At 67.0% G+C, this 44324-nt stretch carries 45 protein-coding genes and 1 other RNA gene; 25 read left to right on the forward strand and 21 right to left on the reverse strand.

What is annotated here, in order from left to right; genetic code table 11:
- Positions 1-142: 142 nt before the first annotated feature.
- From rpiA to ACPYOD_RS13725, 6 genes are all read right to left on the reverse strand, one after another.
- A complete protein-coding gene (rpiA, locus tag ACPYOD_RS13700; protein ID WP_481302285.1) occupies positions 143-799 on the reverse strand; it encodes a ribose-5-phosphate isomerase RpiA in 657 nt (218 codons plus the stop codon).
- Positions 796-1254, reverse strand: a complete 459-nt coding sequence (locus tag ACPYOD_RS13705; RefSeq protein ID WP_481302286.1) for an EVE domain-containing protein — start codon at positions 1252-1254, stop codon at positions 796-798. The genes rpiA and ACPYOD_RS13705 overlap by 4 nt, the downstream gene beginning before the upstream one ends.
- Positions 1251-1862 (reverse strand): 5-formyltetrahydrofolate cyclo-ligase, encoded by a 612-nt coding sequence (locus ACPYOD_RS13710; protein WP_481302287.1) that lies wholly within the window; start codon positions 1860-1862, stop codon positions 1251-1253. Before ACPYOD_RS13710 ends, ACPYOD_RS13705 begins: the two co-directional genes overlap by 4 nt.
- A gap of 110 nt (positions 1863-1972) precedes the next feature.
- Positions 1973-2155: non-coding RNA, 6S RNA (gene ssrS / locus ACPYOD_RS13715), on the reverse strand.
- Positions 2156-2162: 7 nt separating this feature from the next.
- Positions 2163-2471 (reverse strand): cell division protein ZapA, encoded by a 309-nt coding sequence (locus ACPYOD_RS13720; RefSeq protein WP_481302288.1) that lies wholly within the window; start codon positions 2469-2471, stop codon positions 2163-2165.
- Positions 2472-2479: 8 nt separating this feature from the next.
- The gene (locus ACPYOD_RS13725; protein WP_166701332.1) at positions 2480-2704 is read right to left on the reverse strand and encodes a TIGR02449 family protein; all 225 of its coding nucleotides are present in this window, start codon (positions 2702-2704) and stop codon (positions 2480-2482) included.
- A gap of 95 nt (positions 2705-2799) precedes the next feature.
- Between ACPYOD_RS13725 and ACPYOD_RS13730 the strand changes: the two genes are divergently transcribed.
- A complete protein-coding gene (locus ACPYOD_RS13730; RefSeq protein ID WP_481302289.1) occupies positions 2800-3366 on the forward strand; it encodes a UPF0149 family protein in 567 nt (188 codons plus the stop codon).
- Complete coding sequence (locus tag ACPYOD_RS13735; protein WP_481302290.1) at positions 3363-4655, forward strand: aminopeptidase P N-terminal domain-containing protein; 1293 nt, start codon at positions 3363-3365, stop codon at positions 4653-4655. Before ACPYOD_RS13730 ends, ACPYOD_RS13735 begins: the two co-directional genes overlap by 4 nt.
- Positions 4656-4763: 108 nt before the next feature.
- Here the strand turns inward: ACPYOD_RS13735 and pepQ are convergent, their stop codons facing one another.
- The 8 genes from pepQ to rph all read right to left on the reverse strand — a co-directional run bounded on the left by pepQ (position 4764) and on the right by rph (position 12574).
- The gene (gene pepQ / locus ACPYOD_RS13740) at positions 4764-6086 is read right to left on the reverse strand and encodes a Xaa-Pro dipeptidase (protein ID WP_481302291.1); all 1323 of its coding nucleotides are present in this window, start codon (positions 6084-6086) and stop codon (positions 4764-4766) included.
- A gap of 147 nt (positions 6087-6233) precedes the next feature.
- Entirely contained in the window at positions 6234-6845 is a 612-nt protein-coding gene (locus ACPYOD_RS13745; protein ID WP_481302292.1) for a hypothetical protein, read from the reverse strand.
- Positions 6846-6903: 58 nt separating this feature from the next.
- On the reverse strand, positions 6904-7251 hold the full coding sequence (locus tag ACPYOD_RS13750; RefSeq protein WP_481302293.1) for a PilZ domain-containing protein: 348 nt from the start codon (positions 7249-7251) through the stop codon (positions 6904-6906).
- Positions 7248-9449, reverse strand: a complete 2202-nt coding sequence (locus ACPYOD_RS13755) for a DUF1631 family protein (protein ID WP_481302294.1) — start codon at positions 9447-9449, stop codon at positions 7248-7250. The genes ACPYOD_RS13750 and ACPYOD_RS13755 overlap by 4 nt, the downstream gene beginning before the upstream one ends.
- 136 nt (positions 9450-9585) lie before the next feature.
- Positions 9586-10743, reverse strand: coding sequence for a radical SAM family heme chaperone HemW (gene hemW / locus ACPYOD_RS13760; RefSeq protein ID WP_481302295.1), 1158 nt, complete (start codon positions 10741-10743; stop codon positions 9586-9588).
- A complete protein-coding gene (gene rdgB / locus ACPYOD_RS13765; RefSeq protein WP_481302296.1) occupies positions 10740-11333 on the reverse strand; it encodes an RdgB/HAM1 family non-canonical purine NTP pyrophosphatase in 594 nt (197 codons plus the stop codon). Before rdgB ends, hemW begins: the two co-directional genes overlap by 4 nt.
- 3 nt (positions 11334-11336) lie before the next feature.
- Positions 11337-11846 carry a GNAT family N-acetyltransferase gene (locus tag ACPYOD_RS13770; RefSeq protein ID WP_481302297.1) on the reverse strand — a complete coding sequence of 170 codons (510 nt, stop codon included), beginning with the start codon at positions 11844-11846 and terminating at the stop codon, positions 11337-11339.
- Complete coding sequence (gene rph / locus ACPYOD_RS13775) at positions 11843-12574, reverse strand: ribonuclease PH (protein ID WP_481302298.1); 732 nt, start codon at positions 12572-12574, stop codon at positions 11843-11845. Before rph ends, ACPYOD_RS13770 begins: the two co-directional genes overlap by 4 nt.
- Before the next feature lie 81 nt (positions 12575-12655).
- Here rph and ACPYOD_RS13780 point away from each other — a divergent pair, with 81 nt between their 5' ends.
- Both ACPYOD_RS13780 and ACPYOD_RS13785 read left to right on the forward strand, forming a co-directional pair.
- A complete protein-coding gene (locus ACPYOD_RS13780; RefSeq protein ID WP_481302299.1) occupies positions 12656-13519 on the forward strand; it encodes a YicC/YloC family endoribonuclease in 864 nt (287 codons plus the stop codon).
- Positions 13520-13585: 66 nt separating this feature from the next.
- Complete coding sequence (locus tag ACPYOD_RS13785) at positions 13586-14461, forward strand: glyoxalase (protein ID WP_481302300.1); 876 nt, start codon at positions 13586-13588, stop codon at positions 14459-14461.
- Between the two features lie 18 nt (positions 14462-14479).
- On the opposite strand, the gene ACPYOD_RS13790 is transcribed toward ACPYOD_RS13785, so the two are convergent.
- Positions 14480-15301 carry a tetratricopeptide repeat protein gene (locus ACPYOD_RS13790; RefSeq protein ID WP_481302301.1) on the reverse strand — a complete coding sequence of 274 codons (822 nt, stop codon included), beginning with the start codon at positions 15299-15301 and terminating at the stop codon, positions 14480-14482.
- Between the two features lie 116 nt (positions 15302-15417).
- A complete protein-coding gene (locus ACPYOD_RS13795; protein WP_481302302.1) occupies positions 15418-17631 on the reverse strand; it encodes a TonB-dependent siderophore receptor in 2214 nt (737 codons plus the stop codon).
- A gap of 218 nt (positions 17632-17849) precedes the next feature.
- On the opposite strand from ACPYOD_RS13795, the gene argS reads away from it, so the two are divergent.
- Both argS and ACPYOD_RS13805 read left to right on the forward strand, forming a co-directional pair.
- Positions 17850-19598 (forward strand): arginine--tRNA ligase, encoded by a 1749-nt coding sequence (gene argS / locus ACPYOD_RS13800; protein ID WP_481302303.1) that lies wholly within the window; start codon positions 17850-17852, stop codon positions 19596-19598.
- A gap of 37 nt (positions 19599-19635) precedes the next feature.
- Positions 19636-20562, forward strand: a complete 927-nt coding sequence (locus ACPYOD_RS13805) for a M14 family metallopeptidase (RefSeq protein WP_481302304.1) — start codon at positions 19636-19638, stop codon at positions 20560-20562.
- Between the two features lie 4 nt (positions 20563-20566).
- Here ACPYOD_RS13805 and ACPYOD_RS13810 read toward each other — a convergent pair whose 3' ends face one another.
- A complete protein-coding gene (locus tag ACPYOD_RS13810) occupies positions 20567-21214 on the reverse strand; it encodes an HD domain-containing protein (protein WP_481302305.1) in 648 nt (215 codons plus the stop codon).
- A gap of 9 nt (positions 21215-21223) precedes the next feature.
- Positions 21224-21643, reverse strand: coding sequence for a cupin domain-containing protein (locus ACPYOD_RS13815; RefSeq protein WP_481302306.1), 420 nt, complete (start codon positions 21641-21643; stop codon positions 21224-21226).
- A 96-nt stretch (positions 21644-21739) separates the two neighbouring features.
- Between ACPYOD_RS13815 and pdxR the strand changes: the two genes are divergently transcribed.
- From pdxR to ACPYOD_RS13860, 9 genes are all read left to right on the forward strand, one after another.
- On the forward strand, positions 21740-23149 hold the full coding sequence (gene pdxR, locus ACPYOD_RS13820) for a MocR-like pyridoxine biosynthesis transcription factor PdxR (RefSeq protein WP_481302307.1): 1410 nt from the start codon (positions 21740-21742) through the stop codon (positions 23147-23149).
- A 41-nt stretch (positions 23150-23190) separates the two neighbouring features.
- Positions 23191-25392 (forward strand): penicillin acylase family protein, encoded by a 2202-nt coding sequence (locus ACPYOD_RS13825; RefSeq protein WP_481302308.1) that lies wholly within the window; start codon positions 23191-23193, stop codon positions 25390-25392.
- 49 nt (positions 25393-25441) lie between these two features.
- Positions 25442-26764: an amidohydrolase family protein gene (locus ACPYOD_RS13830; protein WP_481302309.1), complete on the forward strand. Its 1323-nt coding sequence runs from the start codon at positions 25442-25444 to the stop codon at positions 26762-26764.
- 252 nt (positions 26765-27016) lie between these two features.
- Complete coding sequence (gmk, locus tag ACPYOD_RS13835; RefSeq protein WP_481302310.1) at positions 27017-27634, forward strand: guanylate kinase; 618 nt, start codon at positions 27017-27019, stop codon at positions 27632-27634.
- The gene (locus ACPYOD_RS13840) at positions 27631-28443 is read left to right on the forward strand and encodes an ABC transporter ATP-binding protein (RefSeq protein ID WP_481302311.1); all 813 of its coding nucleotides are present in this window, start codon (positions 27631-27633) and stop codon (positions 28441-28443) included. Before gmk ends, ACPYOD_RS13840 begins: the two co-directional genes overlap by 4 nt.
- The gene (mlaE, locus tag ACPYOD_RS13845; protein WP_481302312.1) at positions 28440-29207 is read left to right on the forward strand and encodes a lipid asymmetry maintenance ABC transporter permease subunit MlaE; all 768 of its coding nucleotides are present in this window, start codon (positions 28440-28442) and stop codon (positions 29205-29207) included. Before ACPYOD_RS13840 ends, mlaE begins: the two co-directional genes overlap by 4 nt.
- Positions 29208-29265: 58 nt before the next feature.
- Complete coding sequence (gene mlaD, locus ACPYOD_RS13850; protein ID WP_481302313.1) at positions 29266-30135, forward strand: outer membrane lipid asymmetry maintenance protein MlaD; 870 nt, start codon at positions 29266-29268, stop codon at positions 30133-30135.
- A gap of 21 nt (positions 30136-30156) precedes the next feature.
- Positions 30157-30855, forward strand: coding sequence for an MlaC/ttg2D family ABC transporter substrate-binding protein (locus ACPYOD_RS13855; protein ID WP_481302314.1), 699 nt, complete (start codon positions 30157-30159; stop codon positions 30853-30855).
- Positions 30852-31157, forward strand: coding sequence for an STAS domain-containing protein (locus ACPYOD_RS13860; RefSeq protein WP_481302315.1), 306 nt, complete (start codon positions 30852-30854; stop codon positions 31155-31157). The genes ACPYOD_RS13855 and ACPYOD_RS13860 overlap by 4 nt, the downstream gene beginning before the upstream one ends.
- A 181-nt stretch (positions 31158-31338) precedes the next feature.
- On the opposite strand, the gene ACPYOD_RS13865 is transcribed toward ACPYOD_RS13860, so the two are convergent.
- On the reverse strand, positions 31339-32142 hold the full coding sequence (locus tag ACPYOD_RS13865; protein WP_481302316.1) for an MlaA family lipoprotein: 804 nt from the start codon (positions 32140-32142) through the stop codon (positions 31339-31341).
- 198 nt (positions 32143-32340) lie between these two features.
- On the opposite strand from ACPYOD_RS13865, the gene rpoZ reads away from it, so the two are divergent.
- The 4 genes from rpoZ to recG all read left to right on the forward strand — a co-directional run bounded on the left by rpoZ (position 32341) and on the right by recG (position 37491).
- Positions 32341-32631, forward strand: a complete 291-nt coding sequence (gene rpoZ, locus ACPYOD_RS13870; protein WP_072323734.1) for a DNA-directed RNA polymerase subunit omega — start codon at positions 32341-32343, stop codon at positions 32629-32631.
- Between the two features lie 111 nt (positions 32632-32742).
- Positions 32743-34923, forward strand: coding sequence for a RelA/SpoT family protein (locus ACPYOD_RS13875; protein ID WP_481302317.1), 2181 nt, complete (start codon positions 32743-32745; stop codon positions 34921-34923).
- Positions 34924-34976: 53 nt separating this feature from the next.
- Positions 34977-35360: a RidA family protein gene (locus tag ACPYOD_RS13880; protein ID WP_481302318.1), complete on the forward strand. Its 384-nt coding sequence runs from the start codon at positions 34977-34979 to the stop codon at positions 35358-35360.
- A 16-nt stretch (positions 35361-35376) separates the two neighbouring features.
- Entirely contained in the window at positions 35377-37491 is a 2115-nt protein-coding gene (gene recG / locus ACPYOD_RS13885) for an ATP-dependent DNA helicase RecG (RefSeq protein WP_481302319.1), read from the forward strand.
- A 108-nt stretch (positions 37492-37599) separates the two neighbouring features.
- Here recG and ACPYOD_RS13890 read toward each other — a convergent pair whose 3' ends face one another.
- Positions 37600-38592 carry a mitochondrial fission ELM1 family protein gene (locus ACPYOD_RS13890; protein WP_481302320.1) on the reverse strand — a complete coding sequence of 331 codons (993 nt, stop codon included), beginning with the start codon at positions 38590-38592 and terminating at the stop codon, positions 37600-37602.
- 97 nt (positions 38593-38689) lie between these two features.
- Between ACPYOD_RS13890 and ACPYOD_RS13895 the strand changes: the two genes are divergently transcribed.
- From ACPYOD_RS13895 to ACPYOD_RS13920, 6 genes are all read left to right on the forward strand, one after another.
- Entirely contained in the window at positions 38690-39283 is a 594-nt protein-coding gene (locus ACPYOD_RS13895) for a malonic semialdehyde reductase (protein ID WP_481302321.1), read from the forward strand.
- Positions 39284-39353: 70 nt separating this feature from the next.
- A complete protein-coding gene (locus ACPYOD_RS13900; protein WP_481302322.1) occupies positions 39354-39944 on the forward strand; it encodes a YceI family protein in 591 nt (196 codons plus the stop codon).
- 106 nt (positions 39945-40050) lie between these two features.
- Positions 40051-40257, forward strand: a complete 207-nt coding sequence (locus tag ACPYOD_RS13905; protein WP_481302323.1) for a zinc-finger domain-containing protein — start codon at positions 40051-40053, stop codon at positions 40255-40257.
- Between the two features lie 61 nt (positions 40258-40318).
- Positions 40319-41458, forward strand: a complete 1140-nt coding sequence (locus ACPYOD_RS13910) for a glycosyltransferase (RefSeq protein WP_481302324.1) — start codon at positions 40319-40321, stop codon at positions 41456-41458.
- A complete protein-coding gene (locus ACPYOD_RS13915) occupies positions 41455-42738 on the forward strand; it encodes an O-antigen ligase family protein (protein ID WP_481302325.1) in 1284 nt (427 codons plus the stop codon). The genes ACPYOD_RS13910 and ACPYOD_RS13915 overlap by 4 nt, the downstream gene beginning before the upstream one ends.
- Positions 42713-43522: a glycosyltransferase family 2 protein gene (locus tag ACPYOD_RS13920; protein WP_481302326.1), complete on the forward strand. Its 810-nt coding sequence runs from the start codon at positions 42713-42715 to the stop codon at positions 43520-43522. The genes ACPYOD_RS13915 and ACPYOD_RS13920 overlap by 26 nt, the downstream gene beginning before the upstream one ends.
- Here ACPYOD_RS13920 and ACPYOD_RS13925 read toward each other — a convergent pair.
- Positions 43469-44324: DUF535 family protein (locus ACPYOD_RS13925; protein WP_481302327.1), on the reverse strand; the 856-nt coding region annotated here is incomplete at its 5' end. The two genes, ACPYOD_RS13920 and ACPYOD_RS13925, sit on opposite strands and share 54 nt — an antisense overlap.

Raw genomic sequence — 44324 nt, forward strand, 5'->3', positions numbered from 1 at the left:
GGTTTCGAGCGTCATGGAGCGAGATTAACCGACTGTGGGAGCCGCTTAAGCGGCGATGGGGGCTCGCGGCGAGCCTGCCCGCCGCCGCGGGATCGCCGCTGAAGCGGCTCCCACAACGACGCGACCCTCCCACCTTCGGGTCTCAGATCTCGCGATTGCCCACGATCACCACGTCGGCCGGGCGCTTCGCGAACAGGCCCACGGCGACCACGCCGACGATCTGGTTGAGGTCGGCTTCGAGTTCGACGGGGTTGGCGATGCGCCAGCCGTGCACGTCGAGGATCCAGTTGCCGTTGTCGGTGACCACGCCATCGCGCCACACCGGCTGGCCGCCGCGGGCCACGATTTCGCGGGCCACGTGGCTGCGCGCCATCGGGATCACTTCGATCGGCAGGGGGAACTTGCCCAGCACGTCGACCTGCTTGCTCGCGTCGATGATGCACACGAAGAGATCGGACGCGGCGGCCACGATCTTTTCGCGGGTGAGCGCGGCTCCGCCGCCCTTGATAAGGCGTTTCTGCGGATCGCATTCATCCGCGCCGTCGACGTAGAGGTCGAGACGGCCGGCGGCGTTGAGGTCGATCACGTCGATGCCGAGCTTGCGCAGGCGCTGGCTGGAGGCCTCGGAGCTGGAGACGGCCGCCTTGATGCGGTCGCGGTACTGCGCCAGTTCGTCGATGAAGAAGTTCACCGTGGAGCCGGTGCCCACGCCCAGGATGCCGCCCTTGAAGGTGCCGTTGCCCACGTAACGGAACGCGGCGGTTTCGGCGGCGAGGCGCTTCTCGTTGTCCTGGCTCATGATTTTTCCAGCTTCAGGATGAAATCCCAGTCGCTTTTCGCCACCGGCATGACGGAAAGGCGATTGCCCTTGCGCACCAGCGGCATGTCGGCGAGTTCGTCGATGCCCTTCAGCTCCTCGAGCGAGATGGTGCGTGCCAGCTTGCGCTCGAACTTCACGTCGACGAGCACCCAGCGCGGTTGCTCGCGGGTGCTCTTCTCGTCGTAATACTTGGATTTCGGATTGAACTGGCTTTCGTCCGGATATGCGGGTGACGCCACGGTGGCGATGCCCACGATGCCGGGTACTTCGGTGTTCGAGTGGTAGAAGAAGATCTTGTCGCCGACCTTCATGCCGTCGCGCATGAAGTTGCGCGCCTGGTAGTTGCGTACGCCGTCCCAGGCTTCGACGCCTTTACGCTTCAGGTCGTCGATGGAAAAGGTGTCCGGCTCGGACTTCATGAGCCAGTACTTCATGCATCGCCGCCCGTGCAGTCGATGAGTTCCTTGTCGGTCGCCACGTAGTCGAGCGAGATGTCCCACTCGGCGGTTTCGATGGCGTCGAGTTCCTGGAAGTCGTAGGCCACGCCGACCAGCAGCGGCTTGGCCGGCCGCTTCTGTCCGCGCAGGAATTCGAAGCTGCGGTCGTAATAACCGCCGCCGAAGCCGAGGCGGTTGCCGCGGCGATCGAAGCCGAGCAGCGGTACCAGCACCAGGTCGAGTTCGCTCGCCTCGACGATGCGCTGCGCGGCCTTCGGCTCCGGAATGCCCATTTCGTTGGTTTCGACGTCTTCGCCGGTGGTCCACGGCGCGAAGGTAAGGCGGCGCTTGCCGCCCGACTTCGTGACGACGGGGAGATAGAAGGTTTGTCCCCGCTCGGCCATCGGCGCGATGGCCATGTTGAGCGGCAACTCGCCACCGGTGGCCCAGTAGCCGGCCACGTGCGTATCGGTGAGGAATTCCGGCAATTGTTCCAGCGACTGGCGCAACCCCTGGGCTGCCGCGACTCGCTCGGCTGGCTTCAGCTGGCGGCGGCGCTGCACGAGGTCGGCTCGCAGTTCACGTCTCTCGGGAAGCTTTGACATGGGTCGTTCAACTGAACGGCACAGGCAAGGTTGCCGTCGAGCCGCCGTATCCGGTGCCGCGGATACGACGCTGACCGGCCCCCTGGGGGCCGGTCGGCTGTAAAGGAGAGGCGTTCTCCGCGATGCCGCTGCGCACCAAACGACCTTGATCCAAAGGATCAGGTGGGAGGGCTACGCAACTTCGAGGCTTTCCGTACGAGGCGGACATGCACAACAGTCGCGAAAAGCCGACCCGGGGTCGTATGTAGGAACAAGGCAAATGTAAAGTGCGCTGGCGAACACCGCAGGGAACGCCCGGGGCTATTTTACCGACGCGTCGAGCAGACCATCAAGCTTTCTGCGCAGGGCGGCCAGACCGTCGGTCAGCACCTGTTCCTGGGAGTCGTGCTCCTTTCGCAGCGTGAGCAGCTCGTGAGCGATGCTGACGGCCGCCAGGACGGCGATCCGGTCGAAACCCGGCGCTTTCGCGTTGGACTTCAATTCGCGCATCTTGCCGTCGAGGAACTGGGCGGCGGCGATCAGGCCGGGGCGCTCCTCGGGGGCGCACGCGATGTGAAACTCGCGATCGAGCAGGCGCAGGGATACCGGTTCACTGGCGATTGCATTCATGTGACGGCTCAGCCCGTGTTCTCGAGCGCCTTCAGGCGCTGGATCATCGCTTCCACACGGCTGCGCGCCTGTTCGTTGCGTGCCATGAGTCCCGCGCGTTCGTTCGCCAGCTGTTCCTGGCTGTGCCGCAGACTGCGGTTTTCCTCGGAAAGGCGGCGAACGGTGTCGACGAGCCGGTCGAGCGTGGCGCTCAAGGCTTCCAGTTCGGTCTTGAAGGCATCCGGGTTCGTCATGCGCGGACTATAACAGGAGGTCCGGCCTTGTCGGCAGCCCGTCCGTCGCGTCCTCTGCATTAGACTTCGCTTCCACGCCCGAAGGAGCCCCCGCCATGCCGGCCAACGAGACCGTCGACCCCGAAGACATCGCCGAACTCATCGCGCGCTGCAAGCTCGCCACCTCGGTCAGCGAATTCCATGGCTCGCTGGTGGGCTACCTCAGTGCGGGCGGGCACTTCCCGTCCGGCTCCCTGCTCGAGGCCCTCCAGCTCGAACCGGATCCCGCGCCCACCGCCGACGAGAAGACTATGCTGATCAGGCTGCGCCACCAGACCGAAGCCTGGCTCGCCGACACCGACCTCACCTTCGGACCGTGGCTGCCGGAGGAAGACGCACCGCTGGCAGAGCGGGCGGAAGGCCTGACCGAGTGGACCCGTGGATTCCTCGGCGGCTTCGGGCTCGGCGGCACGGCCGAGACGGCGAAGGCATTGAGCGAGGACGCCCGCGAAGTGCTGCGCGACATGGCGACCATCGCCGCCAGCGAATTCGAACTCGACGAAGACGTGGAGGGCGACGAGGAGTCGCTTACCGAAATCGAGGAATTCGTTCGCGTAGGCGCGCTGCTGCTGCACGCGGAAGCCGGCGCCCGGAACCACCCGCCGAGCGACACGCTGCATTGATCCCCGCGACCGAGTACGCCCGGCGGCGCCGGGAGCTGATGCGCATGGCCGGCGAAGACGCGGTGCTGATCCTCGCCGCTGCGCCGGAGCGCATGCGCAATGCGGATGCTCCCTGGCCGTACCGGCAGGACTCCGATTTCCATTACCTCACCGGCTTCGATGAGCCGGACGCCGTATTGGCGCTCCTTCCGGGGCGCGCCCATGGGGAAAGCGTGCTGTTCTGCCGCGAGCGCGACGCCGACCGCGAGCGCTGGGACGGCGAGCGGATGGGCACCGACCGGGCAGCGCGCGAACTGCGCCTCGACGACGCGTTCCCCATCGACGACATCGACGACATCCTCCCCGGCATGATCGAAGGCCGCGCGCGGGTGTACTGCCATTTCGGCCAGGAACCCGATTTCGACGCCCGCCTGCTCGCCTGGATGCGCCGCCTGCGTACCGCCCGCGGCGGTGGCGTGGTGCCGAAGGACCTCGTGGCCCTGGGCCACCTGCTGCACGACCTGCGCCTGTTCAAGTCCCGCGACGAACTGGCACTGATGCGCCGATCCGCCGAAGTGGCCGGCGCGGCGCATCTCGCCGCCATGGCCATAGCCCGGCCTGGCGTGGCGGAATACGAAGTGGAAGGTGAAATCCTGCGCAGCATTCGCGGGCAGGGTGCCGTGCCGGCCTTTCCGCCCACCGTGGCCGGGGGAAGCAATGCCTGCATCATGCATTACCAGGCGAACCGGGCAACCTTGAAGGACGGCGACCTGCTGCTGGTCGACGCCGGTGCGGAGGTCGACTGCTACGCCTCGGACATCACCCGCACGTTTCCGGTGGGCGGCCGGTTCACGCAGGCGCAGCGGGCGCTCTACGACATCGTGCACGAGGCCCAACTCGCGGCCATCGACGCGGTGCGTCCGGGCCGGTCCTTCGGCGACGCCCACGATGCCGCGGTACGCATCATCGCCGAGGGACTCTGCGCCGTCGGGATCCTGCGCGGTGGCGCCGACAGGGTCATTGCGGAGGGAAGCTACAAGGCCTACTTCCCAAGCAAGACCGGACACTGGCTGGGCCTCGATGTGCACGACGTGGGCGACTACCGCATCGACGGCGAACCTCGCGTGCTCGAGGAAGGCATGGTCGTGACGGTGGAACCGGGCATCTACGTGCCGCCGGGCGACAAGCGCGTGGACGAACGCTGGCGTGGCATCGGCATCCGCATCGAGGACGACGTGGCGGTGACGAAGGGCGCCCCGGAGGTCATGACGGCGATGGTGCCCAAGGCTCCGGAAGCGCTCGAGCGGTAGGAGCGCGCTGTGGGAGCCGCTTCAGCGGCGATGGGTGCTCGCGGGAGGTCGGCCCGCTGCCGCGGGTCGCCGGCATAGCCGGCTCCCACAGTGCGCTCCTGTTTCGGGTTACAGCAACGCGAAGGCGTCCCGCGTCAGGTTCTCCGGTTCGCCCGCGGTGCAGACCACGTCGTCTTCGATGCGGATGCCGCCGTACTTGCGGAACGCATCGACCTTCGTCCAGTCGATGTCGCCGGAGAACGGCTTGTTCTTCAGCTCGGCCAGCAGCATGTCGATGAAGTAGATGCCCGGCTCGATGGTCACCACCATGCCCGGCTCGAGCTGGCGCGTCAGGCGCAGGTACGGATGCCCTTCGGGCTTGGCGATGGTGCCGCCCGTCTCGGACGCCTGGAAACCCGCCACGTCGTGCACCTGCAGGCCGATGCCGTGGCCCAGCCCGTGCGGAAAGAACGCCGACGACACGCCCGACTCAACGGCGCTCTCCGGGCTCATGCGGATGAAGCCATGGTCGCGCAGCACGCCTGCGAGCACGTGGTGGGCGTGCACGTGCAGGTCCGGGTAGCTCTGGCCCGCGCGCACCTTCGCGACGAAGGAACGTTCGGCGGCATCGACCGAGTCGATCAGCTCCTGGAATTCCGGGGCGTGGCTGCCGGCGTACGTGCGGGTGATGTCGCTGGCGTAACCCGATGCGCTGGCACCGGCGTCGATGAGGAAGGAACGGCCTTCCGCCGGAGCGCGGCGGTCGAAGTTCGTGTAGTGCAGCACGGCGCCATGTTCGTTGAGGCCGACGATGCTCGCATACGGCAACTCGGCGTCGATCTGGCCCACGGCGGTGAGGTAGGCGAGGTGGATGCCCAGTTCACTCTCGCCCTGGCGGAACGCGCGCTCCGCCGCGCGGTGTCCGCGCGTGCCGCGGCGGCTGGCCTCGCGCATCAGTTCCAGCTCGTACGGCGTCTTGTACGCGCGGTGGTAATGCAGGTGATCTACGACCGCAGGTGGATTGTTCGCGCAGACTTCCTGCAGGTCGCAGTACTGGTCGCCGATGATGGCGCAACGGGACAGGGCCGCCGGCAGTTCGGCGATCGCGTCGGCGGGCTTGCGCACCACGACGATGTCGAAGTGCTCCACCCAGTATCCCGACGGCGCTTCCGGCACCACGTGCCAGTAGTCGCGAGGCTGGAGGAACACGAGCTTCGGCTTCTCGCCGGGCGTGTAGACGAGCCAGCTTCCCGGAGTGTCGACGAGCGGCAGCCAGTGCTTGAAATGCGGATTCGCGATGAACGGATAGTCCTGGTCGTCCAGGAACTTCGTGATGGGACGGCCCGCCGGCACCACGAGGTGGTCCAAGCCGCCGCGGGCCAGCGCGGTGTCCGTGCGCTCGCGCAGCGTGGCGAGGTGCTGGGGGTAGAGCGCGGCCAGCGCGTCGTTCATGGGAATCTCCGGGGACGTGGGGCAAACCGCAATGGTGCGCCTACCTCGTGCCGTAGCCAAGTCCGGCATGCCGTGTGGGAGCCGCTTCAGCGGCGATGGTACCTGCCCGCTGCCGCGGGATCGCCGCTGAAGCGGCTCCCACAACGTCTACGCTTTCGCGAAAACCACCGTGTAATCGCATGCGATGTCGCCCAGGCGGTGGCGCAGCAGGGTGGCCGCGTATTCGTCGCCACCGAGCAGCCCCTTCAGGTGCGCGCCGTAAAGCGTGATGGCGAAATGCCCCACGGCAAAATCGTGCACCGGCGAACGCCATTGGTGCAGGGGCGTCCAGGTGGCGCAGCACGGGCAGGCCAGGTAGGCCGAATCGGGTGCGTCACACCAAAGCACGAGTGCTTCCTCGAGCGCCTCGCTACCTTCGTCGCCCAGCGAGAGGGCGGCCTGGCAGTCGGGGCAGCGGATGGTGAAGCCGCCGTCGTACCGGCAGAAAATACCGTTCTCCCTGCCACCGTCGACGAGGTGGGCACCACCGAGGCTGTCCTCGGACCAGCGATGACCGCTGGCGTGCAGGCCGATGGCGCGTATGCCCGTTTCCGCCACGAAGCGCTCGTCGAGTACCCGGAAACGTGCCTCCTCGTCCGCGCTGGGACGCGCGGCGATCGTGCCATCGCCCACCAGGTGGAGATACAGGTCGGTTGCAGCGGCCGCGGCGTCTTCGCGCTCGAGCTCGGTGTCGACGAGGATGGTGGTGGCGTCACTCATGACGAGGGATGGTGGGCTCCCGCCGGGTGCGTCGTAAAGCATGGTGTGGGGCTTCCGTTCAGTCCGCGGGTGGTCCGATCCACTCGTCGATGGCACGAACGTCGTCGTCGCTTGCAGCGACGATACGGTATCCGGACCAGAACTGGCCTGCGGATGCCGCCGGTTCGTGCCATTGCTCCTGGATGCCTATTTCGACCCGGTGCTCGCGATGCTGGGCGTCTGGCAGCATGAAGGCCACCTGGTGAACACCGCCGTGCCGCGGCGCGTGAGTGCCCAGCAGCAAAAGGCCGGTTGCCGAGAGGTTGCCGAGTTGCCCGAGCACCCGGTCGGTCATCACGTCGGTGACGGGCATCGGCGAGGTGGCGCGTTTGCGGGGCGCGCGCCGTTGTTCGAACTCGCGGCTCATGCATGCCCCGCCATGCGCTCGCGCGCATTCTCGCGGCGCAGGTTGCGTGCGACGGCGCGCCATGCGCGATCCACGATGGACATGCGCTGCTCCTTCCATTCGCGTGCCTCGCCGCTGGCGACGAGCCGGGCCAGACGGGTGAGGTCGATGTCTTCGCTGCGGCTGCCGCGCTGGTTCACGAACAGGCAGCGCCCGGTGCCGGGTGAGAACCAGGCCAGCTTGCGCAGGATCACGCCGCCGTCGGGCTGGACGAATTCGAACCAGGTGCCGAAGCGCAGGCTGCCGAACCCGTCGTAGATCGCGCGTGCCGCGGGATCGAGGGGCGTGGGCTGCACCGGTACGACGGTTTCGCCGTGAGCCGTACCTTCGCCGAGGCGTGGGCGCTGCTTCAGCCGCATGGCGACGTCGGTGGACGTGAGGCCTTCTTCCTTCTGTTCGCCGGGCGCTTCGAAGACGCCGGCGGCCACCTGCGCCGCCTCGGCGGCATGCATGCCCAGGTGCTCCAGGCCGCGCTCCACGTCCTGTCGCAGCTTCTGCGGATCGGCGATCGGGCGTCTGCCGAGCAGCTGATCGGTGACGCCGAGACAATAGAGGAAGGCTTCGCCGTTTTCGCCGCCGCGCAGGATATGCAGGGCGAGCACGTCCGCCCATGTGCGTTCGAGCAGGATGCGCAGTACGCCGCGCGGCGCGGTACCGCGCACCATGTGCTCGTTCATGATTTCGGTGGCGCGCTGGCGTGCGCGCTCGAGGCGATCGCGTCCTTCCATCGCCTCGATCTGCCGGCGCTCGGCCACGTGCGCCTTGCGCGAAAGCAGGGCAATCTGTTGTTCGATGTCCGCGCGCCATGTGGGGTCGATGACCTGCGCATGGCTGGCCTCGACAACGAGCCTTTCCAGGCGGTCCATCAAGGCCGCATCCGGCTCGCCCTCGGCCGGATCGAGCCAGTGCTGCGCCGCCTCGCCCACCGTGTCCAGGAGCTGGCGGGCAGGGTGCTCGGCCTGGTCGAAGAAGCCGCGGTCGTTCACCGCCGCCCTGAGCATCGGCCACTGCAGGCCTCCGAGCACGCCGCGGCCGGGACTCGTGGCGGCGATCTGCTGCGCCAGGCTCTGGAACAGCATCGCGGTGAGCTCGACCGTGTCGCCCTGTTCCAGCGTGAGTTCGGCCGGCGGCGAGCCGGCAGGGCGGCCGACGTTGAGCTGGTGGACGAGTTCGTCGCGCAGCGCTTGCGCACTGCGGATCTCGCGCTGCGCCGCGTCGGCCACGTCGCTGACATGGCCTTGCAGCGCCAGCAGGGCCGTCTGGAGTTCGTCGTCGGAGGCCAGGCGTCCCGGTGCGAAACCGGCGCCGCGGCCGGCTTCGACGCGGCTGGCCAGCAGCGAACGCAAGCCTTCCAGCACGCCGATGTGTCCTTCCGTCGTGGTCGCGGCCGGACCGGCCGCGGCTTCGCCGGCAGCGTCGGCTGCCCGCGCGCGCCGCTCGGCAGCGGGCGACGCGGCGATGCGCACGTTGGGGTACACGCGAAAGCCGGGCAGGATGCCACGCGTGCGGTAGTGCTCGTTCAGTGCGCCGTAGAAGGCGTCGCCATGACCCAGCACATGCGCGTCCACGGCATGGAACAGGAGCAGTCGGTGCGGGTTCGACAGGGGCATCGGCGCGACCGCGGCTTCGAGCGCGGCGGCCAGCGCACGGGGTCCCGCGGGCAGCGCCTCGCCTTCCAGCGGCGCGGTGCCTGCCAGCACCGCAAGGCGGAAGCCCAGTTCGAACAGGCTGCTGGCGCTGCGCGCTTCGCCGCGCGCGGCCATGCTCGCCAGCGCATCGGCTTGCTCCTGCTCTTCGGGGTCCACCAGGCTCAAGGTCAGGTGTTCCGTGCCCGCGCTTCCCGGCTTGCCCTCGGGCACATTGCCCAGGCGGCGGAAACGGTCGGACAGGTGCGCGGCGAAACGGTTGCGGAACGCGGGCCCTTCGCGCTCGACGATGAGGCGGCTCTCGAAGCATGCCTGCTGCTCGAGGTGGTTGCGGCTGGCTTCCGCCGCCGAAAACAGGCGGCGGTCGAAATCCCGCAACGCTTCGCGCAGCGGCATGTCCAGCCAGGTGAGGCACAGCGACAGGCCCTGCTGCGCTTCGCGTTGGGCACGCGGCGACAGGGCGACGGGATGCGGTCCCGTCCGGCCGTACGGCGGCTGCGTGCCTGCACTCATGCGATCAGGTCCTCCACGACCCTGCCATGCCAGTTTAGGTGGCCGTACGGCGGCCGCGCCAGCGTACAAACGGCTCGCTTACGGCTTAGGGCGATTGGAATAGGCAGGTGGATGGACGCGTCGTTTTGCCCGGTTCTCAGGCCATGAACGCTTCGATGACGTCGTTCAGGAAGCGCTGGCCGAGCGGTGTGGTCTTGAGCAGCGCGGGATCGTCCACCAGCCAGCCGCGGGCCACGCAAGTGGCGAGCGAGGACGCGATGGTCCCGTGCGGCAACCCGGTCCGCTCAGCGAAATCCGCCGCCGGCACGCCGTCGATAAGGCGCAGCGCGTTGAGCATGTATTCGAAGGGAAGGTCGTCGGGCGCCACGCGCGAGTCGCCGCCGATACGCGCGGCCTGGCCGGCGCTTGCGAGGTAGGCGGCCGGCAGCCGGGTCTTCCAGCGGCGGCGCACACCCTGCGCGTCGCTGACCTTGCCGTGGGCGCCCGCACCGATGCCGAGGTAGTCGCCGAAGCGCCAGTAGTTCAGGTTGTGCGCGCAGCGCCTGCCCGGACGTGCATAAGCGGACACTTCGTATTGCCCATAGCCCGCCTCCGCCAGCCGCGCCTCGCACGCTTCCTGGATCGCCCAGGCCGCGTCGTCGTCGGGCAGCGGGGGAGGATTCGCGGCGAACGCCGTGTTCGGTTCCAGGGTGAGCTGGTAGTGCGAGATGTGGGTGGGCGCGAGTGCGACGGCGCGCGCTACGTCGTCGAGCGCGCCGGCCAGGCTCTGTTCGGGCAGGGCGTACATCAGGTCGATGTTGATGTTGCCGATGCCGGCATCCTGCGCCTCGCGCACCGCGTTCGCGGCATCGTTCGAGGAATGGATGCGGCCCAAGCGGCGCAGCTTGTCGTCGTCGAAACTCTGCACGCCGAAGGAAATGCGATTGACGCCCGCGGCAAGGTAGCCGTCGAAACGGCCGTGCTCCACCGTGCCGGGGTTGGTTTCCAGCGTGATCTCGGCACCGGCCGCGAAAGGCAGGCGCCCGCGCGCGCCGTCGAGGAAGCGGCCCACGAGCTCGGGTGAGAACAGGCTCGGTGTGCCGCCGCCGAAGAAAACGGTTTCCACCGTTCGCCCATCCAGCGCCGCACCGAAATCGCGTAAGTCGGCGTCGAGGTCCGCGAGCAATGCGTCCACGTAGGCCGCATAGTCCGGCGTGCCGCGCAGCCCGTGCGAATTGAAATCGCAGTACGGGCATTTGCGCACACACCAGGGCATGTGCACATACAGCGACAGCGGCGGCGGAAGCAGACTCATGCGAGGTCCGGCAGGCGAGCCTTGAGCAGCGCCAGGGCCTGTCCGCGGTGGCTGAGGCGGTTCTTGAGGGCGGGATCGAGTTCCGCGGCCGACGCGTCGTACCCGTCGGGAAGGAACAGCGGGTCGTAGCCGAAGCCGCCCGTACCGCGCTCGGATTCGAGGATGCGGCCGTGCCAGCGCGCTTCCGCGATCAGCGGGGCGGGATCCTCGGCGTGTCGCAACAGCACCAGCACCGCGATGAAGTGTGCCGTGCGCCGCGCCATGGGGACGCCCTCGAGTTCGCACAGGAGCTTCGCCCTGTTCGCGGCGTTGTCGCCGTGCGTGCCCGCATAGCGCGCGGCATAGAGACCGGGCGCGCCGTTCAGCGCATCGACGCAGATGCCCGAGTCGTCGGCGAGCGCCGGCATGCCGGTGGCAAGCGAAGCGTGGCGCGCCTTGATGAGCGCGTTCTCGACGAAGGTGAGGCCGGTTTCTTCCGCGTCGTCGACGCCGAGACGGCTCTGCGCGACCAGTTCGAGGCCGCTGCCGCCGAGCAGCTGTTCGAGTTCGGCCAGCTTGCCGGCATTACCGGACGCAAGAACGATACGCATCGCTCAGAAACCCTCGGAAAATTCGGGTGCGTATTCGACGCGGCCGCGATAGCCGTCGAGCCCGCTCACCGTGAGCGGCAGCACCTGGAAGGCATTGCCGCCCTCGAACGCGTCGTGCAGCCCGTGCACCGAGGCCTTGCCGAAACCGAAGCCCGAGTAGTAGGCCGGCGAGCCCAGGACGAAGATTGCCCGCGCATCGTGCACGAAGCACGCACCGATGCCTTCCTCGATCAGGGCGCGGCCGAGGCCTTGTCGTTGGTGGTCCGGCAGCACGGCGACGGGAGCGAGCCCCAGCGCCTTGCCATCGTCGCCTTCTTCCACGGTGACCGGCGAGAACAGCACATGGCCCAGGACGGAGCCGTCGTCGTCCACGGCCACCAGGGAAATGACGTCGCGGCCTGCCTCGACGAGGCGCTTCACGAGGTTGGCTTCGCCGTCGCGACCGAACGCCGCGCGATGGACGGCCACGATGCCGTCGAGATCGGCGGGCGTCGCGGCGCGGATGTCGCTCATGCGGCGATCTCCAGGGCGGCGCGCTGCGCCGCGACCAGTTCCGCGATGCCCTTGCCGGCGAGATCGAGCAGCGCGTCCATTTCGTCGCGGCGGAAGGCATGGCCTTCGGCGGTGCCTTGTACTTCGATGAAGCCGCCGCCGTCGTTCATCACCACGTTCATGTCGGTGTCGCAATTCGAGTCCTCGGCATAGTCGAGGTCGAGCACCGGAACGCCGCGGTAGATGCCCACCGACACCGCCGCGATGGCGCCGAGGATGGGATTGCGCTTGATGGCGTTGCGCTTCGTGAGCGTGTCCACCGCGTCCACCAGCGCGACATACGCGCCGGTGATGGCGGCCGTGCGGGTGCCGCCGTCGGCCTGGATCACGTCACAGTCCAGTGTGATGACGCGCTCGCCGAGCGCGGCGCGGTCGACGCAGGCGCGCAGCGATCGCCCGATGAGGCGCTGGATTTCCATCGTGCGGCCGCCCTGGCCGCCGCGGGCGGCCTCGCGCTGCGTGCGATCGGTGGTGGCGCGGGGCAGCATGCCGTACTCGGCGGTGACCCAGCCTTCGCCCTTGCCGCGGAGCCACGGTGGCACGCGTTCCTCGACGGATGCGGTGCACAGCACCTTCGTATCGCCGAAGGAAACCAGCACGGAGCCTTCCGCGTGGCGGGTGTAGTGACGTTCGATGCTGACGGCGCGCAACTGGTCTGCGGCGCGCCCGCTAGGACGGGTGGGGGTCATGTAGGGCCTGATTTGGGCACGGACGGTGGGTCAGTTTACCATTGCCCCTCCTTTCCCGACGCGCATGCCGCGAGGCAACCGATGATCCGCAGCATGACCGCCTATGCCTCCGCCGAGCACGCCGGCCCCTCTGGCACGCTCACCTGCGAGCTGCGCACCGTCAATCACCGCTACCTCGAGATCAGCCCGCGCCTGCCCGACGAGATGCGCGGCTTCGAGAGCGCCCTGCGCGAGCGCATCGCCACGCGCTTGTCACGCGGCAAGGTGGACGTCACGGTCCGCCTGCGCGCCGAACCCGGTTCCGGCGAGGGCTTGCGTATCAACGGTGCCGTGCTGTCCCGCCTGTCCGAACTCGCCCTGGACCTGGAACAGCGCTTCCCGCGCATGCAGGTGCAATTCACGGAGCTGCTCCGTTTCCCAGGCGTGCTCCAGCAGCCCGAGGCGGATGCCGACGCAATGCAGTCGGCGCTGCTCGGCGTGCTCGACCAGGCCCTGGCCGCGCTCGGCGACACGCGGGCGCGCGAGGGCGGCAAGCTCGGCGAGATGCTGCTCGAACGCCTGGATGCCGTCGAGAAGATCGTCGCCGACGTGCGCGGCTGGCTTCCGGAGATTCGCGCGGCGCTGCGCGCGCGCCTCGAATCGCGTCTAGCCGATATCCGTCAGCCGGCCGATCCGGGCCGTCTCGAACAGGAACTGGTGCTGCAGATCACGCGCATGGACGTGGACGAGGAACTCGACCGCCTCGCCACCCACATCGGCGAAGCACGCCGTGTCCTGGCCCTGAAGGAGCCGGTTGGCCGCCGCCTCGACTTCCTCATGCAGGAATTCAACCGCGAAGCCAACACGCTGGGCTCGAAGTCCGTCGATTCGCGCACGACCAACGCGGCCGTGGAATTGAAGGTGCTGATCGAGCAGATGCGCGAGCAGGTGCAGAACATCGAATAGGATCCATGGCGATCCAACGTTCTACAAATTTCCGAAAAGATCTTTACGGGGCCACGGACCTATCCCATGCGATTGCCTGCATTCCTTTCACCCATTGCTTTGCTGCTCGCGCCGGCGGCGTTCGCCACGACACCAGACTATTCGGTGGGGGCCCAGTACGACACGACGCATGTGTACGTCGCTCCGGCCGATGTCGATGCGTTTGTAAACAGTTTCACCACCACCTTTGGTGGACGGTCAACGAAGCAGGTGCTGGTGACGGTTACCCCTGTGCCGTCGAGCACGTCGTCTCAGCTGGTCCAGACCCCTGTCGGCACGATCTCAGTGTTTGGCTTTCGCACGCCCATCCCGTACCCCTTCGGGCTGGAGCGCACCGGATACTTGGTGAGTGACCTCGACCAGGCAGTTAAAGCGGCCAACGCCGCCGGCGCAGCCACGCTGGTTGCCCCGTTTGACGACCCGATTGGCCGTGACGCGGTGGTGGCCTGGCCAGGTGGCGTGAACATGCAGCTGTATTGGCATACCAAGAAACCAAGCTATGCAGCCTTCGAGCACGTGCCCGAAAACCGCATTTACCTTCCGGCGGAGTCGGCCGACGCATTTGTGAAAGCGTTTGTAACATTCGCGCACGGTAAGGTCGTCTCCGACGATCGCAATGCGCCAGCGACCGATGTGGGCCGCAAGGATGGCACCTACCGCCGTATCCGCATCGAGTCGGGCTACGGCAAGGCGACAGTGATTGTGACGAACGGCCAACTCGCTTGGCCCTACGGCATCGAACTGACCGGCTATGAGGTAACGGACTTGGACGGAACGCTCGGTCGTGCGCGTGACAGCGGTGCCAAAGTCGTCGTCGCCGCCCATGCAGAGGGTGATCGCCGAGCAGCAATGGTGGAGTTTCCCGGCGGATACGTCGCGGAAATCCATAGCCTGAACCACTGAAACGCCTCCACGGCCCGCTTACCAGGAATCGTCGTCGCCGGATCCGCTGTCGTCCCACGAGTTATCGTCGTTGCCCATGTCGATCGGGTCGTCGCGCAGGTCGTCATAGGCCTGTGCGGAGGGATCGCGTTCGTCATGGATGACGGTCCCCGCATTGTTGAATCCTTCGTCACCGCGGTGGCCACGCAACGCTTCGTCGAGCAGCATGCCCGCCGCCACGCCACCGAGGCCCGCCGCCACGGCCGTGCCGACGCCCGAATGGGGTTGCGGCGGCGCGCCGTAAGGGGATCCACCGGGATAGGCGCTATACGGGGGCACACCTTCCGGAGGCGGCGCGGGAGGATAGGCGACCGGCGGGACGTCGGCCCGCCGACGGCGCATCCATAGGAACACGAGCAGCGCGATACCCGCTCCGATGGCGAGCAGGTTCAGCATGTGCGACGAGCCCGTGTCCCGCCGGCCGGGTGCCGGACCGGCGTCGTCCAAGCGAGCCACAGTCTTGCGGGAGCCGCCGGCGGGGGCCAGCGCGCTATCCAGTTTTCGCTGGAACGCCTGGAACTTCGCGGGATCCGTAAAGTGCGTTCCCGGATCGAGCGTCGCCGCCTTCGACGCCTCGGCCTTCGCTTCGCCGATGTTGCCCTCGTGCGCCAGAACCTCGGCCAGCACGTAGTGGGCTTTCGCACTCTGCGGGTGCTCGGTAACGGCTTCGCGCAGCATCGTCTCCGCGCCGGAGTAGTCGCCGCGGGCGATGAGGGCCTGCACGTCCTTGGGAGAGTCCGCCGCGTGGGCCGACGGGGCGAGCAAGAGCAGCGCAAGAAGGAGGCTTCGCTTTGGCATCATGTTCCTCCGCATCGGGAATGGTCGCTGCGGCCAGCCTACCCTCCGGCGATTTTCGGCAAGCTTTCTTCGTAGCGAACACGCTGGGCGCGCGTATAGTCAATGCGGCTGCGACCAGGCTAAAAGTCCATCCGCAGCGACAGCGTCGCACTGGCCGGCGTGCCGAAGTACGTGTTGTCGTACTGGTCGAGCACGTAGTACTTCCGGTCCAGCAGGTTGGCGGCATTGAGCTGCACTGTGGCATGCGGCGAGATCGCGTACTTCGCCATCAGCGCCACCAGCGGCACGCTCGCTTGACGCAGCACCACATTGCCCGAGGGGGCCCCGACTGCCGTATGGCTTGCCGACTGCCAGTCGAGGCCCGCGCCGAGGGTCAGGCCGTCGATCCATTGCCGCGGCGTCCATGTGGCGAACGTGCGGACCAGTGTGCCGGGGATGAACGTGCGGACATTGGCACCGGTCGCGTCGTGCATCAGCGTGCGCGAAAGCCCGAGCGATACTTGCCAGTCCTCGCCGATGCGTCCGGCGACTTCCGCTTCGAAGCCGCGCGAAACCGTGCCTTCCAGCGCCCGCGACACCTGCGAGCCATCCGGCAGCATGACCGCCTCGCCCGTCTCGGGATCGAAGACCGGTGCCGCCACGTTGTCTTGCAAGGTCCTGAAGAACGTCAGCGACGTCGTGAGCCGCCCGTCGAAGTGTTCGCCCTTCAGCCCCACCTCCACGCTGCGGCCCTCGATCGGGTCGAGGTAATGGCCGCTCGCATCGCGCGCATTCTGTGGCTTGAAAATTCCGGTATAGCTGGCGAAGGCCGAATACGCTGTACTGAAGTCGTAAACCAGCCCCGCGTAAGGGATCGTCTTGCTGAAGTCGTAGCGGGAATCGTTGGGTGTGTCGTAGACGTAGAAGGAATCGACCTTCCATGACGCACGGCGCGCGCCGGTGATGAGTGTGAGGGGTTCGGCGAGCGACCACCGCGCCGCGGCATACATGCCGTTCTGGGTGGTGTCGATATCACTCAGTGGCGTGCCTTTCGTGGGAAAGGCTGGCCGGGGGTAGGAGCCATCCCAAGCGAAGAAGTTGCCGGGGTCGGGCAGCGGGTCCGTGGCGTTGAACTCACTGCCGGTATTCGACGTGCGCGAGCCACCGTAACCCACGACCAGTTCATGCGTACGGCCGAACGCGTCGAAAGGACCGCTGGCATAGACATCGACGGCCCGGTCGATGATCTCGCCGCGACTCTTGTACGCCGATGGCTGCAACCCTTCCCCGGTGGCCGGATTCGGGAAGCCATAGACGTAGAACAGTTGGGCGTCCTCGCGATAGCGGCGCACGTTGGCGCTGGCCCGGATACTCCAGTCGTTGGCGAAGTTGTGCCGGAATTCGCCGAAAAGCGTGTCCGTACGCCGTGTCCAATGACTCCAGTCCGTGGCCGTGGTGGTCGAGCGCGGCCAGCGGGCCTTGCTCCCGTCGGACAGGAAAAGGGGAAAGGATCCCCAGGTATTCCCGCGTGGGCGATTGTCCTGGTGATCGAAGCCGAGCGAGACACGCGTGGCAGGAGAGATGTCCCAGTCGACGATGCCGTAAAGCACAGCGGTCTTCTTGTGGTAAAGCGCCTGGTAGGACTCCTGGTCCTCATACACCGCGACGCCGCGTGCTCGCACGGTGCCGGTGGCATTCAACGGAACGCTGCCGTCCAACTGTATCCGGCCGTCGTTCCACGAGCCCGCGCTCAGGTCGATCGACATCGTCGGCGTCGTGGACACGGCGTGCTTGCGCACCAGGTTGATGGACGCACCTGGACTGCCGGCGCCGGTCATCAGGCCTGTGGCACCGCGGACGACCTCGATCCGGTCGTACAGGGATGTATCCAGGGTTTCGTCGATCGATCCCGTATTGAAGTTCGAGATGGCGGGGACGCCGTCGTACATCAACGTGTCGATCAGGAAGCCCCGCGAATAAAACAGCACGCGTTCGGTGTCGTAGGCGTTCGAATAAACGCCTGCCGTGTTGTCCAGCACGTCGCGCAGCGATGTCAGGTTCTGGTCGTCCAGCCGCTCGCGTGTGACCACGGTGACCGACTGTGGCGTCTGCCGCAGCGACAGATCGAGCTTGGTGGCCGCGGCGCTGTCGCGTGCGGTGTATGCCGCGGGGTCGAAGCCGGTGACCTGCACGGCGCTGAGGTCCACCGGCTTTCGTTCCTTCGAAGACATCTGGTCCTCGTTGGAGGCGGCAAAGGCGGGCGAGACGGCCAGGAGGGAGACGAGGATCGCCGACGATGCGGCGCGCTCCAGCGGGCCGCCCCGGCGGACGGGAAGGATCGAGTACAGTGCCATGACGGCCCCTAAATGAGAATCATTATCAATATAAACGGGGCCGGCGGGTGCTGTCCACGGGTGCGAGGAGGCGACATGCGCCATGGTCGACGTTGCGTGGTTCGATACACTATCGGTACTTACCGCGACGTCGGGCTGTTGCCGGCTTAGGCATTCCAGGAACGGAATGCCTCCTGAGGGCGTCCTTGAACCTGCTGCCCTTTGCCCGGAACCCCGTTATGTCCACCCCCACTGGAGCGACCCTGTTCGCGCACGTCGATCGGCTGCTGGCCGGTGCATTTTCCGCCTGTGGACTGGATACCGACGGTGTTCGCGCCGTACTCGCCCAGCGCCCCGAGCTTGGCGACCTCCAGTGCAACGCCATCATGGCGCTGGCGGGGCGCATGAAGCGTCCACCCAGGGCACTGGCCGACGCCGTCGTTGCGCAGCTCGCGCCACTGGACGATTTCACCGAGGTGAGCGTCGCCGGCCCCGGATTCATCAACCTCCGCCTTTCCAACGGCCTCCTGTCGCGCTTCGCCACCGCCCAGGCGTCCTCCCCGCGTGGTGGTATCCAGCCCCAGCCCGCGGAGACGATCGTCATCGACTTCGGCGGCCCGAACGTCGCCAAACCCCTGCACGTCGGCCATCTTCGCTCGCTCGTGCTCGGCGAAAGCCTGCGCAGGATCCTCACAGCGCAGGGGCATCGCGTCATCGGCGACGTACACCTGGGCGACTGGGGCCTGCAGATGGGCATGCTGATTTCCGAGGCACTGGTACTGTGGCCCGAGGTTGCCGATGACGGCCCCTGGCGCGACCGGCCTCCTTTCGACATGCAGACCTTGCAAGAGCTGTATCCCCGCGTCGCCGCGGCGTGCAAGGCCGATCCGGCGCGCATGGCCCTGGCACGCGCGGCCACCGCGGAACTACAGGCGGGCAGCGAGCGGCACATACGCATATGGGAAGTCGTGCGGCGCGTGTCGCTGGATGCGCAGACCCGCGATTTCGCCACCCTCGACGCCCATTTCGACGAACTGCTCGGTGAAAGCCACGTACAGCCCCTGATCCCCGGCATGATCGCCGACCTCGTCGTGCGGGGCGTGGCCGTGCGGAGCGACGGCGCCCTGGTGATCGAGGTGGCGAGGGAAGACGACGAATCGCCGATGCCGCCGCTGCTCCTCGAGAAGTCGGATGGCGCGGCCCTTTACGCAACGACCGACCTCGCGACGATCGTCGATCGCCGGCAGCGCCACCACCCGTCGCGCATCGTGTACGTCGTCGACCAGCGCCAGTCCCTGCATTTCGCCCAGGTGTTCCGTGCGGCGCAGGCGGCGGGTTTCGCCGACGACATCACGCTCGTCCACGTCGGCTTCGGCACCGTCAACGGTGTCGACGGCAAGCCTTACAAGACGCGCGACGGCGGCGTGGCACAGCTGCGCGACCTACTCGCGGAGGCAATCGACAAGGCGCGCGCGCGTCAGGCCGACGATGCCTTCCCACCGGAAGAAGCCACAGCACTTGCCGCCGCCATCGGCATCGCCGCCGTGAAGTTCGCCGACCTGTCCACCTATCGCACCTCGGGTTACATCTTCGACGCCGACCGCATGGTGTCCTTCGAAGGTCGCACCGGGCCCTACGTGCAATACGCCTGCGTGCGCATCGCCTCGATCCTGGAAAAAGCCAGGCGCGAAGGCGTCGCCGCAGGCGCCATCGACGTACGCGAGCCGACCGAGCGCGACCTGGTGCTCCTGTGCGCAAGGTTTCCCGACGTGGTCGCTTCGTCGGCCTCGCGATACGCACCGAACGAAATCGCCGACTTCGCCTATGAACTCGCCCAGGCGTTCAGCCGCTTCTACGCGGAGTGCCCAGTGCTTGCCGCTCCCAGTGCCGATGAGCGCGCTTCGCGTCTGGCGCTTGCCTCGTTGACGCGAGGGGTTCTCGTTGAAGCGCTCGATCTGCTCGGGATTCGGATTCCTGAGCGTATGTAGACTTAGAATCAGGTCCCACCCAGAACGGAGCGCGGTCTTGAACCAACAGACGTCCTACGCCATCGGTACGCCAGGCAAGCCCTGGGGTGCCGCCGAGATCACCATGTGGCGTTCGCGCCAGACGAAGCAGCGTGACTTCGGCCAGGACGTGCTGAGTGCGATAGATCGGCTGCGCGAACGTTTCGACGTGTCCGAATATGGTTCGCTCGAGTACGACGATGAGCGATTCCCGCTGCTGGCGGTACGCACACGCGACTGGCGCGACGATCTTCCCATGATGCTCGTGACGGGTGGCGTCCACGGATACGAAACCAGTGGCGTGCACGGCGCGTTGCAGTTCCTGCGGGAGCACGGCAACGACTATGCCGGGCAGGCGAATGTCCTGGTGGTGCCATGCGTCAGCCCTTGGGCGTACGAGCGTATCCATCGCTGGAATCCGGATGCGATCGATCCGAACCGTAACTTCCGCGAAGGCAGCGCGTCGGGTGAAGCGGCGGCGCTGGTGGCGCTGCTGGCGCCGTTGCGAGGGCGCGTGCTGATGCACATCGACCTGCACGAGACTACCGACTCCGACGAGTCGGAGTTCCGCCCCGCGCTGGCGGCTCGCGATGGCAAGGCATACGAGCCGGGCGAGATTCCGGACGGCTTCTATCTCGTCGACGACACGGAGAATCCACAGCCCGCGTTCCAGCAGGCGGTGATCGACGCCGTGGCCGAGGTGACGCACATCGCCCCGGCCGACGCGAACGGCGAGATCATCGGCTCTCCGGTGGTGGCACCCGGCGTGATCGAGTATGCGTTGAAGGACCTTGGACTTTGCGCCGGGATTACCGGCGCGCGCTATACGACGACCACTGAGGTTTATCCCGACAGTCCGCGCGCCACGCCGCAACAGTGCAACGATGCACAGGTGGCGGCGGTGCGGGCGGCCATCGAATACGCCCTGGCGCACCCGGCGGGCTGATGCCTCAGTGGGCCCAGGGCGATGTGGCGATCACGCTGCAGATGTCCACGCGGCGGAAGTTCGGATCCCTGGCCGCCAGGAAGTCGTCGTTGAACGTACCGAACGTACTTGCCGGGCGGTGTTTCATGCCTTCGTAGAAGGCGTCGACGATGTCGGACTTGAACGTTTCCTCGCGCGGATACGCTTGCGTGACCGCCGCAAGCTCCTCGTCGGTGAAGGAGGTGTAGTGCTTTCCCGCCACGTCCAGGCCCGCGCCGATGTGCAGCAAGGTGGCCTCCGGATGCAGGAATTCCGGTATGCCGGGCGTCGTATGGAGTGCGATGGCGGCCCACGTCTTCTGCGCATCGGCCTCGGCGATGCCGTGGCTGCGCAGGAAGTCGCGCGCCGCATTGGCGCCGTCGACTTCGAAGCGCAGCTGGCTCTGCTGGAAACGTTCCGTCAGGCCGAGGTCATGGAACATGGACGCCACGTAGAGAAGCTCCGGATCGTAGGCGAGGTTCTCGCGCTTCCCTAGAAGCGCTGCCCAGAAGTACACGCGGTGCGAATGCTGGAACAGCAGGTTGTGCCCGGTATCGCGAAGCAATTCCGCCGCCTCGCGGGCGATGCGGCTGCCCGGGACGGCGATGCCCAGGCGATCGATGGAAGGGACCATGGCTACCACTTACTTGTCCGGCGTCGTCAGCTTGGTGTCGCCGCTGTCCACAACGAATACCGCCAGCAACTTGGCCGGTTCCGTCTTGCTCGCGTTGCGGCTGACGCCGTGGTGCTGCCCCGGTTCCTCGAAGAACGATTCGCCGGCCTTGTAGGTGCGGGTGGGGCCGTCGTTCACCTGGCTCTCGATCGCGCCAGACACCACATAGGCATAGATGAAGGCGGACTTCGCGTGGGTATGCGGGTGGCTGGCGCCGCCGGGCGGATACATCACTTCCACGGCGATGAGCGTCTTGCCCGGAATGTTGGGGATGGCGTGCGAGAAGTTCGGTTTGACCTGGTCGCCGGCCTCGTGCGCGGTCGCGACCGCGGTCAAGGACATCGCGACGGCGGAGAACAGCAGGGGGGCGAGGAATCGATGGGCTTTCATTGGGGGGTGACTCCTTGGGGATAAGCCGTATGGTGCGACGACGGTAAGTGCATCCAAAAGAACCAGAAACGACCGTGTGGGATGTACCATCGCGGCATGACGCCCCTGCTCGACATCCGGCTCGATCGCTCAGCCAGTACTACGTTGGCGGAGCAAATCCGTCTTGGCGTTCTTGCCGCCATCGAGAGCGGAGCACTCGCCCCGGGCGCGCGGCTTCCGTCATGGCTGACGCTGGCCGCGCAGTTGGGCGTCGCCCGGGGTACCGTCAAGGCCGCCTATGAGCGACTGGCCGACGAGCAGGTGGTGGTCTCGGCCGGCTCCGGCGGCACGCGCGTCGCCAGGCATTCGTTGCCGACAGGGCACGCATCCCCTGTCGGGCAGGCCGAACAGCCGCCGCCGGAATACGCGCACCTCCTGGCCCCGCCTGCCATGTTCCAGATGGGCGTGCCTGCGTCGGACCGTTTTCCCTCGGGGTTGCTCGGCCGCCTGCGCGCGCACGCGGCGCGGATGGAGGTGGCCGCTCCCGCGGTCTATCCCGATCCGCGGGGGGAGGCTTCCTTGCGCCGTGAGATCGCGGCTCACCTGACGCTGGCGCGAGGACTCGACTGCCGGCCCTCGCAGGTGTTCATCACCGCGGGGTTCACCGGCGCCCTCGGGCTGGTGCTGCGGGCGCTCGCCGTCGAGGGCCGGAAGGCCTGGATGGAGGATCCCGGATTCTTCCAGAGCCGCCGGGCGCTCGAACTGGCCGGGGTCGCACCGGTTCCCGTGCCGGTGGACGAGGAAGGCATGGACATCGCGGCCGGCATGGCGAACGCGCCCGATGCGGCCGTTGTGCTGGTGACGCCCGGCCAGCAGGCGCCGCTCGGCCATACGCTGTCGCTGAGTCGGCGCATCGCATTGATCGAATGGGCCGCGCGCGGCGATGCGTGGATCATCGAGGACGATTACCTCGGCGAATTGCAGGTCAAGCGGCGCGCTGCGCCGGCGCTCGCATCGCAGGATGGATTCGGGCGCGTCATCCACATCGGGTCGTTCAGCAAGACCGTGAGCCCATCGCTTCGCCTCGGCTTCGTCGTCGTTCCCGCCTCGCTGGTGGAACGATTCAACGAGATGGTGATGTGCCTTGGCTCCGCGCCGGGTCCGGCCGTGCAGCTCGCCATCGCGGAATTCATGCGGGAAGGCCATTACATGCGGCACCTGCGTCGGATGAAGCGTCTCTATGCCGAGCGGGGAGAACTGCTGCGCACGACGCTGGAAGGGCTCGGCTACGACGTACGCATCGGCGGGCTGGCGGTGCTCTTGCGACTGCCGCGGGGCACGCCGGACCAGGCGATCGCACGGGATGCGCGTGCGCTCGGACTCGCGCCCGAGCCCTTGGGAAAATGGTTCGATGCGCGTGGCGAGGCCGACGCTGGCTTGCTGTTCGGTATCGCCACGGCGGACGAAGCGCGCATTGCCGAAGCATGCGGGCGGCTGCACGGGTTGATCGGAAGCTACGGCACTTGACCACGACGGCCGACCGCGGGCTAGGATCGACGATCCCTTCGATGGCGCTCATCCAGATGACACTTCGCCGGCACGCCTTGTTCGTCGCCCTGGTACTCGCCAGCCCCATCGTCCTCGCCGCTCCGGCACCGACCGACGCCGCGCGCTGGAAGAAGCAGGCTGCGGCGGTCACCGTCGTTCGCGACGATTGGGGTATCGCGCATGTGCACGGGAAGCGGGACGCGGACGCCGTGTTCGGCATGGCCTATGCGCAGGCCGAAGATGATTTCAACCGCGTCGAGACGAATTATCTTGCGTCGCTCGGCTGGATGGCGCAGGCGGAAGGGGAGTCCGCGCTGTGGACCGACCTGCGCCAGCGCCTGTTCGTGGACGAGACGCAGCTGAAGTCGATGTACGCACGCGCGCCGTCATGGCTCAAGGGGCTGATGGACGCCTGGGCCGACGGACTCAACTACTACCTCGCCATGCATCCCGATGTGCATCCGCGGGTCATCAAGCATTTCGAACCGTGGATGGCACTCAGCTTCAGCGAGGGCAGCATCGGCGGCGATATCGAACGCGTGAAACCGGCGGACTTGCAGGCGTTCTACGGCAAGGACCCCGCGGGCGCGCTCGCGCAGTTCGTGCCGCCGTCCAGTTGGGCCGAACCCACGGGCTCCAACGGCATCGCCATCGCGCCGAAGCTCACGGCCGACGGCCATGCCCTGCTGCTGATCAACCCGCATACCTCGTTTTTCTTCCGCTCCGAATTGCAGATGTCCAGCGACGAAGGGCTGGATGCGTATGGCGCCGTCACCTGGGGGCAGTTCTTCATCTACCAGGGATTCAACAGGCACATCGGATGGATGCACACCTCCACCGGTGCGGACGTCGTGGACGAATTCGCGGAGACGATCGAGCGCAAGGACGGAAAGTTGTTCTACCGTTACGGGAAGGAACTTCGGCCGGTGATGGTGCGCGAGATCGTGGTGCCGGTGCGGGGCGACGACGGAACGCTCAGCGAGCGCCGCTTCACCACCTACGCCACGCACCACGGCCCGATCGTCCGCGCGGACGGCGAGCGCTGGATCGCCGAGGCGTTGATGAACAAGCCGCTCGAAGCCTTGCAGCAGAGTTGGCTGCGGACGAAAGCGAACGATTACGCCGCCTACATGAAGGTTGCGGAGTTCAAGGCGAACTCATCGAACAACACCATCTACGCGGACGACAAGGGCAACATCGCCTATCTGCATCCGCAGTTCATCCCGAAGCGGGACAACCGCTTCGACTATACGAAGCCGGTGGACGGCAGCGATCCGGACACCGACTGGAAGGGGCTGCTGCCGCTGGACAAGGCGCCCAGGCTGTTCAATCCGGCAACCGGCTGGATCTTCAACACCAACGACTGGCCGTATTCGGCCGCCGGCCCCGACAGTCCGCGGCAGGCCGACTTTCCACGTTATATGGATGCCGTGGGTGAAAACCCGCGCGGCCTGCACGCGACGCGCGTGCTCACCGGCCGAACGGGGTTCACACTGGCGTCGCTCATCGATACCGCGTTCGACCCGTACCTGCCGGCATTCGCGCGCCAGTTGCCCATTCTTATCGCCGACTACGACGCACTCCCGGCGGGCGACCCGATGAAGCGGACCCTGGCCGGCCCCATCGCCCTGCTGCGCACCTGGGACTACCGCTGGGGCATCGCATCGATGCCGACCTCGCTCGCGGTGTTCTGGGGTGACATCCTCTGGGACAAGGCAAGCAAGCTGGACACGGCCGAAGGCCTCTCCATCTATGACGTGATGGCGGAGAAGGCCGGGCCGAAGGCGCGTCTGGGCGCATTGGCCGAAGCTGCCGACCGCCTCGAACGGGACTTCGGAAGCTGGGGCGTGCCCTGGGGCGAAGTGAACCGCTTCCAGCGTGTGGATGGCGCCATCAAGCAGCGCTTCGACGATGCGAAGCCGAGCATCCCCGTGCCGTTCACCTCGTCACGCTGGGGCTCGCTCGCTTCGTTCGGCGCTCACCGCTGGCCCGGCACGAAACGCTACTACGGCACCAGCGGCAACAGCTTCGTCGCGGTGGTGGAATTCGGCGACAAGGTGCGCGCCCGCGCGATCACCGCCGGTGGTGAAAGCGGCGACCCGGCTTCGAAGCACTTCAACGACGAAGCCGAGCGTTACACCACGGGAAACCTGCGGAAGGTGTATTTCTGGCCGGAAGATCTGCAAGGGCATACCGAGCGCACGTATCACCCGGGCGAGTGATCGTTGCGGGGGAGTTCGGTCACTTGAACGATTCAAAGGGAGAGTTGCGATGATTCGACGCGCAAAGGTGTGGGGCATGTTGGCCCTGTCGCTGTTGTCCGTGGCGACGGCTGCCGCCGATGCCCCCGTGCCGTCCACCACGGTGCTGCTCAAGGCCGACCGTGTCTTCGACGCCCGCGACGAACAGACGCACGAAGGCTGGGTCGTGCTTGTGCAAGGCGACAAGATCGCCGAGGTCGGGCCGGCTTCGAAGGTGGCGACCCCGGCAGGCGCGCTCACGATCGACCTGCCGGGCACGACGCTTCTGCCCGGCCTCATCGACGCGCATTCGCACATCTTTCTCCATCCATACAATGAGACGCTCTGGAACGACCAGGTGCTCAAGGAAACGCTGGCCTTCCGTACGGTGGAGGCGGTGAAGCATGCGCGCGACACGCTGATGAGCGGGTTCACCGCGCTGCGCGATCTCGGCACCGAAGGGGCGGGGTATGCGGACGTGGACGTGCAGCAGGCGATCGACAAGGGCCTGATTCCCGGGCCGCACCTTTTCGTTTCCACGCGCGCCACCATCGCGGCCCACTGTTATGGCCCGGGTCCGCTGGGCTTCCGCGACGACATCGACCTGCCGCAGGGCGGCATTCCCGTCAGCGGCACGGCGCAGATGATCGACGCCGTGCGCGACCAGGCGGCACACGGCGCGGACTGGATCAAGATCTATGCCGATTACCACTGCGGCAAGAGCAAGGGTTCCGTGCCCACGTTCACCGAGGAAGAACTGAAGGCGGGCGTCGACATGGCGCACTCGCTGGGGCTGCCGGTGGCGGTGCATTCGAGCACGGCGGAAGGCATGCGCCGCTCAGTGCTCGCCGGCGTGGACACCATCGAACATGGTTACGACGGCACACCGGAAGTTTTTGCGCTCATGAAAAAACATGGCGTGGCCTATATGCCGACACTCGAGGCAAGTGCAGCCTACGCCGAGTATTTCGGCGGATGGAAGCCCGGCCAGCCGCCGACGGAGTCGATCCGGAAATCGGCGGAGGCCTTCAAGCGGGCCATGGAGGCCGGGGTGACCATCGGTAACGGAAGCGATGTGGGCGTGTTCGCCCACGGCACCAACTACAAGGAATTGGAGTGGATGGTGCGCGATGGCATGCGCCCGGCGCAGGCCTTGCTCGCGGCCACCGCGGTCGACGCCAAGGTGCTGCGCCAGCAGGAGCGCATCGGCCAGCTGCGCGGCGGCCTCGACGCCGACATCATCGCGGTGCCGGGCGATCCGACAAAGGACATCGGGACGCTGGCACACGTGGCCTTCGTGATGAAGGGCGGGGTGGTCTACAAGCGGCCGGGCGGGGCCGGCGAGGCTCCCTAGGCGTCGGCAACCTCCAGAGCCGCATCCAGCGCGGCATGGCGCGGTTCGGTCGGGCCTGCCGGCTGCGCGAGGCATTTATCGCAAGCGGCTCGCGCCTGAATCCCACGCCGCCAGGATGGGCGTGCTGGCGGAGCCGGCCCGGAAACCCGGTACAATCCCCTTTTGCACAACAGGATGCGTGCCGATACCGACCCGGTCGGTGCGCCGGTGCCACCGGGAGCGAGCCATGTACCCCCAACGAGTTACCCGCGGATGATCGAAGGCACCCTGTTCGTGGTGGCTGCGCCCTCCGGCGCGGGCAAATCCACGTTGGTCAACGCGCTGCTCGAATGCGAGCCGGGCATCTCCCTCTCCATCTCGCACACCACGAGACCCCCGCGCGTGGGCGAGGAGTACGGGCGGCACTATTTCTTCGTGGAGCGGCCGGACTTCGAGCGAGAGATCGCCGACGGCATCTTCCTCGAGCACGCCGAGGTGCACGGCAATCTTTACGGCACCTCGCGCACGGTGGTGGAGGGCACACTCTCCTCGGGCTGCGATGTGCTGCTGGAGATCGACTGGCAGGGCGCGCGCCAGGTGCGCAGCCGAAAACCCGACTGCGTCAGCGTGTTCATCCTGCCGCCGTCGCGCGTGGAGCTGGAACGCCGCCTGCGCGGCCGCGCCTCCGACAGCCCCGAGGTCATCGAGCGCCGGCTGTTCAATTCGCGCGAGGAAATCGCCCATGCGCACGAATTCGACTACATCATCGTGAACGACCGCTTCGAGGACGCCCTGGGCGACCTCCGGTCCATCGTGCGCGCGGTGCGCCAGCGCACGCCGCTGGCGGCGCGCCGGCACGAATCGCTGATCGAGGAGCTGATCGCCCCATGACCGACGACGCCATCGTCCGCGTACGCGGACTCACCACGGTCCTCAACGGCAAGACCATCTTCGACAGCCTCGACCTCGACATCCCGCGGGGCAAGGTCACCGCCATCATGGGGCCCAGCGGCACGGGCAAGACCACGCTGCTGAAGCACATCACCGGGCAGATGCGTGGCGACGCGGGCAGCGTGCAGGTCGATGGCCTGAACGTGCCGGAGCTGTCGCGCGAGAAACTGTTCGAACTGCGCGAGCGGATCGGTTACCTCTTCCAGAATTCCGCGCTTCTCACCGACTTCGACGTGTTCGAGAACGTGGCCTTCCCGCTGCGTCAGCATACGAACCTGCCGGAAGAGCTCATCCGCAACATCGTGCTCAACAAGCTGCAGGCGGTGGGCCTCCGTGGCGCGGCGCGCCTCATGCCCACCGAGCTGTCCGGCGGCATGGCGCGGCGCGTGGCGCTGGCCCGTGCCATCGTGTTCGACCCCGCGCTCATCCTGTACGACGAACCGTTCGTGGGCCTGGATCCCATTGCACTGAACCAGGTGCTGCTGCTCATCCGCACACTGAACGAGACGCTGGGCATCACCAGCGTGCTCGTGGCGCATGAACTTGCCGCCGTGCAGAAAGTGGCCGACCACGTTTACCTCATTGCGAACGGCAAGGTCGTGGCCCACGGCGATCCCGCCACGCTGGCCAGCGACGGCTCGCCGTGGACGGCGCAGTTCTTCGGCGGCGAGGCCGATGGCCCGGTGCCCTTCCAGTATCCCGCCGGCGACTACGCCAGTGCGCTCGGTTTCCCCGGAGGCAAGGCATGACCAGCAAGGACGACAACGTCGTCGTTCGCAGCCTGGCGCAGATCGGCGCCTGCGGGCTGTTCCTCCTGACGATCCTCGCCGCCATCCCGCGCAGCTTCCGGCACGGTCGCGAGACCATCCGGCAGATCTGGTTCGTCGGCGCCATGAGCCTCACCATCGTCATGACCTGCGGCCTCTTCGTCGGCATGGTGCTGGGCCTGCAGCTGTACGACGTGCTTTCCATCTTCGGCGGTACTTCGGCCACCGGTACCGTCGTGGCCATCGCCATCTACCGCGAGCTGGGTCCGGTCGTCACAGCGCTGCTGTTCGCGGGCCGCGCCGGTACGTCGGTCACCGCCGAGATCGGCCTCATGCGCGCCACCGACCAGCTCGACGCCATGGAAATGATGGCCGTCGATCCCATCGCCTATGTGGTGGCGCCGCGTTTCCTCGCGGGCGTCATCGCCCTGCCGCTGCTCGGCGTGGTGTTCTGCGCTATGGGCGTGTTCGGCGGCCACCTCGTCGGCGTCACCTGGCTGGGCATCGACAACGGCACCTTCTGGTCGAACATGACCGCCACCGTCGACATCCGCAAGGACATCGTCGACGGCGTGCTGCTCAAATCCATCGCCTTCGGCATCGTGGTCTCCCTGATCGCGGTGTTCCAGGGCTATACCACCCCGCCCACCAGCGAAGGCGTCGCATATGCGACGACGCGCACGGTGGTGGCCTCGTCCATCGCCATCCTGGCGCTGGACTTCGTCCTCACCTCGTTCCTGATCTGAGGCCCCGGAGACCCGCCATGACTCCCCATTTCCCCATCGCCCATCCGAGGATCGTGCCGTGACCCAGAGACGTTCCTATGCCGTCGGCACCGGCCTGTTCATCGTGCTCGGCTTCGCCGCCCTGGCCTACCTCGCCACCCAGACCACGTCCGTGGCGAACAGCACCCGCGGCTCTACCTACACGGTGGACACCCGCTTCGCCAACGTCGGCCAGCTGAAGGTGCGCGCCCCGGTGAAAGTCGCCGGTGTCCGTGTCGGTTCGGTGCAGGCCATCGACCTCGTCCCGGGCAAGGAGGAGGCCAAGGTCACCCTCGCCATCGACGACGGCCACAAGGACATCCCCGAGGATTCCGTGGCCACGATCTACACCAGCGGCCTCCTGGGCGACCAGTACGTGGGCATCCAGTTCGGGCAGTCGAAGACGCCGGTGAAGGAAGGCGGTGAGATCGGCCTGACCCGGCCGGCCCAGCAGCTGGAAGAGATGCTCGGCAAGTTCTTCGGCGGCGGCAGCGCCCCGGACCGCCTGGGCGGCACCTTCCATGTCACCGGCAGCTTCACCAACATCGGCGGGCTCCAGCCGGGCGCGGCGGTGAAGATGGCCGGCGTGCCCATCGGCAGCGTCGAGTCGGTGGTGGTCAAGCCGGGCGCCGTGGAGGCGACGGTCACCCTTGCGATCGACAAGCGCTACTCCCAGATACCTGACGACTCCTCGGCCGCGGTGTTCACAAGCGGTTTGATCGGCAGCCAGTATGTTGCGATCCAGCCCGGCGGGTCGCCGGAATACCTGGCGGACGGCGACAGTTTCGTGCTCACGCAGTCCGCGCTCCAACTGGAAGACCTGATCGGCAAGTTCCTGGTGAACGGATCGCCGAGCGAGAACAAGTCCGGCGCCCAGGGCGCCGCTACAGACAACGCCGGCAAGAAGTAAGGCCGGACCAGGAGACACTGCATGTTGCGTCAGCTTTCCCTAGCCATTGCCCTTGCCGTCACCGCGGCCACCGCCTTGCCCGTCCTTGCCCAGGATGCGGCCGCTCCGGCGGCCACGGCCGACAACCAGTCCCCGCAGCAGATCGTCACCACGATCTCCGACGACCTGGCCAAGGCCATCGAAGGGCACCAGGCCGAGTTGAAGAACGACAAGGAAAAACTCATCGCGGTCATCGATGACACGTTCCTGCCCCATTTCGACATCGACTACGCGTCGATCCTCGTCCTCGGCCAGAATGCGTCCAAGGCCTCGCCCCAGCAGCGCGAGCGTTTCGCGAAGGCGTTCTACAACTCCATCACCCATCGCTATGCGGAAGGCCTGCTCAACTACACGCGCGGCCGCGTGAAGGTGCTGCCGTTCAGCGGCGACCTGAACAAGAAGCGCACCGTGGTGCGCACGCAGGTGATGCTCGACGACGGCAAGTCGGTTTCCGTGGATTACGCGTTCCGTCAGTCGAAAAGCGGCGACTGGAAAGCGTACGACGTGATCATCGAGGGCATCTCGTACATCACGAACTACCGCAACCAAGTCGATGCCGAGATCAAGAAGGAAGGCCTCGACCAGCTCATCACCGACCTGGAGCAGAAGGGCTCCGCCGCCATCGACCAGCTGAAGCAGGACGGCGGTGGTGCCGGACAGGGCGGCAGCGCAAAGAAGTGAAGCCGTCCGCTTTCCAGCTGAGCCACCCGGCGCCGGACACCCTTGCGGTGTCCGGCGCTCTTACGTTCGCTACCGCGGCGGACGCCCTCGGCTCGGCACGCGCCGAACTCGACCGTGGCACGCAAGTCGCCCTCGACCTTTCCGGCGTGGGCCAGGCCGACAGCGCAGGGCTGGCCACGGTGCTGGCGCTTCTTGCCCATGCGCGCGGCAAGGGCAGGGCGCTTGCAGTTACCCACGCGCCCGCCGGCCTCCTGGCCCTCGCGCGCGTATCCGGTGTCGAATCCCTGCTCGCCCAGCCGTAAAAACCCCGCTGTACGTGTGGGAATTTGTATGTGTGGGAGCCGGCTATAGCCGGCGATCCCGCGACAGCGGGCGAGCTTGCCGCAAGCCCCCATCGCCGCTGAAGCGGCTCCCACAGTGGCGCAAGACCACCACGGTGGCGCAAGGCAAGAAAAAGAAAAAGGGCCCCGAGGGGCCCTTTCGTCAGTCCGGCTGCTGGCCGTTCTGCCGTTCCCAGGTGTGCTGTTCGTCGAGCAGCTTGTCCGGGTCGAAGTCCTTGCTGTCGTTCAGGCCCTGCATCTGCTCGATGGCTTCCGGCGGCGGGTTGCCGTAGTAGTTCTTGTAGAGGCGCTGCTGGCGGTAGGCGTCGCGCATGAACACATACGGATCGTAGGCCGAGGCCAGGAAGCTTTCCGCATCGATGCCGCGCGAGCGCAGCGTCACGAGGTAGAGCACCTGCGGCACGTACTGCTGGCCATACTTGAAGTCGTGGTTGCGCGAGTAGTAGCTGATGGGGTCGAAGAAATAGCTGTCGACCGGCAGGCGCCAGACGTCGCGGACCGTGGTCGGGCCGACGAAAGGCAGCATCAGGAAGTCGCCCTCGGGCACGCCCCAGCGCGCCAGGGTCACGCCGAAGTCGTTCTCTTCGAGCGGGAGGCCGAGCAGGCTGGCGGGATCCTTGAAGCCCAGGAAGCCGATGGTCAGGTTGACCACGAATCGGCTGGTGGACTGCAGGGCCTGCTTCGGTCGGGCCTGGAGCAGGTCATTGGCCACCGTGATCGGCAGGCGGATGTTCGTGTAGAAGTCGCTGATGGCCGTGCGGACAGGCGGATTGGTGATCTTGCGGTAGCCGACGGCCACCGGGCGGATCACCGCCTTGTCCAGCGAGTCGTTGAACGCGTACACCTTGCGGTTGAACTTTTCGTTCGGGTCGTCCGTCCGCGGCGGCGCCACGTGGCAGGCGGCCAGGAGCGCGACAACGAGGACGCCAAGGGCTGTACGGACCATCCGGGGCAGATTTGTGGGGTGCATCGATGCGACTTTGGGGGTGGGGCGGTTCTTTATTGTACCGTGCGGTATTATTATTTGCACCAGGGCCGTCCGTCTTGGCTGAACCGGGCATCATACCCCTCCCCCGATTGCCAGCCAACGGGCCGGGCCGGTACACTGCTCAACCAGAAGTGTCTTTGATGTCAAGGATTTGAAATGGCCCGTATTACCGTCGAAGACTGCCTCGAGGTAGTCGACAACCGCTTTGAGCTCGTGCTCATGGCGACCAAGCGCGCCCGCCAGCTCTCCAAGGGCGCCGAGCCGACCCTCGATCCGAGCAACGACAAGCCGACCGTGCTCGCACTGCGCGAGATCGCCGATCGCCGCGTCAATGACGAGATGATCGACGAGATCGACCGCGCCGCCCGCGAGCGTGCCGAGCGCGAAGCCCTCGAGTGGGCCGCCACGGAAGTGGACGACGACCTCTCGAAGGGTGGAGATGACTGATGACGCCGGGTCGCTGTCGGCCCTGCATTCATCCGCACCCTGCGCACGTTGACGCGCGGCTCTTGAAGCCGCGCACGGGAGGCCCCGTCGCCTGAGGCGGAAGGTTTTCCCATGAACGTGATTCCCGCGAAAAAATTGACCGACGTGGTCGACGACCGACCGGTGCCTCCGTATGTGCAGGCACTGGAAGAGCGCGTGGGTGCCTACCTGCCGCACGAACAGGTGATGCGCATCCGCCGCGCCTACCTGGTTGGCGCGGCCGCGCACGAAGGCCAGACACGCAAGTCCGGCGAGCCGTACATCACGCATCCCGTGGCGGTCGCCCATGTGCTGGCCGATCTCGGCCTCGATGCCGAGACCATCATCGCGGCCATCCTGCACGACACGCTCGAGGACACCCAGCTGGGCCGCGACGAACTCGCCGGTGCCTTTGGCGAAACCGTGGCCGAACTGGTCGACGGCGTCACGAAGCTCGACAAGATGCGCTTCTCCAGCCGCGCCGAGGCCGATGCCGAAAGCTTCCGGAAGATGCTGCTGGCGATGGCCCGCGACCTGCGCGTCATTCTCATCAAGCTCTCCGACCGCCTGCACAACATGCGCACGCTGGGTGCGAAAGATGCCCCCTCGCGGCGGCGCATCGCGCGCGAGACGCTGGAAATCTACGCCCCCATCGCGCAGCGCCTGGGCATGAACAAGTTCAAGGCCGAGTTGCAGGACCTCGGCTTCAAGGCCCTCTATCCCGATCGCCACCGCATCATCGGCGAGCGCATCCGCGCGGCCCTGGGTAACCGGCGCGAGGCGATGGCCAAGATCGAGATGGCCCTGGAAGGCCGGCTCGCCGCGGAGAAGATTCCCGGCCGCGCGGTCAGCCGCATCAAGTCGGCGTGGAGCATCTATTCGAAGATGCGCAACGAGCACAAGTCGTTCGCGCAGTTGATGGACGTCTACGGCTTCCGCGTCATCACCGATTCGGCGATGCACTGCTACATGGCGCTGGGCGCCGTGCATGGTCTCTACAAACCCGTGGACGGCCGTTTCAAGGATTTCATCGCCATCCCGAAGGGCAACGGGTACCAGTCGCTGCACACCGTGTTGCTCGGGCCGTTCGGTGCGCCCATCGAAATCCAGATCCGCACGGCTGAGATGGAATCGGTGGCCGAGCGCGGCGTCGCGGCGCACTGGGCCTACAAGAGCGACTCCGGCCCCGCGAACAGCGCGCAGGCGCGCGCGCGCGAATGGCTCTCCGCGCTCGCCGACAGTCAGGCGAACACGCCATCGGCCTCGGAGTTCCTGGAAAACGTCAAGATCGACCTCTTCCCCGACGAGGTCTACCTGTTCACGCCGCGCGGCGACATCTTCTCGCTGCCGCGCAATGCCACCGCGCTCGACTTCGCGTATGCGGTGCATACCGACGTCGGCGACCACGCCGTGGCCGCGCGCGTCGACAAGAAGCTGGTGCCGCTGCGCACGCGGCTCGTGTCCGGGCAGCAGGTGGAGATCATCACGGCGCCTTCCGCCGTACCGAATCCGGCGTGGCTCGAGGCCGTCGTCACCGGCAAGGCGCGCACGGCCATCCGCCAGTACCTCAAGCACCTGCAGCACGAGGATGCCGTCGACTTCGGCCACCGCATGCTCGATCGAGCACTGGATGCGCGTGGCCTGAGTCTCGACGCCGTGCCGGCCGCCGCCCTCGACCGCTTCCTGGAAGAATCCAAGCTCAAGCGCCTGGAAGAACTGCTCTCGGAGATCGCGCTCGGCAACCGTTTCGCCGACCAGGTGGCGACGCAGTTGGTGGCGCTCCTCGGCCCGCAGGAGGAACGCGCACCGGCCCCGGCGGAGCACTCGGCGGAGAAGATCCGCATCAGCGGCGCCGAACGCGGTGTGCTCAGCTTCGGCAATTGTTGTCATCCGCTGCCGGGCGACGAGATCGTCGGTTTCCTGTCATCGGGCAAGGGCATCGTCGTGCACCGGGTGGAATGCCCGAACGTGGCCGAGTTCCGCAAGACGCCGGAGCGCATCGTCGCCATCGAATGGGACCGCGACGTGTCGGGCGATTACCGCGCCGAACTGCGCATCGAGGTACTCAACCGTCCGGGCGTCCTCGCGACGGTGGCCGCCGCCATCGCCGACGCGGGCTCCAATATCGAGAACGTGGAGTACATCGAGCGCGACAGCACGGCCGCCACGCTGTTGTTCGCCATCGAGGTGAAGGACCGCAAGCACCTTGCCGACGTCATGCGCCGCGTGCGCCGCACCGGCGTGGTCAGCGGCGTCTACCGCCACCCGCTGTAGAGCGCGCACGGCATCCTCGATAGACTGTCCCGATCCACCATCGAGGACGGACCATGACCCGCAGCACCATCGCCACCGATAAGGCACCGTCCGCCATCGGGCCGTATTCGCAGGCCGTGCGCGCCGGCAACACGGTGTACTTCTCCGGCCAGATTCCCCTCGATCCCGCTACCGGCAATCTCGTCGAGGGCGACATCACCGCGCAGACGCGTCGCGTGTTCGACAACCTGGTGGCCGTGGCCGAAGCCGCGGGCGGCAAGCTCTCGGACATCGTGCGCGTGGGCATCTATGTCACCGACCTCGGCAACTTCGCCGCGGTGAACGCCGTCATGGCCGAGTATTTCCAGCAGCCGTATCCGGCGCGTTCCACGATCGAAGTGTCCGGTCTCCCGAAGGGTGCGCAGGTCGAAGTCGACGCCATCCTCGCGCTGCCCTGAGGCCCCCGCGAGTCCCGTGGCCGCCAGCCCCACGCCGATACCCGCCGCTTCGGCGGACCAGGGCCGCGCGCCGCTGACGTCCCTCGGCGGCGTCGGGCCCGCGCTGGCCGAAACCCTCGGCAGGCTGGGTCTGCGCACCGTGCAGGACCTGTGGTTCCACTTGCCGTTGCGCTACGAGGACCGCACCCGTGTCCTGCCGCTCGCCGACCTCAGGCCGGGCGATCGCGCGCAGGTCGAGGGCATCGTGGATTTCGTCGAGCGCGGTTACCGTTTCCGACCGCAGCTGAAAGTGATCATCGCCGACGAGTCCGGCGGCGTGTTGCTGCTGCGCTTCTTCCATTTCCGCAAATCGCGGGTGGACCAGCTGGGCAAGGGCACGCGCCTGCTTTGCTTCGGCGAAATACGGCAGGGCCCGCAAGGCCTCGAAATGGTCCATCCGCAATACCAGCGCATCGAACCCGACGAGCCCGTGGTGGTGGACGAGCGGCTGACGCCGGTCTACCCGACCACCGAAGGGTTGGGGCCGCGGCGCCTCGCCGGCGTCGTTTCGCGTGCGCTCGCGCACTTGCCTGCCGATGATCGGCTCGAGCTGATTCCGGACGACCTGCCGCTGCCTTCCGGCCTCACCTCGCTGCGCGACGCCCTGATGTACGTGCACCGACCGCCGCCGGACGTGGATCTGCGGCAACTGGGCGAGGGGCGTCATCCCGCGCAGAAGCGCCTGGCGTTTGAGGAATTGCTTACCCAACACCTCACGCTGCGGCGCATGCGTGCGGCTGTGAAGAAGCGCAAGGCGCCGGCGTTGAAGAGCGCCGGCACGTTGCGCGAACGGTTGCTCGCGAGCCTGCCCTTCCCCCTGACGGGCGCGCAGGCACGTGTTTCTAAGGAAGTGGCCCGTGACCTCGCGCGTCCCCATCCCATGCTGCGCCTGGTGCAGGGCGACGTGGGTAGCGGCAAGACCGTTGTTGCGGCATTGGCCGCTGTCGCGGCGGTGGAGGCCGGCTACCAGGTGGCGCTCATGGCACCGACGGAACTCCTTGCCGAGCAGCACCTGCGCAACTTCCGCGCCTGGCTCGAACCGCTCGGCCTGACGGTCGAATGGCTCGCGGGCAAGGTGCAGGGCAGGGCGCGCAAGCATGCCCTCGCACACGCGGCGGAAGGCAGCGCGCACGTTGTCGTGGGTACGCACGCACTCATGCAGGAAGGCGTGGCCTTTCACCGGCTGGGCCTCGTGATCGTCGACGAGCAGCACCGGTTCGGTGTGCACCAGCGCCTCGCCCTGCGCGACAAGGGTGCCGAGGGCGATCTCATTCCGCACCAGCTCGTGCTCACCGCCACGCCCATTCCACGCACCCTGGCGATGAGCGCGTATGCCGACCTCGACGTGTCCTCCATCGACGAACTGCCGCCGGGCCGCACGCCGGTGCAGACGGTGGCTATCTCGAACGAACGCCGTTACGACGTCATGGAGCGCATCCATGCCGCGTGCATGCAGGGGCGCCAGGTGTACTGGGTATGCACGCTCATCGAAGAGTCGGAGCAGCTCGACGCGCAGGCCGCTGAGGTAGCCCATGCCGAACTCACCGCGGCGCTGCCCGATCTTTCGGTGGGCCTCATCCATGGACGCATGAAGCCGAAGGAAAAGCAGGCGATCATGGACGCGTTCAAGGCCGGCGAACTCGCGGTCCTTGTCGCCACTACCGTCATCGAAGTCGGCGTGGACGTGCCCAACGCCAGCCTCATGGTGATCGAGAACAGCGAGCGCCTGGGCCTTGCGCAGCTGCACCAGCTACGCGGTCGTGTGGGGCGCGGCTCCGTCGCTTCCAATTGCGTTCTGCTGTACCAGACGCCGTTGTCGCGGCTGGCGAGGGAGCGTCTGCAGGTGATGCGCGAAACCAACGATGGCTTCCGCATCGCCGAGAAAGACCTCGAGCTGCGTGGTCCGGGCGAAGTCCTCGGCACGCGCCAGACCGGACAATTGCAGTTCCGCATCGCCGATCTCGCGCGCGACGCCCATCTCATGCCGGACGTGCAACGCGTGGCCGAAGCGATGATGAAAAGCCATCCGGGTCGCTGCGAGCGTCTTATTGCGCGCTGGGTCGGCGACGCCGCCCGCTACGTGGACGCCTGACAACTCCATGCGTGGTCTGTGGGAGCCGCTTCAGCGGCGATCCCGCGGCAGCGGGCAAACTTGCTGCGAGCACCCATCGCCGCTGAAGCGGCTCCCACACAAAAGCGCCTACGTCAGGCCGAGATGCCCTCGCACTTGCGCCGCTATGGCGTCGGTTTCCCGCAGCGCCTGCTGCCGTTCCGGTGTACTGGCATCGATATCGTGCAGCAACCCGGCGGCACGCAGTTCGGCATGGAAGCGTGCCAGCTTCCCCGGCAAGGGCGCCGAGATGAACGTGTGCACCGGCCGCCCCGTGGCGCAGGCCTCGGACAGCATGTTCACCGAATCCGGCGTGACGACGAGGCGGTCGGCCCAGCCGAGGATACCGGGGTAGGGATTCGGGCCGTCGGCGCTCCCGGTCCATACGACGCCCGGTGCACCGGCGAAGGCCTCGCGGATGCGCGGCAGGATCGCCGCGGGCGTGCGCCGCGACACGGCAACGAGTACGGAGCCGCCCTCCCGCCCGTGCCGGTCCCGCACCGCGGCGAGGAACGCCTCGCTCGCCTGGACGTCGAATGCCGAGCCATGCCGTGCGCCGCCCATCAGCACGCCGAGTCGCGGCCCCGGAAACTGGGCGAACCGCGCGAACGCATCGCGGCCGTCGGCCAGCCAGGCGTCGTCGATGGGGTTCAGCGAGCCCAGGGGACTGAGCACGTTGTCGCCATGCAGTCCGTCGTGCCGTGGGGCCACCACGAGGTCCCAGTGCTTCGGGTCGATGCGTGGGTCCAGGATCTGCACAGCGAGGCAGGCGCCGCCCGACCAGAGGCGAATCTGTCGCGTGGCCCAGGCGGCCTGGCGTCCGCACCCGATGGCCAGCTTCGGCCAGGGGGGTAACAAGGTTTCCTGGTCGCGTCCGAGCGCCAGCCGTGCACCTGGGATGTTGCGCGGCGCGAACCACGACCATGGTGGCCGCAGGCCGATCACTATCTCCCGGATCGAGGGCGTGAGCGCTTCCGCCAGCGCCAGGGCCTGGCGTCGGTTGCCGGCGCCGCCGTCGGTCAGCACCCAACAGGACTCGGGCGGCAGCCCGGCGGTCGGGTCGATTGTTGTCGATTTCGGCACAGTTCGTTCCCTGGCTGCCCGTCCACGAACCGCGTCGTGGCGCTTACACTGTCTCAATGCCGGGCCTCCGGCGCACTGTCACTGTACAAGGATATCCATGACTTCTCCGTTGAACGATGCCTCGCTGGATCAGCTGTTCCTCACCGCGCGCACCTACAACGCCTGGTTGCCGAAGGAAGTGACCGACGAGCAGATCCGCCAGATCTACGATCTCGCGAAGTTCGGGCCCACCTCGGCCAACTCGTCGCCGATGCGCCTGGTGTTCGTCAAGTCGCCGGACGCGAAGAAGCGCCTGGAGCCCTACCTTTCCGAAGGCAATCGCGCCAAGACGATGCAGGCACCCGTCACCGCGATCGTCGCCACGGACTTCGCCTTTCACGACCACCTGCCCAGGCTGTTCCCGCATGCCGACGCGCGCAGCTGGTTCGTCGGCAACGATGCGATGATCGAGTCCACCGCCAATCGCAACGGCACCCTCCAGGGTGCCTATCTGATCATCGCGGCGCGCGCACTGGGGCTGGACTGCGGCCCCATGTCGGGTTTCGACCAGGCTGGCGTAGACGCCGAGTTCTTCGCGGGCACCCAGATCAAGTCCAACTTCCTGGTCAACATCGGCTACGGTGACGCAAGCACGAACCTGTTCGCGCGTTCGCCGCGCCTGTCTTTCGACGAAGCCGCCAGGATCATCTGACCTTTTCTTCCGCGGTGGCCGCACGGTCCCGCTGCTATCAGCCGTAACCACTCACTGCAGGAGATTCACCATGCGCGCTCTTCGTTACCTCGTCCTTGCCGGTCTCGTCGCCACGGCCGGCACCGCTGTCGCCGCACCGGTCACCTACAAGCTCGATCCGGGCCATACGATGGTGCTGTTCAGCTGGAGCCACTTCGGCTTCTCCAATCCCACGGCCAACCTCGGCCAGGTGGACGGCACCCTCGTGTACGACGAGAAGGATCCCTCCAAGGCGACCGTCGAGGCGACCCTCCCGCTGTCCGGGCTCGATACCTTCGTGCCGAAGCTTGACGAGCACCTGAAGTCCGCGGACTTCCTCGATGCCGCCAAGTACCCGAATGTGACGTTCAAGAGCACCAAGGTGACCCCGGCCGGCAAGGGCAAGCTGAAGGTGGTGGGCGACCTCACCGTGCACGGCGTCACCAAGCCGGTGACCCTTGACGTGACCCTGAACAAGGTGGGTCCGCATCCGATGATGAAGGCGCAGACGATCGGCTTCGATGCCACGACCACGATCAAGCGTTCGGATTTCGGCGTTGGCGCGTATGTGCCGAACGTGTCGGACGAGATCAAGGTCCGCATCACCACCGAAGCCCACGACGCTTCGGCTGAAAAGAAGTAATCGGGCGCTTCCGAATGGCTCTGGAACCCGCGCCGGCGACGGCGCGGGTTTTCTTTTTTGCTACCATCGCAATTCCCTGTTCCACCGCATCGCCCGGAGTTTCCCCATGCGCCCCAATCCCGCGGCCGCGCCGCTGATCCCGGCGAACGCCGAAAACCGTTACGAGGTCACGCGCGCCGACCTGCCGCTGTCCTGCCCGATGCCCGGCATGTACCTGTGGAACTCGCATCCGAAGGTCTATCTGCCTATCGAAGACGACGGCGGCACCTCCAAGTGCCCCTATTGCGGCGCCATGTACGTACTGAAAGACTGATCCACCCCGCGGGGCATGCTTCCTGCATGCCTTGCGTACCTTCCTCCCACCGGACCCACCCATGGCCACCGTCTCCGCGCACCGGACGATGACCGTCGTGCAACTGATCCCCGCCCTGAACTCGGGTGGTGCCGAGCGTTCGACCCTGGAAATCGGCCAGGCCCTGGTCAAGGCCGGCCACCGGTCCATCGTGGTGTCGGCGGGCGGACGCATGGTGGAGCAGCTGGAGGCCGAGGGCAGCCGGCACATCGCGCTCCCCATCGGCAGGAAGTCCCTCGGCACGTTTTTCACCGTGGGCAAGTTGCGCAAGCTGCTGCGCGACGTGCAGCCGGACATCGTCCACGCCCGCTCGCGCCTTCCGGCGTGGATCGGCTGGTGGGCCATGCGTGGCGTCAAGCCGCGGCCGCACTTCGTCACCACCGTGCACGGGCTGAACACCCCGGGGCCTTACAGCGCCATCCTCATGCGCGGCGAACGCGTCATCGTGGTGTCCCAGACGCTGCGCGACTACGTGCTGCGGCACTACCCCGACGACGTCGACACGGCGCGCATCGAGGTCATTCCCAGGGGCATCGACACCGATGCGTTCCCTTACGGGTATCGCCCGGACGACGCCTGGCAGCGTGCCTTCTTCGAGCAGTATCCCCAGTTGGCCGGTGCGCCCCTGCTCACCCTGCCGGGGCGCGGCACGCGCCTGAAGGGCCACGCGGACGCCATCGAACTCATTGCCGACCTGGCCCAGCGCGACATCGACGCGCGGCTGCTGCTCCTAGGCGCGGACGAGCCCGGCCGGGAAGCCTACATCGCCGAGCTGCGCGCGTTGGCGCACAAGCGTGGGGTCGAAGACAAGGTGGTGATCTCGCCGCAGCGCAGCGATGTGCGCGACGTGTACGCCATGTCGGCGCTGGTCCTGCAGCTGTCGCGGCGTCCCGAATCGTTCGGCCGCACGGTGGTCGAGGCGCTGGCGCTGTGCCGGCCGGTCATGGGTTACGCACACGGTGGCGTGGGCGAGTTGCTGGCCGAGCTGTATCCGTCGGGGCGCGTGCCGCTGGGCGACCGCGAGAAACTGGTGGAGCGCGCGGCGGAGTTGCTTCGCTTCGCGCCCCCCATTCCGCCTCCTCGCAGCTATCGGCTCGCCGACATGCAGTCGGCCACGCTGGCGCTCTATGCCGAGGTAGTGCAAGGCAAGTCCGCCGCGTGAGCGGACGAGGCCTCGGCGCGGCGATCCGGGCTGGGCTTGCCTCGCCGTTGTTGCCCGTCTGGCTGGTGCCCGCGCTCCTGCCGTTCGGACGCAGTGCCGAACTGGGCGTCTTCCTGGCGCTGGTGGGGTCCATTCTTCTCCTCGTGCGCGAACCGCGGGCGCTGCACCACCACGCGGGCGCGAAGCTGTTCCTGTGGCTCTTCGCCGCCTACGCGGGGGCGGCGCTGGTATCCGCCGTGGATGCCGTCGCGCCAGGGAAGTCCTGGGGGACGGTGGCTGGCATCCTCCGCTTCGCGCCGCTTGGCGTGTACACCTGCTTTGCCATGCGCAGGCCGGGCAAGGTCCGCGTCCTGTACTTCGCCACGGCGGCGGTGATCGCCCTATGGGTTGCCGACGCCTGGGTCCAGGCCCTGACGGGCTACGGGCTTGCCGGGGCGTCCGATCCCGAACGGCTTTCCGGCATCTTCGGGGCCACGAACCTCAAGCTCGGGCCTGCGCTCTCGGCCCTCTCTCCGTTCCTCCTGTGGACCGCGCGCGAACGCTGGGGGCGTCGCGGGCTCGTGCTCGCTTTCCTGCTGGCGCTCGGTCCGGTGCTGCTGTCCGGCTCGCGCGCCTCGTGGCTCTGCTACGCACTCGTGGCCGTCGCGTTCCTCTGGCGCGAAGCCGGCTCGCCCCGGCGCTTCGCGGTCGCTTGCCTGGGCGCCAGCCTCCTGGTCGTGGTGGCGGCGGTGCTGGCGTGGCAGGTCTCTCCCCGCTTCCGCGACCGCGTGGCGCATACCGTACCGGCCTTGTCCGGCACCACCGCCGGTGTCGACACCGCGCTCACCGGACGGCTCGACATCTGGACGACCGCGCTGCGGTTGTACGCGGCGCATCCGGTCAACGGCGTCGGCGTCCGTGGCTTCAGGGTGGCGTATCCGTCGGTTGCGTCACCGGGCGACCACTTCCTCACGATGGAAAAGTGCGGGGAAGGCGAGGGCGCCTGCCACGCCCACCAGGTCGTGCTCGAGGTTGCCACGGAAACCGGCACGATCGGCCTGATGGCCTGGCTTGCTGCCGTCGCGTTCGCCGTACGCGCATGGCGCACGGCGGGAGTCGCCGCGCGCGACCGTGCCTTTCCGGCCACCGTCGCGCTGGTGGCGATCCTGTTCCCCTTGAACACGCATATGGCCTTCTATTCGGCCTGGTGGGGATTGCTCGCGGCTTGGCTGCTTTCCGTGTGGGCCGCGGCGCTCTTCGCGGACCTGCCCGACGATGCCGAGGTTCGCCGTGGCGCGTGAGCCGCTGTCGGTGGTCGTCACCACCTTCGACAATGCCGACACGATCGGTGCCTGCCTGGGTTCGGTGGCCTTCGCGGACGACATCGTCGTACTCGACTCCGGTTCCACGGACGCCACGCGAGACCTTGCCACGCGACTGGGTGCGCGCGTGGAGGTGCAGCCGTTCGCCGGGTACAGCGCCCAGAAGCAGGCGGCGATTGACCTCGCAAGGCATCGCTGGGTGCTGCTGCTCGATTCCGACGAGGCGCTGACGCCCTCCGCCGCGGAACGCATCCGCTCCGTCCTCGAGTGGCCGCAAGCCGCCGGCTACGTGTTGCTGCGCCGCGAGTGGGTCTTCTGGCGCTGGCAGCCCGAGCGCGCGCGGCTCAACCACTACGTGCGCCTGTTCGACCGGACACGTGCCCGCATGAGCGGCCACGAGGTGCACGAGAGCGTGGTTGTCGACGGCCCGGTGCAGCCCCTGGACGCCGTGATCGATCATTACGGCGAACGCGACATCGAAGGCCGGGTGGACAAAGCCAACCGTTACTCGTCCTTGCAGGTACACGATCGCCATGCGCGCACGCCGCGATTCCTCCGCGCACGCATGGTGATCTACCCCACCGTGGCTTTCCTGCGTTATTACTTCTGGCGCGGCCACTGGCGCGGCGGATGGGCCGGCTTCATCGCGGCGCGCGTGCACGCGTTCTACGCGTTCCTTAAATACGCCAAGCTGTACGAACTGCGAAGGTCAGGCGGCGAGCGCAAGCGCCCGCCGTTCGAAACCGAACGCGGCGAGCACTGATTCGCAGGCTGCCGCGCGCAACGCTTCGCGGCGGCGAAACTCCGCACGGCGCTTGCTCTCGATCTCCGATGCGCAACGCGCGGGTTCGCGCGGCGGAATATCGTAGAAGCCATGCTCGGCGGGCATGCCGCCGGCTTCCATCCAGAAGCTGTCGTAGTCGGCCTTGACCTTGTTCGGAATGCCGGCGAAGACGTGGGCGTCGTTGCCGATGCCGAGAACACGCTCGACGTCGAACGCCTCGGCAAGCGCGCGGACCATCGAAAGCAGCAGGTTCTTGGGCCGCAAGCCGTGGCACTGCCGGGTGAGTTCACGTACCGCGTCGCGCCCCGCGTTATTGGCGGCACCCTGAAGGCAGCCGATGACGATCGTGCGGCCGCCGTCGATGAAGGCGATGGTGGTGTAGGAAATCTGCAAGCCGGTATCGTCGGTGAGCGAAAGACTCATCTCGCCCTCGCGGCTGCGCCGGAGCGGCGCCTTGAGGATGAGCGAGAGGCAGCCGCCGTCGCGCAGCGCTACCTTACCCAGCAACACCTGCCGTTCGCGGTACAGCGTATGGAAGAGCGGGCGCGGAAAGCGCGTCAGTGCGAACGCATAGTGCTCGCGCAGGGCCTGCAATCGCTGTTGCCTGCTCCATGACAAGCTGATGTAGCGATGCTGGTAGCGCTCGGGCAGGACGCGGTCGATGGACGTGATGCCCGCCATGGGTGCCGATTCGAGGAAGGCCAGCCATGCATCGTGCTCGCGCCAGTGGGAGACGCAGCGACCGATGTACGTGAGCGTGGCACCGATGCCATGCGTACGT

It is taken from the genome of Luteibacter sp. HAY1-4A, assembly GCF_056755355.1.

What these genes read in the sequence shown, in the direction of transcription:
- rpiA (WP_481302285.1), bottom strand. Translation starts at nt 799, where the DNA reads ATGAGCCAGGACAACGAGAAGCGCCTCGCCGCCGAAACCGCCGCGTTC.
- ACPYOD_RS13705 (WP_481302286.1), bottom strand. Translation starts at nt 1,254, where the DNA reads ATGAAGTACTGGCTCATGAAGTCCGAGCCGGACACCTTTTCCATCGAC.
- ACPYOD_RS13710 (WP_481302287.1), bottom strand. Translation starts at nt 1,862, where the DNA reads ATGTCAAAGCTTCCCGAGAGACGTGAACTGCGAGCCGACCTCGTGCAG.
- ACPYOD_RS13720 (WP_481302288.1), bottom strand. Translation starts at nt 2,471, where the DNA reads ATGAATGCAATCGCCAGTGAACCGGTATCCCTGCGCCTGCTCGATCGC.
- ACPYOD_RS13725 (WP_166701332.1), bottom strand. Translation starts at nt 2,704, where the DNA reads ATGACGAACCCGGATGCCTTCAAGACCGAACTGGAAGCCTTGAGCGCC.
- ACPYOD_RS13730 (WP_481302289.1), top strand. Translation starts at nt 2,800, where the DNA reads ATGCCGGCCAACGAGACCGTCGACCCCGAAGACATCGCCGAACTCATC.
- pepQ (WP_481302291.1), bottom strand. Translation starts at nt 6,086, where the DNA reads ATGAACGACGCGCTGGCCGCGCTCTACCCCCAGCACCTCGCCACGCTG.
- ACPYOD_RS13745 (WP_481302292.1), bottom strand. Translation starts at nt 6,845, where the DNA reads ATGAGTGACGCCACCACCATCCTCGTCGACACCGAGCTCGAGCGCGAA.
- ACPYOD_RS13750 (WP_481302293.1), bottom strand. Translation starts at nt 7,251, where the DNA reads ATGAGCCGCGAGTTCGAACAACGGCGCGCGCCCCGCAAACGCGCCACC.
- ACPYOD_RS13755 (WP_481302294.1), bottom strand. Translation starts at nt 9,449, where the DNA reads ATGAGTGCAGGCACGCAGCCGCCGTACGGCCGGACGGGACCGCATCCC.
- hemW (WP_481302295.1), bottom strand. Translation starts at nt 10,743, where the DNA reads ATGAGTCTGCTTCCGCCGCCGCTGTCGCTGTATGTGCACATGCCCTGG.
- rdgB (WP_481302296.1), bottom strand. Translation starts at nt 11,333, where the DNA reads ATGCGTATCGTTCTTGCGTCCGGTAATGCCGGCAAGCTGGCCGAACTC.
- ACPYOD_RS13770 (WP_481302297.1), bottom strand. Translation starts at nt 11,846, where the DNA reads ATGAGCGACATCCGCGCCGCGACGCCCGCCGATCTCGACGGCATCGTG.
- rph (WP_481302298.1), bottom strand. Translation starts at nt 12,574, where the DNA reads ATGACCCCCACCCGTCCTAGCGGGCGCGCCGCAGACCAGTTGCGCGCC.
- ACPYOD_RS13780 (WP_481302299.1), top strand. Translation starts at nt 12,656, where the DNA reads ATGATCCGCAGCATGACCGCCTATGCCTCCGCCGAGCACGCCGGCCCC.
- ACPYOD_RS13785 (WP_481302300.1), top strand. Translation starts at nt 13,586, where the DNA reads ATGCGATTGCCTGCATTCCTTTCACCCATTGCTTTGCTGCTCGCGCCG.
- ACPYOD_RS13790 (WP_481302301.1), bottom strand. Translation starts at nt 15,301, where the DNA reads ATGATGCCAAAGCGAAGCCTCCTTCTTGCGCTGCTCTTGCTCGCCCCG.
- ACPYOD_RS13795 (WP_481302302.1), bottom strand. Translation starts at nt 17,631, where the DNA reads ATGGCACTGTACTCGATCCTTCCCGTCCGCCGGGGCGGCCCGCTGGAG.
- argS (WP_481302303.1), top strand. Translation starts at nt 17,850, where the DNA reads ATGTCCACCCCCACTGGAGCGACCCTGTTCGCGCACGTCGATCGGCTG.
- ACPYOD_RS13810 (WP_481302305.1), bottom strand. Translation starts at nt 21,214, where the DNA reads ATGGTCCCTTCCATCGATCGCCTGGGCATCGCCGTCCCGGGCAGCCGC.
- ACPYOD_RS13815 (WP_481302306.1), bottom strand. Translation starts at nt 21,643, where the DNA reads ATGAAAGCCCATCGATTCCTCGCCCCCCTGCTGTTCTCCGCCGTCGCG.
- pdxR (WP_481302307.1), top strand. Translation starts at nt 21,740, where the DNA reads ATGACGCCCCTGCTCGACATCCGGCTCGATCGCTCAGCCAGTACTACG.
- ACPYOD_RS13825 (WP_481302308.1), top strand. Translation starts at nt 23,191, where the DNA reads ATGGCGCTCATCCAGATGACACTTCGCCGGCACGCCTTGTTCGTCGCC.
- ACPYOD_RS13830 (WP_481302309.1), top strand. Translation starts at nt 25,442, where the DNA reads ATGATTCGACGCGCAAAGGTGTGGGGCATGTTGGCCCTGTCGCTGTTG.
- gmk (WP_481302310.1), top strand. Translation starts at nt 27,017, where the DNA reads ATGATCGAAGGCACCCTGTTCGTGGTGGCTGCGCCCTCCGGCGCGGGC.
- ACPYOD_RS13840 (WP_481302311.1), top strand. Translation starts at nt 27,631, where the DNA reads ATGACCGACGACGCCATCGTCCGCGTACGCGGACTCACCACGGTCCTC.
- mlaE (WP_481302312.1), top strand. Translation starts at nt 28,440, where the DNA reads ATGACCAGCAAGGACGACAACGTCGTCGTTCGCAGCCTGGCGCAGATC.
- ACPYOD_RS13855 (WP_481302314.1), top strand. Translation starts at nt 30,157, where the DNA reads ATGTTGCGTCAGCTTTCCCTAGCCATTGCCCTTGCCGTCACCGCGGCC.
- ACPYOD_RS13865 (WP_481302316.1), bottom strand. Translation starts at nt 32,142, where the DNA reads ATGGTCCGTACAGCCCTTGGCGTCCTCGTTGTCGCGCTCCTGGCCGCC.
- rpoZ (WP_072323734.1), top strand. Translation starts at nt 32,341, where the DNA reads ATGGCCCGTATTACCGTCGAAGACTGCCTCGAGGTAGTCGACAACCGC.
- ACPYOD_RS13875 (WP_481302317.1), top strand. Translation starts at nt 32,743, where the DNA reads ATGAACGTGATTCCCGCGAAAAAATTGACCGACGTGGTCGACGACCGA.
- ACPYOD_RS13880 (WP_481302318.1), top strand. Translation starts at nt 34,977, where the DNA reads ATGACCCGCAGCACCATCGCCACCGATAAGGCACCGTCCGCCATCGGG.
- ACPYOD_RS13895 (WP_481302321.1), top strand. Translation starts at nt 38,690, where the DNA reads ATGACTTCTCCGTTGAACGATGCCTCGCTGGATCAGCTGTTCCTCACC.
- ACPYOD_RS13900 (WP_481302322.1), top strand. Translation starts at nt 39,354, where the DNA reads ATGCGCGCTCTTCGTTACCTCGTCCTTGCCGGTCTCGTCGCCACGGCC.
- ACPYOD_RS13905 (WP_481302323.1), top strand. Translation starts at nt 40,051, where the DNA reads ATGCGCCCCAATCCCGCGGCCGCGCCGCTGATCCCGGCGAACGCCGAA.
- ACPYOD_RS13910 (WP_481302324.1), top strand. Translation starts at nt 40,319, where the DNA reads ATGGCCACCGTCTCCGCGCACCGGACGATGACCGTCGTGCAACTGATC.
- ACPYOD_RS13920 (WP_481302326.1), top strand. Translation starts at nt 42,713, where the DNA reads ATGCCGAGGTTCGCCGTGGCGCGTGAGCCGCTGTCGGTGGTCGTCACC.